Origin of the sequence: Orenia marismortui DSM 5156, from assembly GCF_000379025.1 — a bacterium.
GTDB classification, from domain to species: Bacteria; Bacillota; Halanaerobiia; order Halobacteroidales; family Halobacteroidaceae; genus Orenia; species Orenia marismortui.
Map to the genome: position 1 here is coordinate 1022005 of NZ_KB900617.1, position 57671 is coordinate 1079675.

The window sequence follows — 57671 nt, forward strand, 5'->3', positions numbered from 1 at the left end:
TGCTAAATATGTATTAGCAAATAATTTGATAGCCTCTGCTTCTGTGGAATCAGTAAATAAGATATCAATATCCTCTTTAATAGCACCTTCAGCTAATATATCTGCAAATTTTTCGGCTCGCTCAGACTTTTCTCCCATTACTATTCGCGACGGATATAAGTTATCATATAAAGCCTTTCCTTCTCTTAAAAACTCTGGTGAAAAGATGATATTATCTGCATTATATTTTTCTTTAATAGCTTTGGTATATCCTACTGGTATTGTTGATTTGATTACCATAACGGCCTGAGGATTTATCTCTAATATATCTTCTATTACAGCTTCTACTGTACTTGTATTGAAATAATTTTTCTCTGTATCATAATCTGTTGGGGTAGCAATTACTATAAATTCTGCATCTGCATATGCCTCTTCTTTATCTAAGGTAGCTGTTAAATCTAAATCTCTTGTAGCTAGATATTCCTCTATCTCTTGATCAACAATAGGTGACCTTCTATTATTAATCATATCTACCTTCTCTTCTACTACATCTAAAGCCATTACTTCATTATTTTGAGCTAATAAAACTGCATTTGATAAGCCTACATAGCCTGTTCCTGCAACTGCAATTTTCATATTTCATTTCCTCCCTATATACTTATAAAATTTAGCAATAAACCAATAGTAAGCAATTAATAAAAATTACTATCAATACATCTCAACATTATAATTTTAAAATAAAGTCTTGTTAAAAATAGTAATTTATTAGTTTGATTTGTATATAAACTTCCATTCTCCTAATTTACAGTATAAAATTAATATGCATTTCTATTAATAAACCCTTTAAATATTGTAAAAAACAATATTTTAAAATCAAATAATATACTATAGTTCTCTACATAATAAATATCATATTTTATTCTTTCAGAAATTGATGTATCTCCACGCCATCCATTAACTTGAGCCCAACCAGTAATTCCAGGAGGTACTTGATGCTTTACCATATACTTAGGTATCTCTTCTTTAAATTTCTTCACAAAAAATGGCCTTTCAGGCCTAGGTCCTACTAAACTCATATCTCCTTTCAAAACGTTAAACAACTGAGGTAACTCATCTAAACTAGTCTTTCTTATAAAATCTCCAAACTTTGTCTTTCTAGGGTCATCCTCTGTTGTCCATTTTGTTGAAGATACCTCTTCTTTCTGTACATCCATTGATCTAAACTTATACATACAAAATTCTCTACCATTCTCTCCTACTCTATTTTGTTTAAATAAAACAGGGCCTGGAGAAGTTAACTTAATTGTTATGGAGATAAATAACATTACTGGAGAGAAGATTATAAGTGATAATATAGATATAATTAGATCTATCACTCTCTTAATTGATTTGTTAATATAATTATCTAAAGGTACATGGCGCATATGTATTAAATGTAATCCATCCACTTCATCAATATAAGGATCAGAAGATATATATTGACTATAACTAGGAACCACTTTAGATCTAACTCCACATTTCTCACAAATATCAATTATATTATTCAATTCATCATATTCATCTAAAGGAAGAGCAATAATTACTTCATCTATTATATTATTATCGAGATATTTATTTAAGTTATTAATATTTCCAATTACAGGTACACCATTTATTTGATAGCCATTATCTTTATCATTATCAAATATTCCTACTACATTATAACCCAAATATTTATTACTAAAAATTTTTATTATAAATTCTTCTGCTAAATCTCCAGATCCAATTACAATAATATGCTTTAGATTAAATCCTTTTTGTCTTAATTTTCTTAATATAAGTCTAAGAATCAGCCGCTCAATAAAGGTTGTTAAAATTGAAATAATAAAAAATAGGAATAATACAAATCGCGAATAATGTATCTGTTTGCTAATAAATAATATTGTCACTAGTAATGAAAGACCTATAAAGTTTGCTTTAACTATATTTCTAAACTCTTTAAATATAGTCTTAGTTCTATAAGGGGTGTATAGACTATAAACTTTATATAAAATTAAATATATAGGTACTATAAATATTAATGACATTAGATATGCTTGAAAAGGAAGATGGTTTCCCTCAACATTAAAGAAACCACTCTTAAATCTTGTTAATATAGCCAATACTAAAGAGAAAGCAATAATTATACCATCTATTAAGACTAATATACTATTTAATATTTTTTGGTTCTCTTTAATCATAATTCAACCCCTCTCTGCCTATACTAATCAACAAATTTAATCTTGCTATTTTCTATTCCTTAATATCCTTTATATGCTTCTTCAACTAAATTAATAATTTTTTCTTTAAATTCGTCTCTACTAAATTTAAGTGCATGATTTCTTATTGTCTCACTATCATAACTATCTATATCTTTTTCAAATTCCTTAACTGCAGCAAGGAGGGATTCAACCTTTGCTTGATAAAAAAACTTTCCTGTTTCGCCATCTATAATCGTCTCTAAGACCCCACCTTTACCATAAGCAATTACAGGTTTTCCACATGCCTGTGCCTCTACAGGAGTAATGCCAAAGTCCTCTTCTCCAGGAAAGATAAATGCTTTACACTTCCTATAATAATTTCTAACTTCTTGATCAGATACTCTACCTTTGAACTCTATATTATCTCTAGCAATATTCTTTAAATTATCAAATTCACTACCATCTCCAATAATCTTAAGTGGCAACCCTAACTGATTAAAAGCTTTAATTACAATATCTATACGTTTATAAGGAACCAATCTAGAAACAACAAGATAAAAATCCTCACTTTTATCATTAGGAGTATAAAAATCTGTATTTACAGGTGGATAAATCACTTTAGATTCTCTTCTATAATGCTTTTTTATTCTTTTAGCTACATTATTAGAATTAGCTATAAAATAATCTACTCTATCAGCAGACACCCTATCCCAGATTCTAATATAATTCATAATAATAGATATTATTCCTCTAAAAATAGGATTCTTATCTTTTCGATAAAAATGATACATATCCCAAGCATAACGCATTGGAGTATTACAATAACAAATGTGCACAGTATCTGTATTAGTTATTATCCCTTTGGCAACTGAAGTCGATGAGCTTATAACAAGATCATATTCTGAAAAATCAAATTGTTCAACTGCTAAAGGCATTAAAGGCAGTAATTTCTGATAGTTAGTTTTACTAAAGGGGATTTTTTGAAGAAAGGAAGTTCTAATATCCATTTCTTTAAATTCGTCATCCATCTTATCTTCATTATATACCAAAGTATAGATAGGAGCAGTAGGGAATAAGCTATGTAAATAACTAATAACCCTTTCTGCTCCTCCCATATTAGTCAGCCAATCATGTACAATTGCTACTTTCATCTATTCCACCTCTAATTTTAGAAGAGTAGTTGTGGATCCTTTTGCTCCAAACCATGTAACTCCTCTATGAACCATATCAAATTCTAAATAATAAATTCCTGCTTTATCAGGAACTTGAACGATAGCATCTAAATTTAATACTTCTCCTGATTTTACTGTTTTGACAATAGGAGTTCTTAAACCATCATATAAAATTACCTCTTTTTTTTCATTGAGTATATGATAAGAAAGATTAATACTACTTTTTTTATTCTGAATCCAAGTCATAGCACTCTTATTCTTAACATCTAAAGCAATTTTGATCTTTTTCCCGGGCTTTGCTGTTACAGCAGTTTTATCTATCATAATGCTTGCATCATATTGCTTTAATTCTGTTTTATTATTTATATGATTAGTATTATTTTGATCTATACTATTATCTTTAGCATCTTGTAATTTCTTAGACTGCAAATTAGCATTTAGAATCATTAATCCAATAATTAAAATAGGCACTACTCCAAATACTAAAATTTTCTTAAATTTATCCATCTTTACACCCCAATTATTATAATATCTTATCATAAACTTCTAGAATATTCTTTATTGACTTCTCCCAAGTAAACTTTTTACTCCTTTTAACCCCTAATAAACTTAACTTTTCTCTTAATTTTTTTTGATCAAGCAAATCATAGATACCTTGTGCAATTGAATCCACTCTTTTAGGATCAACATAAATACCACTATCTCCAACAACCTCAGGTAAAGATGAGGAATTAGATACTACTACTGGTGTCCCACAACTCATAGCTTCTAATGGTGGTAAACCAAATCCTTCATATAAAGAAGGGTACACAAAAACCTTAGCTCCACTATATAAGGCTACTTTCTCTTTCTCGGGTAAATAACCTAAAAATAATACTTGCTTGTCCAAACCTAATTCTTCTACCTTCTTAAAAATGTCTTCATATAACCAACCCTTTTTCCCTACAATAACTAATTTTTCTTTAATACCTTGCTTTAATAAATTGTGATATGCTTCTAATAATCTTAATAAATTCTTTCTAGGTTCTATTGTACCCACATAAAGAATATAATCTTGATTAATACCATATTTTCGTTTTACTGCTTCTAGCTTTCTAATATCTTCAATTTTATTATAAGAAGGACTGCCAGGATAAATCACTTTAACCTTCGATTCATTAATATTAAACCTAGATAATATCTCTTTTTTCGTATTCTTAGAATCAGCAATAACTTTATTAGACCTTTTGATACTAATTGGAGCAAGAATTTGCTTTATCCTTCTACTCCCATAATTAAAAGTTTCCGGATACTTATAGAAAGATAAATCATGGATAGTTACTATAAAAGGAGTATTAATTGCTATAATAGGTGAACTATAATCTATAAAATGAATTAAATCATAATTTTTATAATTTCTTCTTAAAGGTATTTGTTCATATAAGATTCTATGATATCGATTACTACATTGTTTTATCTGAATATCTATATTATTAGACTCAATTTTCTTTTGTACTAATGATGAAATATCATATTTTAAATCTAACCTGTCAAGACTATTAATTAAATTGTAGCCATAATTTCCTATACCAGAGCTCTTCTCACTAACTAATAAAGCATTAATTAATATTTTATTCATATCCTCCTGCTTCCTTATATACTGTTAATAATTTTTCTGCTGATTTTTGCCATGAAAATTTTGCACTCTGCTTTAAACCCTGCTCTGTCATTCTTAACTGCAATTTTTTATCTTCTAAGATTTGTTTTATAACATTAGAAATATCATTGATATCATAGGGGTCAACTAATAAAGCAGCCTCACCTACTACTTCTGGTAAAGAAGATATATTTGAAGTAATTACAGGAGTAGCAGAAGCCATTGCCTCTAAAACTGGCATCCCAAAGCCTTCATATAAGGATGGGAAAATAAATAACTTGCTCATCTTATAAATTGCAGGTTTATCTATTTCATTAACATAACCAGTAAAAACTACCTTATCCTCTAAGGAATATTCTTTTACTTTATCAAATATTTCCTGATACATCCATCCCTTTTTACCTGCTAATACTAAAGAAATATCACCCTTTGCTTGTTGTTGATATTTTGCATAAGCATCAATTATTCTCCCTATATTTTTGCGAGGCTCTAGTGTCCCTAAATAAAGAATGAAATTTTTCGGTATATTATACTTTTCTCTAAGTTCCTTTGCTTTTCCTACTTTTAATTCGCTGGAATATAATTCATAATCAATTCCAGGATAAATTATTTCAATTTTTTCTTCATCAATAGCTAAATACTTCATTATATCTTTTTTAGCACTTTTAGAAATCGTAATAATCTTATCTGCTCTATTTATAGATCTCTGTAGTCCTTTTTCTAACCATCTGTAATTTTTTTTAGTCATAGTCTCTGGAAAAAGCTTATATACCATATCATAAATTGTAACTATAACCTTCCCCCTAATCTTAGGAGGAATGATATAATTGAAAAAATGAAAGATATCAGCTTTACTATTAACTATATAATTATATGATACAGGTAGATGGTTCCAAATTCTTCTATATAAACTATAAGGTAGTGTTTTATTGATTTTGACATCAAAATCTAAAGTTGATATCGACTTGTGAATATTATTTCTACCTAAAAAGTTAAAGGCATAGCCCTCAAATTCTAGTTCATTATCTGCTAAATTCTCTATTATATTCTGAGTGTACCAGCCAACTCCTGTTTTATTCTTTAGTGTAGACTGTATATCTAATCCTATTTTCATTTTATCACCTATAGCTTTTCTTTATTAACTGCAACTTCCTTCAAATATAATTGTTCTTCTAATTCTTTATTATTTATTTTGTCATATTCCATTCTTTTTAATCTATATAATAATTCATCATTTATTTTTCTATTAGCTGCTATAGCATCTGCTAAAAGTCCAAAAACTCCTAATTGAAAGCCAGCAGTTATTAAGATAGAGGCTAGAATTAGAGATTGAATATGTCCGTCACCTTGACCATTAAATAAAAAGTATAAATATCTAATACCAAGTAAAGATCCACTTCCAAAGGCAAGTGAACCTAAAATCAAGAAGACTTTTAATGGTCTAAACATCGAATAGGTTCTAATAATAGTAGTAGCTGATCGCTTTATGTAACCCCACATACTCTTAAAAAGACGAGATTCTCTCAATTTTTCATTGGTTCCTATCTTAACATTCTTGATTGCTGTCTTCTTTCTTCCCGCTTGGATTATTGTTTCTAGAGTATAGGTATATTTCGATAACACATTAAGATTCATAGCTGCATCTCTACTATAAGCTCTAAAACCACTAGTAGTATCTGTGACATTACTATTTGAGGCTAATCTAACAACCCAGCTACCTAACTTCTGTAGTTTCTTCTTAAGAAATGAGAAATGTTCAATACTATCTGTCTGTCTATCTCCAACAACTATTTCTGACTTGCCACTTAGAATAGGTTGTACCAACTTTTCAATATCTTGTCCTTGGTATTGGTTATCACCATCTGTATTAACAATAATATCTGCACCTAACCTAAGACAAGCATCTATCCCAGCCATAAAACCCTTAGCCAAACCTCGATTATTAGGAAAACTCACTATATGATCTATCCCTAGTTCTTTTGCTACTTCCACTGTTTTATCATGACTACCATCATTAATAATTAGATACTCTATCTCATCTATGCCATCAATTTTTTTCGGTAAATCTTGAAATGTTACTGGTAAAGTCTTTTCTTCATTATAGCATGGTATTTGAATGATTAACTTCAATATAATTCTCCCTTCTGTATTAATTGTCAAATTTCTTTTCAAACTTCAAAACAATCTTCTTCAAAAGTTTCTTTTTAGGCAACTTAAAGTAAATTTTTCTAGCAATTCTTTTTAATCTTAATTTAATATTGAATCTGCTAGGAATTTCTTCATCAAAATCAAAACTATTATAACTTACTATCTCTCTAGCTTCTTTCTTCCTCTTCATTTTTCTGGGATCCTTATCATAATGACCTAAAGAAATAAGAGCAATTGGATCATAATTGAAAGGGATATCTAGTAGTTTTCTTAGAAATGATTTAGTCGGCAGATGACATATCCAACAAGCTCCTATTCCCATTGAATATGCCTTTAATAGCATATTCTGAATTGAAGCTGATGCACTTTGAATATAATCCATATATTCTAAATTATCAATTTGATTATCATATAAGACTAAAATAGCAGTATCAATTTTTTTTAAAAAAGTTGCTGCACCTTTATCTAAGATTTTATTAAAAATTTTTTTGTTATTTATTACAATAAATTTAAAAGATTGCCTGTTACAAGCCGTTGGTGCCCAATTGGCTGCTTCAATTAACTTTAAAATTTCTTCCTTTGTTATAGGATTATCATTATATACTCTTATACTTCTTCTGTTTTTAATAGCTTCATCCAATTTCATTTATAATCCCCTCTCTTTCTTAATTATTATATTCTTTCTTAATAACAATATAATAATAGATATACTACCAAAAATTAATATTGAACTAAATGTAAATAAATTAACACCAAATCCCGTCATTATAGCAATATTTTTTGGATAGCCCATCATCATAAAACCTAAAGTCCATCCTGCCTCCATAGTACCAAAATTACCCAAGCCACTAACTGGTAAAATTGAGGTTAAATTAGAAAAAGTAGCTCCTAAAATTACTTTTGACAAATTAATATTATATCCGAAGTCTATAATTAAAAAATAGAAAATAATATAAAAACAACTCCAAACCCCTATAGAATAAGTAAACATTTTCATAATATTCTTTATACTATTTGCCTTTTTATTTAATTTATAGACATTTTCTATATTTGATAAAATTCTTTCTTTAGAGATGAATTTTTCAATAAAATTAGGTAGCCCCTTATTCTGCAACAAATTATATATTATATTTATAATTTTGGGAAATAATAATAATATTGTTAACAACAACCCTAAGATCAATAAATAAATATATACATTTATTGATGAGCTTAAAATAATTAGACTGAAAATTATAAAAATAGATACTGTTGATAAGAGATCATATAACCTAACATATAGAATTGCAAAAGTACTTTCACTAACATCTATATCATGCATATTTTTCATTAAATAAATATAAGAAAGCTCTCCTAACCTTAAAGGCATTGCTCTGTTAAAAAATCCATGGACTAATAGAATATTTATTAATCGAAAAAATCCTATTTTTTTAGAAAGCAAAACTTTGAACCTTAATGTCCTAAAAACATAGATTAATAAATAAAAAGATAAACCTAAAACTATTGTAGACAAACGTACCTTTTTTAATAATTCTATAAAATCTTTCATTTGAATTTGTCTAAGTAAAACGAATATTAATAAGCTAGATACTAATAATTGCAATAAAACCTTTATAATTTTTTTCTTATTAAAACTTATATTTGACATTCTTACACCTCGGATATTTTATCTATACTTTTGATAACTTGTTTATCCTTAATATCAAACTCTTGTTTAACAATAAGTTGTTTTAAATTATTAACTTTTACTCGTCCAGAATTATTCATTAAATCAGTTTCTTTATAAAATTTACCTGAAGCAACATGTCTTAAGGAAAAGTTGCTAGCCGATTTTAATTCTTTTATAACCCTTTCACTTTTAATTATATCTTCAATAATTATAACCTCTTCCTGTAACTCTATAGTTCTTTTAAAATTAACATCTATATTATTATCAACAAATATTAACTTATTCTTTAGCATTCCAATTATTGAATTTCCAAAAAGTAATGAAGCACATCGTAAAATAAAATGCTTTAATGGAGATGAAACCTGACCCTTTATGAGATTGAATTGTCCACTAATTTCAAGTTTGTTATTATCTACTTTAATTTTATAATTCTCATCTAACCAGTTAGTTGTCGCTATTTTATTCTCAGATTTAATAATTCTATAACCAAAATCCGAAAACACTTCTTCTTGCTTATCAAAAACCTTTATTGTGCCACCTTTATTAAGTCCTACTACAGCATAATAATTATCATTTTTTAAAGTAAAAAGTCTAGAATCCCTAAAATATTTTCTATGTTTCTCTTCACAAGGTAGAGAAATATCATTTTTTATTTGACTATTATTGTTCTTAGCTAGAGCTCTTAAGAAAGAGTGTAATACATAATGGCTAAAATATCTGTCATCTATTGAATTTTGGAAATAATTATTTTGACCTATATTCTTATAAATATGATTTCTAATAGCAATTGCACTTTTGTTATCTAGATTAGATAAGACCTCTAATCCATTAGGAAGAAAATAAACTGTATTACGTGAGCCATATTCCCCGCCAATTGTTCCATCTGGATGACAAAAATAAGAAAGAAACTCAGGTACTTTCCTTAAAGGCTCTAAAACTTTATCATCTTTACTTTGCCAATAGTATTCAGCTAACATATCTAAAGCAACACTTAAATAACCAAAATCCGCCCCACCATACTCTGGAAACCATCCTTCTTCAGATTGTAAGCTTACTATCCTATCTAGTTTTTTATTTAATCCTTCTAATACCCATTCCTCTTTAGCAATTGTATAATAAGAATATAAAGCAGCTATAGAGGCAATCTCCTGATTAAAAGCCTTCTCTTCTATAGTTTTGGATAAATATCTAGCTGTTTTCCTCATAGATGCAATTAAATTATTGTCTTCTAATTTTAAAATTTTATATGTTTCTGCTGTTGAAAACAGACTAAAAGCTGTTGGGGGAAAACCATGTTCATTAGGATAATATTCATTAAAAGATCCATCTCTAAGCTGGATTTTTTTCCAAAACTCCAAAGTACCAACTGCCCATTTGTAAAAGTTATCATTTTGATAATATTTATTTCCTTCAAAGTCTAAACTATAAATCAGAGCAAGAGTCAAACCACTTTGTTGTAATATAGCAGAAGAAAAATCTCTTATCTTTAAATGCCAATAGTTCCTATCACAGCAACCAAAAGTTGGGGAATCTTCATCGCGATCAATTTGTGTTAAAACTTTAGGTACGTTTTCAAGAATAAATTTAATATACTTTTCCTTCAATATAATCCCTCCATCAAATAAAAATTATTTCTCCTCAATCTTTATCCAATCTAGCTGTATTCCTAACTCTCTATTATCTTTTGAACCATAATTATTTGGCTTCCAAGTATTAGTTTTTATTATTAACACTTGTTGCTTATCTTTATTTAAAATACTCTTGGATACATCTACCTCTCTTTCTAAGACACCAGATTTCTTAATAAAATCATCAATTAACTTATCATTCAAATAGATTTCTACATTAGCTGGATTGTCTTTTGGCCTTTCTCCTAAAGTCCTTATAATTAGCTTTATATCTTTAGCTGTATCATAATAATCTAACTTTACTGAAGACACTTCTTTAGTCCACCTTAAACGTTTATTCTCTTGTCCATACATATGATTAATATATATTTTATCATTGTTCCCAATATCATAATAAGTCGTAGCCTTAGATTTTAATCTACTTATTTCATCAGTATTAAATTTATATATATAATAATGTTTATTTACTTGATGAGTTGATATAGGATAAATTATACTCCACGGATGACGACTTGATATATATCTTACCTTTTTATTATATTGTCTTGCATTTAATAAATTATCTGTAATTAGATATACTGTTTTTAAGTTTAGCTCTTTAGAATATAATTCTAATTTGTTTTTAATAATCTTTAAATTGTCCTTACTCTTTTTTCCTAGATAAATAACATCCAAATCATCCAAATAACGCAAAGATTGGACTAATAATCTCTTAGAAAATATATCACTCGCAAGAAAAGTTATAGATCCATCTGGAATTTCATTAGTTATCTCTTGTGCCATACCAAATCCATTTTGAAAAACAGGTTTTTTATATAGAAAATAATCATAAGTTAAATTAAAACTAAATATTATAATTAACACAAGTAAAATTATTAACTTAGATTTGATTTTAGATAAGATAATTATGGATAATATAACTATTAGCGGAACTAATATAAAGAGAAAATATCTTGAGGCATAATAATTACTAGGAGTATCTATTCTCATAAAAGTATATATTGACAATACAAATAAAAAAGAATAACTTAAATATGTCCCTTTACCTTTATCTAATATTATTTTAGGTTTAACAATAAAAAAATAAAATATCATAGGGACTAATAATAATGAAGTTGCCATCATGATACTCACAATATTTAAATGTAATAAAGAATATAAACCTTTATCAACATATAATCTTCTTAGACTCCAATTACTAAAAGCATTATTTTGCGAAGGCATCATAGAATTAGTCCAGCCCAACTGATATCCTTTATATATAGTAAACCCTACTATGGTAGCTATCCATACTCTTATAATCTTAGATGTATATTTATAATCTAATATCACACTATTGATTAAATTCTTAATCATGATTTAATTCTCCTTTATAATTATATTTTTGAAAAAATCCAATTAGTGAAAATATTAGGCCAACCCCTCCCAAAAATGTTACCGTTAAAATACCAAACTGAAGACTTTTTTCTCCATAGAATCTAGCAAAATTCATATTATAAATATCTAAAAAATATCTTTTACTAACATAATAACCATAAGGAATACTAATTAAAAACCCTGAAAAAGAAGTTATCAAAAAAATAAAATAATGATGTATTCTCTTCTGATAAATAAAAACTAATCCTAACAATAAGATAGGCAAATACATAAAAGTAGATATATGAGTTAAGGAAAAAACTGTTATAATCAATCCTGCTATAATCATATTATGATAATTGTTTTGTGTAATAGCATAAAAACAATACATTACTAAAAATAATAAGAACAATTCAGAAGTGGGATATTTAGCAAAATGTATTACTAAAGGAGATGTTCCTAATAATATAACTCCCATAAAAGAATATAACTTACTAATACCAATTTTAATCAGGCTATAATATAATAAAAATACTAAAAGCACATAAAAAACAACTAGAATATAATGCTGGTTATCCTGTCCAAATATACTACTAAAAACAGACATCATAATAGGCCATACAGGATAAAATTGATAATAATAACTCAATTCCCCTTCAGAATTAGATTCTAAATATATCCCTGGCAAATAACTACCATTCTTCGTATTTGGATTAAAATATAATAAATTATCTTTATCATATATTTTTTTTAATTCATCAGAAAGGTTTTCTCTAACTTCTAATTTAGAAATCAACTTTCCATTCTTTTCTAAATTCATCGCACTTACAGAATATACTCCTGCATCTCCAGTCAACTGGATAAACTCATATCTACCTCCAACAAATATTATCATTGTTATTACAAATCCTAAAACTAATAAGGAGCCTAGAGATAATTTGAAGAGATTAATATTTTTGACTTTATTCTTATATTCGAAAAACAAGTAATAGATTGTATAGATAATTATTAAAAAACTTGAAACAGCTAATACTATTACCGAACTATAGGATCTAAATAATAGAAAAACTACTGACACAAGACTTATGATAACAAGATATAAACTCATTGAACTAACTAGAATTTCAATAAAATCTTTATCTTCTTTTTTTATTAGTTGAATAACTACTAAACTAATAATTCCTGTTAAACACAAAATATACGCTAGTAAATTCATTAACATCCTCCTCATATTATCTTTTATACTAAACCAGAAATAACCTCAGCAATACTTAATAATGTCTCTTCATTCTTCTCATCAATCCCTATCTCATACAATTTATTACCAACTGATTGATATATATCTACATAGGCATCAACATTCCCCTTATACACTTTTCCTAACTCTATATCTTTTAATAAATCAACATATAATTGAGCAGAACTTTCTATTCTGTGATTTTCTTTTACATATTCATAAGCATTATTACTCATTTTTTTCAATTTATTTTTATCATTTATCATTTCTTTGATAGCATTATATATATCCTCTTCTTCATTAGCTCCATAACTAACTTTAAGAGTACAATTATCAGGATATTCTGAAAAAGTACCTATATCAGTTACAATTGCAGGTTTACCCATACCTAATATCCTCACTAGGCTTGCCGATGTCTCTCCTTGAGTTGGATATCTTAAATTTATACAGAAATCTGAAAGTTTAATATAATCTTTAAATTCGTCTAACTCTACAAAGCCAATTATTTTAACATATCTCTCAATGTTATTTTCCTTTATGTATTTTGAAATATTATATCCTTCAGCTTCTCTTCCTACTAATAGATAAAGAAAATCATTAAATTCCTTCTTTAAATTTTTAACTACACTTATAACTTTATCGATTCTTTTCTCTTTGCTTATAAATCCAAAAGATGAAAATATCATTTTATCCTTTGATAATTTATACTTATTCCTGAGCTTATCTTTTTCTGCTTTAGGTATAAATTCAACATCTGGAGTAGGCATAGGAATATATTTTATAGGAACTTTACTATTAGTTTGCTTGACTAAATCTCTAATATACTTTGAATGTACTATTATAGCTTTTGCATTATCCATTAATCTTTTATTAAGAGGGTATTCAAATGTATTCCCAGTTTCCCAAATAGGCCTAATCTTCCCTTGAAACATGTCATCTACTAGTTTTTTCCCTTTTTCTCCATAATTATATCTCATTTCTTCGATATATTCTTCGTTTTTATTTTTAGCTGCAGTCATTTCTACTATTAAGTGATGAATTGCATAGTCATGTAGTATCACTATCCCTGGATGTTCTAATGCTATTTTATAAATTTTTTCATGAAATTTTGCATTATTTCCTATATTATAAATAACATGATCATAATCTTCATACTTATTTTCACTCACAAAATCATTTATTTTATATATATTAAAATTATTCTTTATAAACTCATTATTAGGCTTAAAATCATCAACATACAAGTCTAAATCCATCTTATCCGATAACTTAGGAAGCAACTCCTCACTATAATCAGAGATCCCAGACTTCTGAGGAGATAACGGACTAAAATAAGCTACTTTCATATAACATCCCCCTAATATTCTTTAGTAAGTTGTTCTATTACATTATCCCAATATATTTCTTCTACCTTTTTATAAGCATTTTGACCAAATTTTCTGCATTTATTTCTATTATTGTATAAATAGTCAACTTTCTCTGCTATCTTTTTAGGATCATTTTCTACTACATATCCTGTTTTTCCATCTTCTACAAATTCAAGCACTCCACCTGAATCTACTGTAGTAATTACAGGTTTTTTGCTTTTAAAGGCTTCTATTGTAATAAAACCATAGTCCTCATCTTTGGGTGAAAAGAACACTGAAAAACAATTAGCATACAAATTCAGAAGTTCCTCATCTGATACAAACCCTTTAAAAACAACTTTATTCTTTAACCCTAATTTCTTAGCTAGTTTTTTATATTCATTTTCATGAGGACCTTTCCCAGCAATTAGTAATTTGGCATCTGTTTTTGTATATTTCATAGCTTCAATTATTAGATTAATTCTTTTTATACTATCTAATCTGCTTGCAATAAATATATAATCATCATAATCTTCAGTATAATATTCTTCCTCATGTTTAGTAGGAGGATATAACGCCGTACTTTCAATATCATTATATTTTTTCAGCCTACCAGAAACTGTCTTAGATATAGTAAAGACCTTTTTAGCTTCTGTTATAGTATTATTATCAATATTTTTCACTTGATTAATATAAGCTAAATCTTCTGGCGTGTTTTTAAATTCTGAATATTCACCACCAAGCAAATCATACATTTGTCTATGCTGATGAAATAACCATAAAACTTTATCTGGGTGATTCACAACATAATTTGGATACTTTGTACAAATTACTCTATCTATTTTCTTTCCGTTACTCTCTGTTATATCAGTCATACGCCAAACTAAAGCACTATCAATTAATTGCTGCTTAGGATACCATTTAAAAGGTATATTTATAATAACTGATTCAAAACCTCTTTTTAATAGTTGCTTATGTAGTTCATCAACTAAAATTTCCGCTCCTCCCCTAACATAAGGGACTTGTGAAGAACATATAGCTATTGTCTTTACACTCATTTTCTATTACACCACCTCTAATTTTTTTGCCACTATAGCATAATCTCTATAATTAAATAATAGATTATTCAATTTATCCCAATTACTATTTAACTTTTCAAGATTATCATTTTTCAAATATTCATCATGGATAGTTAATAATTTATTCTCTTCCGGAATTGCTGATGCTCCTTGAACTTCCATAACCTCTAAGCTATATCTTTCTATTAGATACTTCAAAGTAGCAGGATGAACTGGTTTTACATGTGTTGGATCTATATAAAAAGCATTAGCATATATATATATACTCTGTGGATTAGGAGTTTCAGCAATAAAAATTCCATTTTCTGTGAGCTTCTTATCAATCAATTCGATAACCTTAAGTAAATAATTCAAATCTAAATGTTCAACAACTTGCCCCATAAATACACCATCTAAACTACCATCCTCTACTTGCTCTAAATACTCTATAGCATCACTTCTAACTACATCTAAGCCTTTATTCTGACAGTGTTCTACCATTTGTTTATTAATATCAATTCCCTTAGAATTAACATTACCCTTTTGAAGGAGCTCTAGAAATTCTCCTCTCCCACATCCAATATCTAGAACATTACTTTTTTCTCTAAAGTAATTAAAATACTTTTTCATTCTGTTTTTTATTAACTCTTCGCTACCTCGAAATTTATTTTCAAATTCTAAATAATCAAAATCAATAGCTTCACTTTTATCTTGTGTTTCATTATTAATATTAGTAATATTTTTTTCTATTTCTTTTATTGTATTCTCTCTATCATTTGATTTTTTGGCTAAGTTCTCTATTCTTTCATATATTTCTTCTTTGGAGCTATTTACTTTTATTTCTATTTCATTTATTATCTCTTTTATTGTATTCTCTCTATCATTTGATTTTTTAGTTAGGTTCTCTATTCTTTCATATACTTCTTCTTTGGAGCTATTTACTTTCATCTCTATTTCATTTATTATTTCTTTTATTGTATTCTCTCTATCATTTGATTTTTTAGTTAAGTTCTCTATTCTTTCATATACTCTTTCTTCCATATTATTAATCTCTGCTTCTACTTCATATATTTTTTCTCTTGAATTAACTATCTCTAACTCTAAGTCATTTATTCCTTCTTTTAAATCATTTATTTCTATTTTTGTTTGGTCAATTTCAGATCTAAATTTGTTTTCTCTAGATCTTATTTCTTCGATGCTTTGAGTAAGACAATTGATTTGACCTTTTAACATATTGATTTCATTATAATTAGAATTAATATTTGGAATAATACCTTTTGTAAATTTATACAATTCATTCAAGGTTCTTGTAACAGACCCATTAAAAGATTTCTGTTGTCCAACTATAGGATTAATATACCAAGACAATAATTTTCTAATTATTTTTTTTGAAAATACTATAAATTTACCGATAATCTTCCTATGTGAAGTTATATCTTGTTGAGAATTAACATCCCAATTATTATTATTTTGATCTATATTTGATTCAAGTTGTTGGAGTTTAAAATTCAACAAATCTTTATTCTCTTTAGTATTTAAATCAGATTCCTGATCTTTAATACTAATAATTTCGTTCTCTATATAATCCTTTATCTTTAAAACCTTACTTTTATTTTGTTTCATAAATTTCTCTCCTAAGTTAATAGTATTGTCAAAAATTTGAATATAATATTCAATAACACAAAAATCATAACATAGGCAATTGCTTATAGCTATCATATCCTTTAGTTACATTAACTATAATAATTTCTTACAATATAATCTTATAATCATTTTGATACTGCTAGATACTATATTTAATCTATAATATTCCAATGATGTTTCAATCTAAAAACTCCTACATCCTTGTTTTTAGAATAAACTTCAAAACTTAAGATTTTTCTAATATAATCATAAGGTAATCCATCCTCATCATGAACTGCCAAATCTAATGTATATTTCCCCTCTAAAAGGTTTAACTCTTTTAATACACATTCAACTTCTCCACTATCACTTATAGATATATTCTGAATTTTATCTATATGGGTATTAGTGCTGTAACAATTGAGCCCATCATCTCTGAATATACCTATTCCAAATACAGGACTTTGTATTTCTTTATTATGTCTAATGTATTCAAACCTTATATTAACCTTCTCTCCAGATTTAAATATACTTGCTACTTCATTCTTTTCATTAGTTAATCTAGGATTTAGTATTTCAACAAATTTATTTCCCCAACGATCATCTTTCTCTTTGTTTTGCTGATTACTATCTTGTTTTTGATCATCTTCTTCCTGCTCATCATTATTATTGCTTGCTTTAGTTCCTTGATTCTTTCCCTCTTTTTTCTTGTTTCTCTTCTGCCCCATAAAATCTAAATATTCTGCATCTACATCATAAGGTATACCAATTGACTTTATAATTCCTTTATCTATCCACACAGATTTATCACAAAGCCTTTCTATAGAACCTAAATCATGAGATACAATTATAATTGTTGTTCCTTTATTCTTTAATTCTTGCATTTTATTAAAACATTTTGCTTGAAAACTAGCATCCCCTACAGCAAGTATCTCATCAACTAATAATATATCTGCTTCAACATTGATAGCTACTGAAAAAGCTAACCTCATATACATCCCAGAAGAATAAGTTCTCACCGGATTATCTATAGATTCTTCTAGTTCGGAGAAAGAAATTATATCGTCTATTCTATCATCAATTTCTTTTCTCGTAAGGCCAAATATAGAAGCATTAGTATATATATTCTCCCTACCTGTCATATCAGGGTGAAAGCCAGCACCTAATTCTAATAGACTTGATACCTTACCTTTCACTATGATTTCACCCTTATTAGGATAAATAATCCTAGTTAATAATTTAAGTAAAGTACTCTTGCCAGAACCATTCTCCCCTATTAAACCAACTGTCTCACCTTTTTTGATCTTTAGATTAATATCCTTTAAAACCCATTTATCTTCATATTTATTTCTATTTCTGAAAAGAATTTTTTCTTTTAAAGTACTTCCTTTATCATAATAAATTCTATATTTTTTTGATACATCTTTTACTTCTATTACATTCATATTATATTTCCTCCGCAAATCTTTTCTGTAATATTTGAAATAAACTATAACCAAAAATAACCATTAAAATACCTGTTAAGCCACTTATTCCTAACATTATAAAATCAGGAGTACGACCATAATATAGAATATCTTTAAAAGATACTATAATAGGAGCTAATGGATTCAAAAAGAAATATCCAAAATATTCTTCCGGAATCATTTCTAATGGGTATATAATCGGGGTAAAATAAAACCATCCCGCCATAATTGAATTTAAAATATGCTCTAAGTCTCTAAAATAAACATTCAATGCTGATACCATTAAAGAAAAACCTAATACAATTAAATATTCTACTATAATTAATAATGGTAAGTATATGACAACGAATTCTATTTCAATTCCCGAAATTATAATACCTATAAATACAATAATAAAACTAAGACATAAATTTATAAGTCCAGAAGTAACTACTGAAAGCGGAAGAATTGCCCTAGGGAAATATATCTTCTTAACTAAATTTTCATTACTAATTATAGTACCCGCACTTACTAGTAAAGAGTTAGAAAAGAAAATCCAAGGAATTAAACCTACAAACAAAAATATAGAAAAGTTATCTATATTAATCTTCATTACAGTTGTAAAAACTACTGAATATACAATAAGTTGAATCAAAGGATTTATAAAAGTCCATAAAAATCCTAATATCGAGCCTTTATATCTTGTTTTTAAATCTTTTTTTACTAAATTTTTTAACATTTCTCTATATCTATATATTTCCTTAATACCTTCTATCATATATATCCCTCTTCTAAATATTTTCTCTCCAATAATTGAGAACATCTTCTAATGTCTCTTCTATTGTATAATTTGCTTTCCACTCAGTTAATTTAACAAGCTTAGAATTGTCACATTCAACTATTGGTACATCTGATGGCCTCATTCTACTTGGATCAGTCTTAATTTCTATCTCCACATCTGCCAAAGATAATAAAGTATCTAGGATATATTGAATTGCATAACTATTCCCAGAACCAACATTATACAATTCTCCTTGTATTCCTTCTTTCAAAAGCAAGTAATATGCTTTAACAATATCTCTAACATCAGTAAAGTCACGTTTAGCATCTAAATTACCTACCATTAATACAGGATCAATTATACCTTGCTCAATTTCAGCAATTCTCTTAGCAAAATCAGAAGCTACAAAAGTAGGTCTCTGCTTCGGTCCAATATGATTAAAGGCCCTAACCATAATAATATCTAAATTATAAGCTCGAGCATATACTTCTCCAATTTTAGTTTGGGCTATCTTACTTACTGCATAAGGATTCCCAGGCCTTAAATCTTGAGCCTCATTTACGGGTATGTCTTCACTTTTTATAAAACCATACTCTTCACTTGATCCCACTAATAATACCCTTGGATCTAAGTCTAATTCTCTAATACCTTCTAAAAGATTAATAGTCCCATTAACATTTACACCCATAGTTAACTGCGGATTCTCCCAGGAAATGCTGGCAGAACTTTGAGCAGCTAAATGAATTATATAATCAGGATTCACCTCTTCTAAAATAGAGCCAACTCGTTCCTTATTGCTAATGTCCATTTGCAACAATTTCAGTTCATTAGCAAATTCATTCTTATCTATCCTATCTAAATAAGTACCATAAACCTCTATATTGTTAAGAAGGAGATACTTAACTAAGTATCTCCCTACAAATCCATCTATCCCAGTAATTAACGCTTTCAAAATATCACCTCAGTTATTCTTTAGTTGCAGCTGCTTCTTCCATATAAGTATTGAAAGCCACTTCTTTTTCTACTCTCTTCAAATCTGCTTTTACCATTCTTTTTACTAATTCTTCAAAAGATATTTCCCTTTCCCAGTTTAATTTTTTCTCAGCTTTTTTTGGACTTCCTAATAATACATCAACCTCTGCTGGTCTAAAGAACTTAGGATTAACTGCTACAACTACTTTACCAGTTGCTTTATCTATTCCTTCTTCCTCTACACCTTCGCCTCTCCATTCTATATCAATTCCAACATGCTTAAATGCCAACTCAACAAATTCTCTCACTTTGTGAGTTTCTCCAGTAGCAACCACATAATCATCTGCTTCATCTTGTTGTAACATTAGCCACATTGCCTTAACATAATCTTTAGCATGTCCCCAATCTCTTCTAGCATCCATATTACCCAATTCTAATCTATCCTGAACTCCTAGCTTAATTCTTGCTACTGCATCAGTAATCTTTCTAGTAACAAACTCCTTACCTCTTCTTTCAGACTCATGATTAAATAATATACCTGAACAACCAAATATCTGATAACTTTCTCTATAATTTTTTGTTATCCAATGTCCATATAATTTTGCAACTCCATATGGACTCCTTGGATAGAAAGGTGTATCTTCTGTTTGAGGCATCTCTTGCACAAGCCCATACATTTCACTAGTAGAAGCCTGATAAAATTTAGCTTCAGGCTTAACTGTCCTAATTGCTTCTAACATATTAGTAACACCTAAAGCATCTATCTCTGCTGTAGCCAATGGTTGCTCCCAAGAAGTTCCTACAAAAGATTGGGCAGCTAAATTATATACCTCATCTGCCTGTGAAATCTTCATTGCATTTATTAGTGAAATCAAATCAGTCATATCACCATAAATAAACTCTATATCATTCTTTAAATGTTCTACATTCCCATAACTCACTTTACTCTTTCTTCTCATTAAACCATACACTTCATATCCTTTTTCCAAAAGAAGTTCTGCTAAATATGAACCATCTTGTCCATTTACTCCTGTTATAAGCGCCTTTTTTTTCATAATTACCTCCTGTTTTTTTATCTATAATATTGAAATTTTATAAACACTTGTCCAAACCGTTACTAGCTAATAAATTTCTAATCTTTTTCACTTCTTGAGCCCTTTTCTTATCACAGATTAATATTGCATCCTCAGTATCAACAATTACTACATCATCCAAACCAACAGTAGTTATTATCTTACCATTACCGTGGACAATGGTATTTTTAGTATCGATTCCAATGTGATGACCAGAAATAACATTACCATGCTTATCCTGCTTTCTAACCCTTTCTAAAGAAGGCCAGCTACCAATATCATCCCAACCAAAATCACCTGGTACTACATAGATATTTTCAGACTTCTCCATTATACCATAATCTATAGAAATACTATCAAACTTTTCAAATTCTTCTTGTAATACTTCAGATTCATTCTTAGTACCTAGGGCTTGATCTATCTTTTTTAAACCATCATATAATTTAGGCATATGCTTTTTAAACTTATTCAAAATAGTAGAAACTTTCCAAATAAACATTCCACTATTCCAAAGATAAGTTCCAAGTTCTAAAAACTCACAAGCTGTTTCTTTATTAGGCTTCTCTGTAAAGGCTTTTACTTCAAAAACCTCATGATCCTCTACCGCATCATATTTATCTTTATAATTAATATATCCATATCCAGTCTCGGGATGAGTTGGTTCAATTCCTAAAGTAACTAAGTTTTCTCCCTTTTGGGCAATTTTAACAGCAACCTCTATCGTCTCAATAAACCTATCTTCATCAAGAATCAAATGATCTGCTGGCAATACTACCATTACTGCTTCTGGATCCTTTTTAGCCATATGTAAGGCTGCTAAACCAATACAAGCCGCTGTATTCTTACGCATCGGCTCTGTTGTTATATTCTCTAGAGGAACCTCTGGTAACTGCTCATTCATCTCTTTAACATACTCTTCATTAGTAGCAATAAAAATATTATCATGATCAGTCAATTTACTAATCCTATCTACAGTATGTTGAATCATACTTCTATTTTTATCTACCAAATTCAAAAACTGTTTTGGCCGATGCTTACGGCTTAATGGCCAAAATCTACTTCCTACTCCCCCAGCCATAATTAATGGTGTTATCATATAAAACTCCCCCTAAATATATATTTATTATTTAAACACTATATGAAATTTACATTTAACAAGATTAAAGTATAAATATAGATTATGTCTTAGTTATTTATATAATTATCTTCTCTTTATTTATTAATTAAAAGCTCAATCTAATTATGTTTATGCCAATTCCATGCTGTTCTTATGATATCATTTAAAGTATACTTAGGTTCCCACTTTAAAACTTGCTTAACTTTAGAACTATCAGCAATTAATATAGCAGGATCGCCATCTCTTCTTTCACCTTCTACAACCTTAAAATCAACTCCTGTTATTTCCTTAGCCTGGTTTATAATCTCCTTAACAGAATAACCTTTACCTGATCCTAAATTAAAAGTTTCTGAACCTCCTCCCCCAAATAGTCTCTCTAAACCTTTAATATGAGCATCAGCTAAGTCATTGACATGAACAAAATCTCTAATGCAAGTTCCGTCTTTAGTATTATAATCAATACCAAATATATATATATCATCTCTTTCTCCTAATGCTGTCTGTAATATTAGTGGAATTAGATGAGTCTCAGGATTATGTTTCTCGCCTATCCTTCCACTATCATCAGCACCAGAAGCATTAAAATACCTAAAACAAGTATATCTTAAACCATAAGCTTGATCATAATCTTTTAAAATTTTTTCTATCATCAATTTAGATCGACCATAAGGATTAATTGGAGCTTTAGTATGAGTTTCTTTAATTGGAATTTCTTCTGGTTCACCATAAACAGCTGCTGTTGAAGAGAAAATAAGGTTTTTAACGTCATATTCTAACATTATATCTAATAAATTAATTGCGTTAGTTACATTATTGCGATAATATTTAGCAGGATCTTTAATCGATTCTCCTACTTGAATAAAAGCGGCAAAGTGCATTACAGCATCTATCTGATATTTATTAAAGACCTCTCTTAATCTATCCTTATCAGCCAAATCACCTTCTTCAAAATTATCAACTGTAACTAAGTCTCGATAGCCTGTAGATAAATTATCATAAACAATTACATTATAGCCTCTTTGATCTAGCAATTTAACCTGATGAGAACCTATATATCCTGCACCACCAATTACTAATATAGTCTTTGGTCTCAATTAAATCAACCTTTCTCCTACCAACCTATAAGTAGTAAGTTAAAATCACCTCAAGTTCTTTATATAAATTACTGTAACCCCTCAATCATATTAATATCTTTTTCACTATATCCTTGCTCTATTAGTTCAGCTTTTAATTCTTCGGGATTCCTAATATAAGACTTTATTAATTTGCACTCACCTTTTATTTTATATTCTCCTAATTCAGCAGGTAATAATACAGTTTCTCCAGCTTTTAAGTCAAATTCACCACCATCATATAGCAACTTGGCCTCTCCTGCTAGTCCCATTATAATATAAAAACGACTTCCATCAGTTTTATCTCTATAATTGTTGATAATATCTATTGTTTCTGTAGTAAAATAAGGACAAGACACTAAAATTCTTCTAATATAACCATCTTCTCTAATTTCTAGCCCTGTAACTTTCTCTCTAGGACTTCTTCCAAAGTTAATAACATCTAGAGCAGATTCAATATGCAGATCACGAGGTTTACCATCTTTACCTAATCTATTCCAATCATAAACTCTATAGGTGGTATCAGAATTCTGCTGTATTTCAGCCAGCACTATCCCTTCCTCAATTGCATGAACAGTACCAGTAGGAATATACAATACATCTCCTGCTTTTACAGTTATTTCAATCAAGTTATCTTCTAGCCTTCCCTCTTTTATAGCGGCTGCAAACTCTTCTTTTTCTATTTCCGGTTTAACACCATAAATCAATTTAGCATCCTCTTTAGCATCAATAATATACCACATCTCTGTTTTCCCAAGCTCTCCATTTTCATACTTATTAGCATACTCATCATCTGGATGCACCTGTACAGATAATTTAGCATTAGCATCTAGAATTTTCACTAATAAGGGAAACTTATCATAGTATTCTTCCTTTGCATAGCTTCCTAGAACCCTATCTCCCTCTTCTTTTATTGCTTCCATTAATGTCTGTCCGGCAAATCTACCATTAGTAATTATACTCGTCCCATTCTGATGAGCTGCAATTTCCCAACTTTCTCCAATGGAATCAGATGGTAAATCACGCCCAAAGTTATTAGATAACGCTACCCCACCCCAGATTTTTTCTTTATAAATCGGTTTAAATTTTAAAGGATACATCTAATCTTCCTTTCTTCTATATTATATATAAATATAAGGGTTTAAATTTCTAATTATAAAAATATAACTAATTAAAATAACTCCTCACAAAACTATATTTATAATATCTTTTTTATCTATTCATATAAGCTACTTCAAACTAATATTTATCTAAAATTTGAATTCTACATTAATAGCTTTATACCTCTATGAAAAAAATGGAAAAACATTCTATGCTTTGTATTTCAAAAAATCAATAGTGAAGCTTTAAAATCAATTAACTATACCAAATAATAAAATTTAATTAGAATTCCTACTAAGATTTAGTCTAATTATAATTACATTCAAAGCTATTAAAAACCAAAAAAATCGCAAGGTCTCTGTATCCCCAAAATTAAACTCAGTTAGTCCTTGAATATTGAATGTGATTACTCCACAAAATGATGCTAAAACAAATAACTTTAAATTATTTTCCTCTAAATCGTAATATCCTTTATATAATAATTCAAGTATAAAAAACATTAAAATTATAAATGATAATAAAGCAATTATACCTGCTTGAACAAGAAATTGTAAGAAATTATTATGTACATGATCAAATTTTTTCAGATTTTCTATATGACCTTTCTCTCTAGTTTCAGTTACTTCATATTTGACAGGATACTTTTCAAAATTAGATTTATAATATCTTTTAAATCCTCCCCACCCTATCCCATTTATAGGATGATCTTTGAATATCCTCCAAGAAGTCTGCCATAGGGCAATTCTAGTCAAATTTGAAGGATTATTTTTAATATCTATAATACTTTTAGCTATATTGGTAAACTGTCCGGGTAAAAATAAAGATAACATAACTAATATAATTAAGAAAACAATAATTATTCTTTTATCCCTTAACCAAGCTAACACAGATAAGCCACCTGTGAATCCTAACCATGCCCCTCTAGTTTTGGTTAACACCAAGAATATAAACATAGTTATACCTAACAAAAGAATAATCCCCTTTTTTAATTTATTAACTTTCCCCCATAAAAGATAAACAACTAAAAAGATAATAAAAATAGCTAGTAATCCACCAAAAGCCAATGGAGACATAAAGCCTTTTAGCCTTATATACCTAACAGATAATCCCCTGGAAATAAATTCTTTATTTTTAATATAAAAACAATAAGAACCATAACCAGCAGAAATAATCATCGAAAAGAGGATTGTATAAGATAATTGCTTAACTTTATCTAAACTATCAATAGTATTAATTATGGCATAATAGAATAGAATTGCTAAGATGATCTTCTCACTACTATCCAAGATCTCCATACTCCAAGCATCTATTCCCGAAATAAAGATACTTGCTATTAGGGCTAAGATAGGTAGATCTAGCTTGGTCCGCTTAAACTGATAATTCTTAGTGATTATAATTCTAATTAGCCATAACAAGCAGGCTAGTCCAATTCCAATACTGGATATACCCTTAGATGTCAAAGAACCTAAGGCAAAGATAAAGGTCCCGACTATAATTCCCTGATCTAAGAATCTATTAACTTTAGAATCTGCTGTATTAGCAATCAACAATTTTGCTCACCTCTTCTTATTTCTTATATTATTAATATTTCTATTATAAAAAGTAACTTCCTTGTAGATTATACAGAAAATATAAAGTTTTTTCTACTGTCATTTGCAAAATTGATAACAAACTCATTATTTTTAACATAACATATGAATTAGACTAATTATTTTTACTAAAAATATAAAACTAAATAATTTTTTACCACGGATCCACACGAATTTACACTAATAAAAGACTAAGTTCTTAAACCATCAATTATTATTTTTAAAATACTTTAATCTATATAGAGTAAATTCAGTTCTAGTTTTAATAAGAATACAGAGTTTTAAATACTCCTAATTATTTTTATTTAATGATCTTATTCGTGTACATTCGTGTTCATCTGTGGTTCCAAATATCTTTTGATCTTGATTAGTAAAACTTAAATCTTATTTGTATTAATCTATGGCTAAGAATATCTTTTCTTAGTATTCCTATCTCGCTCCTTCTCCTTTAATCATAACTACTATAGTCTTGAAGACAATCCATAGATCCAAGAATAAATTCCGTTCTTTGATATATATCATATCCAACCTTAATTTCTGTCTAGCACTTAGATTGTAGCCACCTTTCACCTGTGCCAATCCAGTCAAGCCTGGCTTAACCACTAGCCTATCTTCAAAGCCAGGATATTGATCCTCAAACTTTTGAGCTAGAATAGGTCTCTCAGGTCGAGGTCCTACTAAAGTCATTTCCCCTTTTAAAATATTGAATAATTGAGGTAACTCATCTAGACGCGTCCTTCGAAGGAACTTTCCTACGTTAGTAACTCTACAATCATTCTCTTTAGCCCAAATCGCCCCAGTCTTCTCCTCTGCACCTTGAATCATAGATCGAAACTTATAGATACTGAACTTCTTAGCACCTTTACCTAAGCGAGTCTGCTTAAAGATAATCGAACCAGGAGAGTCCAGCTTAATGGCTATAGCTATGCTAATCATAATTGGGATAGTAATCATAATCCCCAGAAGCGAGAGTATAATATCAAATAACCTTTTAAAGAAAGAATAATTAATATCAGTTATATTTTTATTATGAATTATTTTCTCTTTATTAGAGTTAGGCTTAATTTTCATTAATATTTTCCTCCCTTCCTTTGATAATTCTTGACTTCTTAAAAATTAAGGCATTAACCAATTATCATATAAACTATTTATATCTTATAATAAAGAGACAATAAGCTTTATACTTATGTCTGAAATTTTTTATATTTAACTATTATTTTTGAATTTTAATATAATTTTTTATGTGCTGATTTTACTTATTACTTCTTTATCAATCCATTATGGCAAAATACATTTCCTTCTTTTTTCTTTCTATTATATACCTTCTGATTCTTATTGAAAGCTTCTTTTTGACCACCTCTACCATGGAACAAATGATATTGTATAGCTTTATTTCTTAATGATTTAAATTTAACACCTATACTCTCTAATCGCCATTGCAAATCTGCATCTTCAAAGCCATACCCTTCATAGTCCTCATCAAAACCATTAACTTTGTAAATAATATTTTTTTGAAGCCCAAAGCTTGAACCTATCATTACAGCTTTACGTTTAATTAAATTCATATCAAAGGGAATATATAATCCTTCTTCCAAATGACGACTTTTAGAAAATAATATTTTTTTTAAAGATAGCCCATTAATATTTTTTTCTTTTAATAAGCTCTCAGTTAATTTAGGACTTAACATAACTCTTCTACCAAATAAACAATCATTAGTATTTTTTCGTTTCGCATATTCATCCAAAAATCTCTTATGCAAGATACAATCACTATCAACAAATACTAAAAAATTAAATTCAGCTTCTTTTATAGCTTTATTTAGTATTTTACTTTTTCTAAATCCTTTATCTTTTTGCCATACATGTTTTATCTTAAAGTTACATACTTTTCTCTTTTGTTCTATGAATTTTTTTAATTCTTCTGAATCATTATCTTCTGCAATAATAACTTCAAAATTTTTATACCTCTGCTGTTTTAAAGAATCTAGCACTAAGTCTAGATATTCAACCTTCTTATAAATACTAATAATAACTGATAACCCTGACGAATTACTAATCACTATAGACCTACCTCCAGATGCACACTATTTATTTCCTAATAATTTATAATTCCTATGTCCACTCAAATATACCTTACCACCAAACTTTCTCTCTAACCATTGCTCTATTGCGGTAATTATTCTAGTCTTTCTCTTTTCATGCTTGTGTAACTCTCTTCTTGGATCAGGTTCTCCACTATACTGTAATTTGTCTTTCCAATCCATTTTAGCAATCCACTCTTTCATTACTTTAGGATGAGTTCCCCTGTAAACAGCTAGTCTATCTAATGGACCATAATCAAATTCATCTGCTGCTTGATTATAGTATTCTTCTGCCTTCTTTTTACCCCAGTGAACACTATCCAAAGCTTTTTTCTTATTCTGCATATAATGCGGGGGCCTTACCCAGCCATAATGAAAAATCTCAGCCTTTGCATGAGCAGCTCTAACAGGTCGTCCATCTTTTCTAAAACCTTGGGCACTATTATGAGACTTAATCCCTTTATTATTTTTAATCATACGTACTTCTCTTTTATACCAACCATGGCTCTTATGATAATGTTCATAATCCCCCCAAAAATGGCGATAGTCAAATACCAAAGCCTCTACATCATCATCATCTAACAATTCTACACACCTATCTTGAATTACTGCTAAATATTTTTCATGTACAACCTCATCAGCCTGTAAATAAAAGCACCAATCTCCACTACATTCATCTAAGGCAATATTAGTTTGGATAGCATTGACTCGTCCACCTTTAAAATCCTTTTCATCCCAAACTGTATCAATGATCTTAACCTTATCACTATCTATACTTTCTATTCTCTCTCTTGTATAGTCATCCTCATCTCCTTTACCTACTGCTACTACAAACTCATCACAAATAGGTAAAACTGATTCTATAGCCTCTTTAATTGGATAATACAGTTTTGTTGCATTCCTAACCATTGAAAATCCACTGATTTTCATTATATCCCTCCTGTTTAATTATTAAAGAAATCACTTTTGCTATTAATTGTAAACTTAGCTCTTTGATAAATATCAATATTAAACTTATCTAAAATAATAAAAGCCTTTTCTTCTTCTTCCTTCGATATTTTTTTTGTCCACTTTTTAATTATATTCTCTTTATCACTCTTATTTAAAATCTTTTCAGCTTGATCATTAGAAGTAGTTCTTGAAGGTATACCTACTTGTCTATAAAGCTTATCTAAACTTTCTAATTCTAACTCTTTGTATAATTTATCCAAAGTATTTTCTTCTTCAATTACCATCTCTTCATAACTTATAATTAACCATTCTTTATTATCTAAGAATTTAAGAGGAGGTAGATTTTCAAGGCACCACTGTAAAATCTTAATTTCAAATTTGGACCCATTAGCTAAAATAAATTTAGAAAATTCAACTAGATCATCATTCAAAAATTGGTCTATGTATTCTTTGTTATTTAAGAAATACTCAACCCTTTCTTCAAAGCCTCTCTCGGCTAAAGATAAACCAACTGCAATAGGGTGTCTTAATAAATAAACTACCTGAATTTGAAATTCATCTTCAAAGTAATTAATTAAATCTTTGGCTCTTAAAATTTTAAAAACCCTTCTGTTAGTAATAAATTTAAATTCACCGTTAAAAAGCTCCTTTAATTTTTGCTGGCCTACATATAATTCTTCATTTAGAATTCTAGAAAAATAATTCATAAACTTTTCTTTTCTATTTTTCTTAGAGTATATTTCAGACCAATCAGGGGTAATATCTGTCAATAGCCCTTTATGTCGATTAATATGTAAGGGTTCATTAACAAATTTAATATTGTCTTGAGAAGCTATTAATTCCATCAACCAAGTTGACCCACTTCGAGGACTAGTAAAGATAAATATATCTTTTTTATCCCCCTCACTATGAGAATTTAAAAACTTTGCTGGTGAATACTTTAAACGTTCCCTAATTGTTCTTAATCTATCAATCATCACTTTCCATCTCCATCCATTTACATTTTAAAATACTTTTATCTAAAGATTGTAAGTTTAATTTTTAATAAAACTCTTTAATCTTCTCTTAAACTTCAAAAATCTCTCCCGTCTATCTCTTAGCTTAGCCATCAATTCTAATAATTCATTATAGCTGTTAGGATCATAACTCTTAATAAATATTTCCTGTTCATCTCTTTTTAATTTGAATCTAGCCAAATCTTGCATTCTAGTCTTCAGTTTTAGACTTTTTTTGATTCTACCTCTATTCAAATCTATATAATAGAATTTAGGGTTATTATCAATATCCCCCACTAAGATATTACCTGCATGCAAATCATTATGAACTATACCAGCATCATGCATCTTTTTAATATCTCGAGCAATTTGAGGTAACCACTCTTGAGCCTTACTTCTTAAAGGATGATCATAATCCTTGAGAATATCTAAGAGATTATAATCATAATCAATATATTCAGTGATAAAATAGCTATAAACTATCTGATTAAATTTACCCCGCTGTTCTAACAAAGCAATTGGTTTAGGAGTTCTTAGGCCAATATTTTCTAAAGCTAAGGCTAGTTTTAATGATCTAACTGCTTTTGAATCCAAGAAGCAGAATCTTAACTTATCGTATCTTCTAGTAAGGTTAAATTTCTTTATTATAATATCTTCATTAACCCCAGGAATATCATCAGCTTCAAAATGAATTAAAGCATTACGAATATCATATACTTTCTCTCCCGCCTCTTGATTTTCAATATTCTTAATAAATTCTTCAAATTCTCTATTTTTAACATCTTCATTAATCCATAGCACCTGATTATTTTGCTTAGCTTCCTCTTTGATATAGTTAATCTTCGTACCTATCTCTAATTTCAGAGACATAATTTTTCACCTCTTAATAATAATAAAAACTTTTTAATTATTCTTTAAATAAAGTTCTTCCAATTCATCGACTTTATCTACAAAACTAAAATTATCTTCTATTACTTGCTTAGCTAATTGACCCATTTCATCTCTATCTTGATTATTAATCATCTTCAAAGTCTTTTCAGCAATATCTACAGGATCTTTACTTTTGGCTAAATATCCTGTCTTATTGGACACTATGATCTCCGATATATTACTCACATCAGTACTAACTACAGTTTTAGCAACTGCCATAGCCTCTGCAATTACAAATCCAAAACCTTCCCATAATGCTGTATGCAATAAAAAATCAATTTGAGACATAATATTATAAACATCAGTTCTAAATCCAGTAAAGATAATATAATCTTCTAAGCCTAATTCTTTGACTTGCTTCTTTAATTCTTCTTCTAACTCCCCTTTTCCTACAAGTAAAATTTTGAAGTTATCTATCTTTTTTCTTAAATGATCAATAGCTTCTATCAGACATTTGTGCCCCTTCTGCTTACTCAATCTTCCTACATTTGCTATTAAAATTTCATCATCTTTAATTCCAAACTCTTCTCTTATATCTGCCCCTTGAGCCTTGACTTCCACTTGATCTAACTTTATCCCGTTATAAATAATCTCTATCTTATCTTCCTTTAGCCAATCTGAAGTGTTAACTAGAATTGTATCTTTAGTAGCTTGAGAGTTTGCAATAATATCACTAACACAATTACCTAATAAGAATTTGGTATAAAATCTATCTTTGATAGGAATAGCACTACCTCTCCGATAGATTATCTGCTCTACTCCTGCTAGCTTTCCTGCTAATGCTCCAAATTTTAAGTCTTGGGATAAATTCAAAAAGATAGTATCTATTTCTTCTCTTTTTAGATAATTAACAAAAGAAAATAGTTTTATAGGATTAAGTACAGACAAAGTTCCTTTTACGGGAACAACTTTAGTCTTAATTCCAACTTCTTGTGATCTTTGATAAAGCTCACTTTCAGCTACACTAGCAACAATTACTTCATATCCTCTCTTATATAATTCCTCAGCAGTATCAAAGGTCCACTTCTCTCCTCCACCCCACTCTACACAACTATTTAAAAAAAGTATCTTTTTCATCATTCACCGCTCCTCCAAAGTACAGTAACTAGTTACTAGTAACGAGTAACTAGAAAAACATTTAAGTCTAAAATATTATAACTTCTTTATCAATCCTAAAATCATTCTACGAATTCCTGTTAATTGACGATCTAAAGTTTTAGATATATACTCTAATCTTTTAGCTACTATTAGTTGTGTTTCAACTTCTAATAATGATCCTAAGGCTATATATAGATATCGTTTAAATTCATTTTTAGAATTTTTAGCAGCACCTTCTGCTATATTTGATGGAACTGATATAGCAGCTCTTCTAATTTGACTAGTTAATCCATATAATTCATGCTTAGGAAAATCATTTGTTAATTTATAAGTTTCCTCAACTAAATCAATAGAATCTTTCCAAACCAACAAATCTCTATGACACTTCATCAAAAACACCTCTCAGATATAATATTTATAAACAATTATACCCAATTTTACTATTTTTGATTATCATTCCATTTTTTTGCTGTCACTTGTCACTTGTCACTTGTCACTTGTCACTTGTCACTTGTCACTTGTCACTTGTCACTTGTCACTTGTCACTTGTCACTTGTCACTTGTCACTTGTCACTACTAACATTCTTCTCCCATAACTTAATATATTTTAAAAATTGATAATAAGAGGATAGAACCGATACGATTAAGCCTGGCATTCCTAATAAAAACCCTTTCTTCAAAATAAATTTCTTTATAAACTCTACTATAGGTCTTAGAATAATATATGCTAGTCCCTTTTTCTTTCCTGCCTTATATTTTTTCTCGGCATCAAGGCTAGTATAATGATTAATCTTACTTAAATAATGATTTAAATTACGATATGTATAATGAATAAATGCATTATTTACCTTATCTACTTTTCCTTTAATCTTTACTCCTTCATGGACTAAGCCACTATACCTATTCTCCTGTGCCTTAAATAGTCTCAGAGTATAATCTGGATACCACCCACAATACTTAATCCAACTACCCAAAAAGTAATTTTTACGTGGAATTTTATAAGCATCTGCTTGGGGGGAAGTTAAAAGATTCAAAATTTCATCTTTTAGCTCTAAAGTAACTCTTTCATCAGCATCTACTACTAAAACCCATGTGGCTTCAATCTTATCCAACGCAAAATTACGTTGTGAGGCAAAATCATCAAATTTTCTTTGATAAACTCTATCAGTATAATCCTTTGCTATAGCTATTGTATTATCACTACTATAAGAATCTATAACAACTATCTCCTCAATCCAGTTAATACTCTCTAAACACTCTTTGATATTACCTTCTTCATTATAAGTCAAAACTAATGCTGCAAGATCAGCCATTATATCCCCTCCTTCTTTTAAGACTATAATCCAGTCAATTCCAAGATGAGATTAAAATATATTTTGAATTCACCATTAATTGTTTCCATCTCACTGATACTTATCATCCACAATATCATAATAAACTTTTTCAGTCTTATTTATCATAGTTTCTATTGTGTAATTATTTAAAACTCGCTTATATCCTGCTTCTCCCATCTCACTTCTTAACTTAGAATTATTAACTAATTCTTTTATTTTTTCTGCAAAGCTATCTATTTTTAAAGGAAGTAAAAATCCAGTCTTTCCATCTTGAATAACTTCTGTTAATCCTCCTACTTTGCTAGCTATTACAGGCTTTTTCATAGCCATAGCTTCAATTGCAACTATTCCAAAGGCCTCTTCTTTAGATGGAACAATTAATATATCTATCAGATTCATTAGAGCTGGGATATCTTTACGAAAACCTGTTAAATACACTTGTTTATTTAAATTAAATCCTTGAACCATCTCTTCTAACTTAGCTTTATAATACTTATTAGAACTATCATCTTCGCCTACAATTAGATACTTAATATCTTTTATCTGTGCTTTTAATTTAGAAGCTACTTCTAAGATAAACTTTTGATTTTTATTTTCTGCTAGCCTGCCTACAGTTCCCACCACAATATCTTGATCTTCAATCTCAAAATCTTCTTTTAAACTACTACTATCAAATTTACTAGCTCGAAACTCACTCAAATCTACCCCATTATAAATTAATTCAACCTTGTCTAAGGGAAGATTATTTTCATTAATCAAAATCCTTTTAACCCCATTCGAAACAACTATAATTTTACTGATTTTATTATATAGGTGGTGGTGAAGATATGTCTTCCCTAAAGGCTTCAAAATATGTCTAGTAATAACTACCTTAGCTCTATTAGCTAGACTAGCAGCCATAATAGCTAACCAATAATCTTTACCTCGATGGGCATGGATAATATCTATCTGCTTTTCTTTAATGATCCTAACTAATTTAAATAATGATACAAAATCTAAAACATTCTTTAGCGACATCGGATTAATATCAATATTCAGATCCGAGAATTTATCGACTAAATTATCTCTAATTACTAATGTAAGATTATGTCCTCTTTGAGATAACTCTCTTACTAACTGATATAGATGTACTTCTCCACCCCCAAAAGCTTTAGCTGAATGGATCTGGAGTATATTTAATCTTTTCATTTATTATATAACTTCCCCTCACTATTAATTTAGAATTAATAATAATAGTTTGAGGTTATTAATTAAAGTTTATAATTAAACTAATATCAGTTACTATACAACTGTTTTAGCTGCTGGCTATTAGCTACTAGTTGCTAGCTTAAAGCTTATAAAATAGTACTTAATAGCTAGAGAGGCTAGCCGCCAAAATGTCACACTATCCCCATTAAATTCCACTTTAGACTTGGTCATTATCTATTATCTATTATCTATTATCTATTATCTGATCCAAAATCTCATCAGCACTAATCTTCTCTAAACAATTATGGTGCTTTAATGGACAGTGATGATGGCCACAAGGACGACATTCTATTCCATTTTCAATCACTTGATGCTTCTTGCCATAAGGTCTATATTTATTCTCATCAGAAGGGCCAAATAATGCTATTGTGGGAGTTCCTACTGCTGCTGCCACATGAACAGGACCTGTATCACCACTAATAAAGAGATCACACTTCTCTGCTAGAGCAGCCAATTCTTTTAAGGTTGTCTTCCCTGTCGCAATAATTGGATTCGTATTCATTAGACTAACTATTTTATTAACCCTCTCTACATCGCCAGGACCACCAAAAAATATAACTTTAGCCTTTAGTTGATTTTGTAATTTATCTCCAAGCTCAGCAAATCCTTCTTCAGTCCATTGCTTAGTTGGCCAACTTCCTCCTGTATTAAGGCCTATTAACTTATCTTGACTATCTAAATCATGATCTTTTAAGAAAGAAATCATATTCTCATTAGCCTCTTGACTAATTGCTAACTCTATCCCTTGATCATCAAAATCTTCAAAGCCCAGATCCTCTAAAAACTTAAGATATGTCTCTACCATATGCTTATCCTCTACAAAGGATAACTCTTGATCAAGCCAAACACCTCTACCCTTAGCCCCATATCCAACACTATAATCTGGATTAACTACTTTCAGTAATAGAGCAGTACGCCAATTACCATGAAGGTTAAGACCTAATTCATATTTATTCTTTCTTAATCTTCTAGCAAATTGCCAACTCTCTTTTATACTCCATTTCTTATTATAAGCATAGATATTATCTAAATAAGGATTTTCCTCCATAATATCAAAAAAGTTAGAATTAACGATCATATCTATTTGAGCTTTAGGGTACTTCTTTCTTAAATTTCTAATAAAAGGAGTAGCAAAGATTAAATCCCCTAAATATAATAAATCTATTAAAATTATTCTTTTCGCATTCTTTATATAATCATTCATAAGTCCAACTCCTAAATACTTAATTTACAATTTATAATGCATAATTGATAATTATAAATCAATACCTTTTAACTATAATCATTATTCAAAGCTAATTATTTATCCTTTCTCTACTCGTTTTCAATATAGAGGTCAATATCTTAATAATCTCTTCTATATCTGACAATAACGACTCAACTTGCTTTCTTTTTAAAATATCTGATGCAACAAGCAACTCTAACCAATACTCTGTCTCTCCAGCTTCTTTTAATGATATAGAAAATTTAGCAATAAAATCTTTTTTACTTTGACCATCTAACCCTTCTCTGATATTAGCTCCAATACTCGTTCCACAACGCAATAATTGCTTAGCTAATATATATTCCTTCTTTTCTTTAGAGAGATACTTATAAAGATTAATTATTCTTATAGAAAAATTAAATATTTTCTTGTAAATCAAATTATTCTTTCTATTCAATATACTCACCCTTCTGGAAACTATTTCAATTTATTGTTCCAGAAAATAAAAATATTATAATTATAAATTATCAATTATCAATTCTACATTATCTATCAGATCATCTACACTAATTGATTTCATGCATTCATTATTATGCTTACAGACTCTTTTCCAACAACATCTACACTCTTCAGTTCCTTTAACTACAATGTTATTATCTCCGTAAGGACCATGGGTTAGTGGATTTGTTGGACCAAATAAAGCAATCACAGGAGTTGCCATTGCTACTGCCAAATGCATTGGACCTGTATCACAACCAATAAATAAATCTGCTCTATCATAGACTCCTGCAAGTTCTTTAAGATTAGTTCTTCCAGCTAAATTATATGGATCTTCCTCCATCAAATCTATAATCTCATCAACCCCAGCTCTATCAGCAGGACTTCCAGTAAATATAAGCTCACAATTAAAATCCTTGATTAATTTGTCAGCTACTTTTGCCCAACGTTGATTTAACCAATTCTTTGAACTCCAACTAGTGTAGGGATTAATAGTAATTAATAACTTGCTATCATTTATTGCTAAGCCTTTTAATAGCTGATCTACCTTCTTTCTTTCCTCTTCTGAAAGGGTTATATCAAAACTTACAGTCTCAGCCTTGACATCTACCCCTTTAGCTATCTGTAGATTCCTATCAATCTGATGAATCTCTTCTGTAGGCAGTTCAACCTTGTGATCATAAAAAAGAGTAGATCCCTCTCGACCCTTAGCAGGACCAATTTTCTTTTTAGCTCCACTCAAGTATGCTGTTAGGCCACTTTTGAATAAGCCATGAACATCTAAGGCTATATCAAACTCCTTCTTTTGTAACTCTTTGAAGAAGCTTCGGGCTTTTTTTAAAGTTGCCCACTTCTTAGTTTTAAATTCTTTCTTCCACTCTTCTTTAGGTAATATAATAATATTATCTATATTTGGATTACCGATTACTAAATCTTTTGCTTTATCCTCGACAATCCAAGTTATTTCTGCCTCAGGATATCTTTCTCTAGTAGCTCTAGCAACTGGTAAAGCATGGATCACATCACCAATAGCACTTAACCTAATCAATAATATCTTCATCTGCTTAATTCCCTTCCTCTACCTAATAATCTATTTGCCAACTCAACATTACGCCAAGAAGCCCCTTGATTATCTTGAATCATCTTAATAGCTTGTCTACTATCCTCTTCTAAAATCTCAGGATTACTAAGGTAATAATCCATCTGATCAATTAATTCTGATACCCCATTAACCTGAATACCTACCTTATGTTCTAATAATAGCTTAGTACTATCTTTAAAATTAAACATATGTGGTCCAAAAAAGACCAGTTTACCTTGGGCAGCAGGCTCTAATATATTATGACCTCCCCGTTCAATTAAACTACCGCCAACAAATACTAAATCTGCAATACCATATAACTTAGCCAACTCTCCAATAGTATCTACTAAAATAACCGATTCTTTTGCAGGATCTCTAGCCTCAATCTTAGTTCTTCTAACTGTATTGATCCCTGCATGATTATATATTTTCTCTAATTCTTCAACTCGATTAATATACCGAGGCACTAGCAGAAATACCAAATTATCAAATCTTCTTTTTAATTCTTGATAGAGAGGAATTAACTCTTCTTCCTCATTATCATGGGTACTACCAGCCACAATAATTGGCTGTTTGGGATCAATCTTATACTCATGATAAATTGCTTCTTTAACTTCAGTATTAACTTGTCCATATTCTTGGTCAAATTTAGTATTACCATTATTAGAAACTTTATCTTTTTCTGCTCCTAACTCCAAGATTCTATTCATATCTTTCTCAGATTGCATACTTAAGAGATCTATTTGATCAAACATATTCTTTAATAAAGGACCTAAATATTTATATTGTTTGAAACTACTATCACTAATCCTTCCACTTACAAGCATTACCTTGCTTCCTTGCTTCTTAGAATATTTAATCAGATTAGGCCATAGTTCTGTCTCCATGATTACTAATAACTTAGGCTTAATTACCTTTAATACTCTCTTTACAATCATAAAGAAATCAAAGGGAAGATAAATAAACACATCCGCTTCTTTGATAATCTTCTGTGCCATATTTCTTCCAGTATTAGTCATAGTAGAAAAAATAATTTTATATTCAGGAAATTTATTTTTCAATTCAGATACAACAGGGCTAGCAGCACCAGTCTCTCCTACAGAGGCTGCATGAACCCAGATAACTTTTTCATCTTTAACTTTTTTTATTATATCTTTTGATAGAAAGCCAAATCTTTCTAAAACTCCAGAAAAGTCTTCTTGTCTAGTCAAGATTCTATAAATTAATATCGGAGAATATAGTAATAAAATAATAAAAATTAATAAATTATAAATAAAATAGGCTAATAACATATTTAAACTCCTTCTTATTAAAATAATAACTGCTATAATCAGATATTATAGTATTATAAACTAGTAACCAGTGACCAGTGACTAGTAACTAACTTAATTTGTCACCTGTTACTCGTCACTCGTTACTGTCTCTTTATATACATATATTGAAATCAAATTAGCATAACGACTTAATATTACATCATCCTGTTTAATTATACAATAAAGTTATTAGCTCTTCAATAATAGCTAAGAAATAGAAATAAATAATTATATATAGCAGAAAAAACAAATATTTAATCAGTAATTATCCTCAATAATAGAATCGATTTTATTATTAGTTAATTTATTTTTTCTATCATATATAGTTTTAACCTTAGCCAATATCTTATTAAAATAAATTAAGTGACGAGAAGCTTCTCGTCACTTAATTTATAATCAACCCTATTATATTTTATATTAGTATTTCAATTTAAGATTAAAACGAATATCCTTTTCTAATTGATCATATTCAATTCCAGTATTAAAGCAATCAAATTCTCTAGTAAAAGAATATTTTAAAGTAGATAATTCATCATCAATAAAATCATAGCCTGTTTCTATCTTTACATCCCAATAAGGTAATTCTAATTCATCGGTTTGGAAATTATAACTTAAAGTAACTTCATTGACCAAATCGTCACTTTCAACCTCTTCATCATCAATAGGAGTTTTACCTCCAATTCCTACATAATTATATCCTAAACCAACACCATTAAACTCGTTAATTTGGTAATACGTCTTAGCATCAAATTGATAATAGTTATACTCTTGCCCATCTTCATAGTAGCTGTTTCGAGCAAGTGCATTCCAGTTGAAATCTAGATTATCACTTAACTTTAAATCACTTCCAACGCTAGCAGTAAGGTAATTTCTTTCTCCCATATTTTTATCTTCATCTGTTAATAGATCAAAGTGAAAGGGAGTCTCTCCCAGCTCATTATAATATTGATAGTCTAAGTTAAAATCAAGAAAAGCTATCTTCTGATCTAAACCTAAATTGAAATCATAGGTCTCAAAGTCATCACCAGTTCCATATTCAGATCTAGATATCTTCCCACTCCAGTAAAGATTAGTCAACTCACTTAGTTTAATTTCACTATCCTTTAATTTTAGAGCCAACTCTTTTCTAGAGGTCTCAATATCGGTCTCTCTTTCATAAACTTGAGCCACTCTAAGATCTGTAGATAGTAAAGTTCCATTTCCTAAATCTTTATTCTGAATTCCTATAGAAAATTGTGGTTTATAGTCATGCTTATTATCTTCTCCTGCTCGAAGTTGCCAATAATAATCAGACCATTTCTTATCAAAAGTAATTTCCTTTCCGGTTTCTGTATCATCTTCATCTCTTCTAAAATGCAAGCCAGATTTAATTCCAAAAATATCAGTACTTAAATCCCACTTAGCCAGCCATTCTTTATCTTTATAATCTGGATCATCTTCATCATCTTCAATATAAGCATTATAGTTAATATTACTTGTAATACCTCCAATTTTATTCTTTAAGCTAACAGTACCATCAACACCTATCCCTTGCTTATAGCTAAGATCAGGCCTGAATTGAAAGTTTTCACTTGGAGTATATTCATAGTCAAGGTCAAGTTCATTAGTATTCTTACTTGTAGCTTTAACATGAACAAGCCCATACAAGTTTTCATTGACATAATGATCATAATTAACATCAAGATACATACCATCATCTCTACTATATCCTATTTTAGGTTCTGGAATAGCATACTTCTTTCGCTCTTCAGGATCTAAACTAGTAGTATAAGTAGGTAAAGGCATAATCTTATGGTCATTTATCCATAAATGCACCCCAGTAGCTACAACTAAATCATTGGGATATACATTGATCTTTTCAGCTGTTAGTTTATAATGGGGAGTTTCATGATCACAAGCTGTTAATTCAGTATCTGTAATTATAAGTTCATCTTTGACAATATTTATTTCTTTACCTTTGAAGCTTATTTTATCTTGGCGGCTTTCTCCATTATAAATCTTACCCTCTTCTTTCTGATAATCATATTCCAAACCATCACCATATAATTTGTTATCATCTTCTATTAACACAACATTTCCTTCTGCTTCTATCGTCTTTGTTAATAGATTGGCCTTAATTTTATCAGCCTTAATCATATCACTATCTAATTGAATAATCACATTATTTTCCGCTTGAATTACTTGAGTTTCTTCATCATAAATAATAAATCCATCTGCTTCCACTGAAAATGGGGCTTCCTCTGCTGCTTGTCCAATTGCTGGATATATAAATAACATAAGTAGTAAAAATGTTACTATCTTCTTCAAGGTGTCCACCCTTCCTATCTACTGTATAAAATAATACTCTTCTTAATTAATCTTACTAGATTAATCATAAAACCGCAAGATTTTATTCATAATTATAACAAGTAATACTTGGATTTAATATAGATTGATTCATAAAAAACAAAAACCTACTTAAGCTAGATAAAATAGCTAAGTAGGTAGAATGATTTTAAAATTCATATTTATACTCACAGGCTAACTTTTTATATAATGAAGAATCTGATTCAAAATAATGGCTGAGGTATAAAGCAAGCTTTAATTTTTGGTTCTCAGAAAAATCATAATCTATACTTTGATCTAGATCAATTCTCGAATGATATTTATCTTCAAACCTTAAATTTAAGTTGTAATTGAATATATCATATGGTCTAATTTGATAATTAAATAAGAAAGTATAATCCCGCCTTAAATCATTATTTCTCCTTCTAGTAATATTATAATTAAATGTAGTTCTATAATTAGTGTTTGGATCATATTTAATGAACAAATTAGCAGATTTCTCATTCAAAACAATATCCTCTTTTATATATTCTTTATTATTTTGCCTTAAACTAATACCATAATCCCATGCTTTAGAATCATAGCTAAATCTCAGATTAACCTCATCTTCTTTACTCTTAGTAGATCTTCCTTCTGTTTCATAATTATTATCTATATTATAATCAAATTTCAGCTTATAAATACCATCAATATTACCATAGTAGTTTATCTTCCAAGTTGTACCCCATTCTTTAGTAATTGAAGAACTTTTCCTATCTAAATTATTTTCAAAATAACTAATCTCTCCATCTAATAAGTAAAAACCTAAAGGTCTATATCCCCCTATAGTAACTTCATAATCTCCATGCCCATAGTTAAATTTACTTTTTATAGCTTGAAAATCAGCCGATTCATAATTCACATCAAGATTATAATTTGTTTCATTAAAATCAGATATAAGATTTGCAGCTATGGCTTCGCCTACTAAAGCTTCATCACTATCTTGACCTAAAGTAGTCTCTACATCAATAATATTATTATTTAACAAATACTCATCACTATAGCTTAAATAATGATTATAATCTTTACCTTCCTTTAATCTCAAATAAGATACTTCCCTTTCTCCCAAGTTCCATTTTAATCCACTCTGCTCTTTACTTTTAAGCCTAAATCCAGAACTATCATTGACAGTACCATGCCAAATTTGATAGTTATTTTTCTTAAGGTAAAATCCTAATAAGTTACCACCAGATAAAAAAGTAGATGTAAAAGGAGCAGAAGTATTACCCCATTCTAATCTATCATTATTCTTGTTTAAGCTTATCAAATAGTCATCATAATCCCATTTACTTTCCTCCACCAGAATTCCCTGACTAAAATAATACTTTTTATCCAGATCAAGCTCCAAATCCAAGTCATAATCCTTAATCTTCCAATTATAATCTAAACTCATATCCTCTCTTATACTACTATTGTATTCACCAATATCTAACTTTAGCTTATAATAACTATCACTAGCTGATTTAATATTATGACTATAACTAACTATCATAACTCCTATTAAAACTAGTATTAAAATACTTTTGTCCATTGGCTATTCATTAACCCAATCTGGAAAGTTGACAAATATATCATCCAAGCCATTAAAATCAATAGGAGCATTATCTAATCCACCTATACCATCCTCATAATTAATTGCTACATGATCAATCAACCATCCATTACCTTCATTTATAAATTCAAAATATATCTCTCCCCAATCAGTCATCAAAGGGCCTATATCTTCTGCCTGTTCTAATACAAAAAAACCAACTTTAACCTTACTTTTTGACTGAGTCTCAAAAAGAACCTCAGGCTTTAAATTTCTTAATCTTTCTCGGTTAAGTTTTTCGGAATCTGTAAGTTCTCGTTCTAGTTCACTTTCATCTTTGATTAATAAAATAGACTCTAAATCTATGTTAATCTCTAACTGATCCCATATCTGTTCCTCTATTTCACTCTTACCTTCTCTATCCATCGGATAATAAACTCCTATTCGATAGGGATTTGGTTGATTACCAAAAAGATATTTTTGTTCATATAATTCAGTTTCCAATGTATCATAATCTTTTCTTTGTTTAGCACCAGTATGATCACTTATGGTTACCACTGCTTCATCATACTTTCTATCATTAAATAGCTCCATTATATCAGCTACCTCTAATCCATAATCATCCTTATCCTTTCGTTTATAGAATTCATTATAACGAAAGAAATATTCAAGGTTTATCAAGGATTCAGCTGCAATTTCTTCATTGCTTAAAGTATGATTACTTGAAGCATCACGAACCAAACACCCCGATAAACTAATAGCTAATATTAGTAATAATCCTAATATAGACAGTTTCTTCATTTATTAACTCCTCCCCTCTAATTCTCCTTCTATTTCTCAATTAATAGTCGACCAAAACCAAATCCTTTTCTTCCACCTTTAATTGTAAAGTTTAATTCTTGAGGATAAAGTTCACTATATTCATTCTCTTTTTGTGCTGAAACTATTATGTTTACTGGACCACCACTTATACCTTGAATTGGTTTCTTGGCAAAGATTACAACTCGTTCTACCTTTCCATTACCATCACTATCAAAGGTATTAACCTTATAATCAAAGCTTTGAACCTCTCCATTTTCAAATATAACTTTATAATTAATTGTGATTTTTAACAAGTTTTCAGTGATTTCCAAATCTTTATTTTTTTCATCCTTCCTAAAATCAATTTCTATCAAGGAAGCTTCATTAACATTTAATTCGGCACCTTCATCAATAGTAAAGATATCTAAATTATCATCATCTATACCACGAAATTCAAATTCAAAAGTCTGAGGTTCGCCAGCATTCTCCCATCTATCTTCAGCTATTATTGTAACAGTCTGTACTCCATCTTCTAAAGAGTTAATAGGCCTAAAAGTAATATAAGTATCAGTAATACTTACCACCTCGGCAAATCCCCCATTAATGTCTATTTCAATATCACTCTTTCTAAGACCTGAATCATCACTCATATCAATTCTAAAGAGTGGTCTAAGAATAGATATGGTCTGATTAGCAATATCTTCAAACTGATCATTTCCTGAATTATAATACTCAAGATTTTCTCCTATCTCTGGAGAAGTATTGTCAACTTTAAACCTAAAGGCCTTAATCGCCATCCGCTCACTATATTGATCTTCCCATTCAGTATCATTTAAATTAAGGTGTTCCTTTAATTTATTCTTTACATCTTCTTCAATATCAGCCTCAGAATTTGGGGCTATATTTTCTAAATAGCTTAATATATCAGGATTTAGTTCTATGTCATCAGCGACAATAATAACCTCATAATCCCCATCTGTTAACTCACTAAACAACCCTGACGCTCCTGTTAATGGTTGAGAAGAGTGTTCCATTTTTTTGTCAAGTTCCATCAGAGTTTGCTGAGTCCAATTTCCCCCTACAGGTCTGACTTGATATCTAAGCTCTTCAGAATTATAAATTGTAAATTCTAAATTTGACCCATCCTTACTATTGTTACTAATTACTTTACCAAGATCATTACCAGCATCATCTCGCAAAGCCATGTCATTAATTATTGGTTTATCTTTGTTCAGAGTTACAGAAAAAGTAAAGCCTATCTCATCTGGGTCAGCTTCTCCATTTCCAGCTCTATCTTCAGCAAGAATTCTTACCACATAGTTTCCTTCATCAAAATAGTTATTCTCTAAAAGAGCTGTTTGAGTATCCTCATTATAAATTATATTATCATTCTCAATCAATATTGCAGGCTCTTCTTCCATAGCTCTAGTTTCAAACTGCCCATTTGTATAATTAGCATAAAACTTTCTTTCTTCTTCTAAATCATTATTATCATCTACTTTTATAGCTTGAGCTTCTATGCTATCTGGATCAATACCTGATATAGCATCATAAAAAGTAACCTTTAACTGATTATTATGAATAATACCAAATTCCACATCATTTTCAAAGTCAGGATTAGTACCTGGCCCTGCATCAGGGTCTTCTCTATCTATTGCAAAGTAATAGGTTTCATCAGCATGAGTTCTTGCCCCTGTAGCATAAGCCTTCATTCTAACAGCTATAACCTCTAACTCCCCATTGTCTAGAGCATTAACAGCATCAGAAAGAGGAGTTGTATCATCTATCCTCCAATCTTGATCTGCTATATTAACATTTAATTCCTGGTTAATATTAGTGGTGCTATTGATTATCTTCCAATCAAAGCCTGATAACTCAACCTTTACATCCAAACTTTTTGGACCGATATCTGAACTGTATCCTCTAATATATCTTTGGCTCATTAGATCAGACTGTGCATCTACATCTACTTCTAAGTTAGCTTTTTCTTTTAAATAATAGACCCTTCCACTTTCTAAAGTTCCATACTGTGGATGCCCCTCAACAATAACATCTATAGTAGGTCTAGCAAAAGAGTCTTTAATAGTAAAGGTCGCCAATACTGGACCATTACTTTGGTTACCCAATCTAATCTCAAACTCAGTATCCTTCTCTAACGTAACCAAAAAAGAAGAGGTTAAGATTAGCTTCTCATTAGCACTAACATAGTTAATATTACCTCCTTGTCCAGCAATTGCATCACCTATAAGCTCTCCAGTATTCTTATTTACTACATAAAGCACTGGAGCATTTGCACTAAATTGGAAGCTAATTGTCACATCATCTGGTACTTCTTGACCTTCTCTTACTGATTCAGGTCTAAATTCAAACTCTCTAATATCAATTTCTCTAACTATATGTCTTGGCCCAATTTCAAAACTAGTAATCTTACCTTGTACAAAGTTAGCATTAATATTCTTATCACTATCCATAGTAATAGTTATTGATTTACTTTCTTCTTGCCCTGAAGCTATATCACCACTCCAACTATCAAATTCATAACCTTCAATAGGGTCAGCAGTTATAGTTACTTCTTCACCTTTTAAATACTCTGCTTTATTAGGTGATTTAATTATTGACCCATTACCATTTGAGTTTATGTTTAATGTATATAATTTCTTGAATATAGGTGTAATATTTTGATATTCTGCTACATCCACCTCTATTGTAGCAGTTGTATATTTATCTATTGTAGCACCACTATCAGTTTGCCATGAGGAAAATCCAAAACCATCTAGTGGTACAGCTGTTACTGTTATAATATCATCAGTAGAATCTGCATCATCAAATAATATCTCTGAGACAGACAAATCATCATAATTAACTGTTAAGGTTGTCCCATTCACATTCGCTGTAGCTGGTTGAATAGCTGCCATACCGGCATTAGTATAAATAAATAATATCCCGATTAATAATATCAACATTAACATCTTTTTATTATTAACTTTATTCAAAATAAATTTCACCCCTTTTTGCCTAATTATCTAATTAATTTATTCTCCATTATACTACTTATTCCTCTATATTCTCCTAAATAATTTTTCTCTGTTACTGTTAAGGTTACATATTATTACCTTTTTGAATAAACTTCTATAAGCCTAATCAGAACACTTTACAATAAAAAATCCATCTTATGTAAAAAGTGAGATAACCCTAAGGCTATCTCACTTGAATAAATCTATTTTTTTACTTTTGCTTCAGCTGATAATAAATAATAATTTTACTATCAGAGTTATATTTAAAATTCATAACATTAATATCTTCTGCTTTAATTATCTTTTCTTCTGTAGACAAAGCATTTTTGACCAATTTTTGCATGACTTCAAATAAATTATCAAATTTCTCTTGAGATGCTAATTTAACTAACTCATTCTCATAAACCTCTAAGATTTGACTATCTAATTTCACTGTCTCTGCAAAAACAGAAGGAGTATATAATGCTAAGATGACTAAAGCCAAATAGAGTATAAATAATTTTTTCATCATTATAGCCCCTTTAAATTTATTTACTTAGTTTAAGTTGAGTATCAATATCTAAAGTCAAATTCAATGGATTATTAACAATATATTTCCTGATCCTATCTAATTCTCCTTCATTTCGAATAATCCTATCATAAAAAGATCCCTGCCATTGGAAACCGCTATAACCTGTAATATGAATAAATTTAGATGATCTAGTTTTAAATGCACCAATTAAACCTGATAATGATTTGTTTTTTTGTAGGGAATGGTCGCGACCATTCCCTACATTATTAATAATCAAAATACCATGGAAATGATCAGGCATAACAATAAACTCATCTAATTCTACATAAGAATATTGTTCCTGCAACCATAACCATTGTTTCATAACGATTTCACCATATAAACTTAATATTATCCTATTATTTTTTCTTCCCCAAAATACTTCTTCTCTATTTTTTGTACAAGTTGTGATAAAATAGTAACCATCTTGTGAATAATCATAATCTTTTAATCTCGTTGACTTTCTTTGTCTTAATCTAATCATAAACTCAAGCCCCCCACAATAACTTTTGAATTGTATATTATATTACCATAAGGATCTTGAACTTATACTATTTAAAAAATCCCCTGGAAGAATCCAGGGGATTTAACTTCTAATCTAAATTAGAAGTCAATGCTTACTCCACCAGTAATACTTTGAGTATTAAAGTCTTCAGCATCATTTGTAGCATTTACATAATCAGCTTTTTCAAAGTTAATTTTAGCTGAAGCAGAATCTGTTACCTTATACTCTACTCCTGCTTTAGCTGTAGTAAATTCGCCTTCCATTCCATCATCTACTCTATCTTCTTTATCAGCCCAAGCATATCCACCACTTACAGTTACTTTATCATTTACTGCATAAGTAGCATCTACACCAGCTTCTTTATTAATTGATTGGTTATTATCAATATCATAAATTGCAGCAACTTTAGCAGTTGGAGCTAACTTAATTCCTCTTACATTAAATTCTGGGGCATAAGCTACTTCTACCACTTTATCTGCTAAGTTATCAGTATTATCATAATCATAGATACCAGTTAAAGCAACAGCACCTAAGTCCTTATTAGCTTCTACATATCTGATTTCTTCTTCAGATTCTAATGCATATTCATAGTTACCAAATACATCTACACCAACAATTGTATAAGGATTATCTTCTTTAACTTCAGCAGCTAAAGTAGTTTCTGATTCACTTTCTATAGCATAATCATAATCTTCATATAGTGCAGATAATTCTACCTTATCTAATGTTGTAGTAGCTTTTACATCATAACCCTTCTTAGTACCTTCAAAACCATCATCTTCATCTGTATCATATTTAATACCTGTGAAGTTTTCAGTTGATTCTAGATTACCTTCTAATTTCACAAATCCTAAGTCTTTACTCATTCCTAATCTAGCTAATTGACCTTCAAAGTCTGTATCATTTGCAGCAACCTCTCCAGCAAACTCAATACCAGCTAAATTAAATGCTGTATCTAATCCAGCAACAACATTTCTATCTGTTGAATCTTCAATACCTACAAAGGCATTTACAGGTAAGTTTAATAGATTATCATATTTAACAGCGATATCTCTTACTTCATCACGTTTACCTAATGCAATTTGAGCATTTTCTGAATTAAAGATTACACCATCAATATCATCATCATTGAAGTATAGATAGTCTTTCCACTCTAAACCTTGTTCATCACCAATTGTTGCAACAAAGTCTTCTGTAGTAATAGAACCAGAAATTTCATCTAATTCTAAAGCAGATTCATTCATTCCATCTTCGTCATTTCCATAATTACCAAAGTAATTTCCAACAGCTTTAATATCTAAATCAGCAATCATTCCATCTTTATCAACATTTACATTAAAATCAGCAAAATGCTTAAAGTATTCTTCAGCAGTAATCATATCATCATCATCATAATTGCTTGCATCTACATAGTCATTGTCATCATCATCAAAGTCTTTTGTAAATGGATCTTTATACACAACTGATTTTCCATCTTCACCATCTTTAACTCCATTACCTTCTAATTCTACGTCTTTATATTCTACTCCAGTTTGTCCAAAAATTGTTACCACTTTTGAATTAGCTAATTTTTGATCAATTTGAGCTAACTCTTTATTAAATTCATTGGCTAAGTTGTTAATTGCTTCTACAACTTCTTTATTTACTTCTGCATCTCCTGTTTCAACTTTTTCTAACACTCTAGCTGTTAAAGCAGCTACTTCATAACGTGTTAAGTCTTGTCCTGGTTTATAACTTCCATCACCATAACCTTCTAATAAACCTGCTTGAGCAGCTTTATTAACAGCATCATAAGCCCAATGATCAGCAGGAACATCTCCAAAAGGATTTGCCATTGCTGGAATTGTTAATGTGAACACTAGTGCTAATGCTAGAAAGCTTGTTATTAATTTCTTCATTATTATTCCCCCTAGGTTGTTTGTTAGTTTGTTTTGTAGTAGTTTTGTTGTAATATATAAGATATTTTAGTTCTACTACATAATTAGGGGTAAGTCCAAAATTGAGTGGCCGTGTTTCCTCACTTTTTCTTTACTCCCTTACTTATGTCAGTAACTTCTAAAATACCTTTGTTAAGCATATCATTTTAATTTTCATAGGGTCTACGGGGGGCACCTCCTTTCTCGACCAGTTTAAAAATAATATCTAAAATGATATAACTTAAACACTAGTTTGATCCCTTTCGACAAAATTCGACATCTGAGGGTAAAAAATATATCTTGGCTCTATGTAGCCTTAGAAACTCATTACTAAACACTAACTTATAAAAGTAATGGTTAATAATCAACCTCTGGCTATTTAATTATACACCTAGCAGACACAATTTGGATGAAAACAATTATCACTCTCTGTAACTAATTATAACAGAAATGGATTTAAAAGCAAGTGGTAGATTTAGGAAATTGATTATGCCTTTTCTAGATTCAAAAATTACTCTTTTCATATAATACTATTCTCTAGCTCCTTCCCAAAACCTTTAAGTAGATTTAACCATTATTTTAAAATTTAAGTATTTAACTACCATTTCTCTTGTAATATTTATATTCAACAAGAAGCTTAGATTCCCTTTTAGTAAGTTTAGGGGGAATAGGAAAATTTATATTAATTTAAAATTAATAATGTATAATTTATAATCAAAAGATTAAATTATTAGACTCAACGACAAAATTATGGTTCTATTTTCAAACCCAAAGAAAATGTTTTTATCGAGTGATTAAATAGTCTTAGCTAATAAGAGAATTAAAAGTAATAATTAATATTTTTAAAATTTTCCAATTCTTTTATATCTTTTATGGGTCAACAATGAACTTTGTGATTAAAGATAATAATAAGTTTAAATAATTATTTAGCTACGGGTTTAATGGTTTTACCCCCAATAAGTAGACATTTCTTTAAAAAGCTACACCTGTGGTCATATGGCTTCTGTATTCTACAGGAGCCATATTATTTAATCTTTTTTGAAACCGTTTGTAATTATAAAAATAGATATAATCTGATATAGAATCTATAACTTCCGATTCAGTTTTAAAGTCATTTATATACATTAATTCACACTTTAGATGGCTAAAGAAACTCTCCATAGCTGCATTATCTAAACAGTTTCCTTTTCTGGACATACTTAACTTTATATCACATTTACTCAGTTCACTATTATAATATTTTGATGTATATTGGTGTCCTTGGTCGCTATGCAATATAGTTTGACTTAGTTTTCTTTTATTAATAGCATTATTTACAGTATTCATAACTAATTCAATATCGTTATTTGAAGTTATTTGATAAGAAACAATTTCATTATTAAATAAATCAAGGATAGTGGATAAGTATAATGTTTTATTATTAAATTTTAAATAGGTTATATCTGTGACCCATTTTTGATTTGGTTTTTCAGCCTTAAAATTTCTATTTAAAATATTAGGACTTTCAATTATATCTTTTTTACTACCAAAATATTTTTTCTTTTTTCTAATTTTTGATTTTAAACCTAATACTTTCATTAATCTATAAACCCTTTTATGATTAATGTTTATTTTAAAATCATTTTTAAGTACAGTTGTAATTCTTCTATCTCCATATCTACCATTATAATCTTTATAAACCTTTTTAATTATTTCTTTAATTTTGTTATCTTCCAAATCCTTAGTGGTAATAGTCTTTTGTCTTTTAATCCATTTATAATACCCTGATCTAGAAACACCTGAGATATTACATAATATTTTAACGGTATATTTATGACTAAGTTCACTAATTATTTGGAACTTTAGAGCTTTGGGATATCCCTACTCTCGATATTTAATAACTTCTTTAAATAATCATTTTCTGCTTTCAGTCTTAAAATTTCTTCTTCTGATGAGTCTTTCTTAGATTTATTTTTTCTTGTTCTCATCTTATTCTCTAAACCTTTTTCACCATTTAATCTATAATTTTTAACCCAATTTCTAATAGTAGAAGTAGATCCTATATCAAACCTTCTTTTAATTGTTCTATAACCCATTTTTCCTTTTAAATATATCTTAACAACTTTTAATTTAAAGTCTTTAGTATAATTTTTAGCCATATAAATCCCCCCTATTAATTAGATTATACAGGGCGTTTTTTATTATGTCTACTTAATAGGGGGCACTTCATTTAATCCGTAACTATGCTAAATCATAGGGCAGCTCGAAAGCGCCCTGAAGAGATAATAATCCCTGTGGAAAAGCAAATTCTCGAAAAACAGTTAGTCAAATAACAAATCATCTCAACTTTAATAAGACATTCTTAGTACTTTATATTTTAATGTTCTTATTATTAATTCTAAATTATCAATTATCAATTAAAAAAACCTCCAGGTTAGCCCCAGAGGTTTTATAATTAAAATATAATTAGAATTTAACTGATAATTCAGTTCTAAATGTACTACCTTCTCCATCTTTTTCTGCTGCAGTTTCTCCAGTAATAAATCTTACTTCATTACTCCAATTTACAGTTTCAGAAAATGCATGGTCTAAACCAGCTTTTAAGTAAGTATAACTTAATTCTGCACCATTATTATCATCTGATTTGTTTACTAAATCAGCGCTTAAAGTAGTTACTCCATTCATAGCATACTCAGTTCCTAGAGTAATAAGAGTTACATCATGTCCATCAGTATAATCATCACTAGTTGTAAACTCAACAGCAGCAGTATTAGTAAATGCACCATTAACATTATCTAATGCTAATTCGATAGTGTTCTTATCTTCAGCATTAACACCAAAAGTATCTCCAGGTGTTACCATTGTATAAGTAGCTCCTAAAGTATTATTAGTGTTTAATGCATAGTCAGCTCCTACTGTATATAAACTATAATCTGCAGCTTCTTCTAAATCATGAGTACTAAGTGTTGCAAACTTTTCACCAACAGTTTCAACTCCAGCATTTAGAGTTACTGCATCAGTTAAAGCAGCATTTACATTAGCACGAACTAAAGTATCTCCTTGATCACCTTGAGATGCATCATTTGATACAATCTCACCATCAACTGTTACACTATTACTTAATGCTAAATCAGCAGCAACAGCTAAGTTAGTAAGACTTTCTCCTTCACTTCTAGCCTGATATACTTTAGCAGTTAAATTTACTTTTCCTAAATCTCTTCCTACAGTTACACCATAGAAATCTGTAGCAGCAAAATCATCATTCTCACTTACTACAAATGCTCTTACATCACTACCATTAATAGCAGTTGTTAATTCCATACCTTCTAAGTCTTCTTCATCAATGAAGTAAGTTTCTGCATGAAAATCTGCCATATCTCCAAACTTAAGTGTAGAAACTTCATCACTAAGAGTTAATAAAGCACTATCAAGTACTAAATCATCTGATTCACCTTGATCACCTAAAACAGCACCATTAACTACTGGACCTTCTACTGTAGTAAAGTTATTAACTAAAGTATCTACAGCTAAATCAAAAGTAATATTCTCATTTACCATACCTGCTATAGCAAAATCAATCTCTTGATAGAATGCCTTTTCTGCAGGAAACTCATCTGGATCTGTAGTAGAATCTTCATCAATTGCATCTCCATCTTCCCATAGTTCAATAGTTGCAGCTGAATCATCACCATAACCAGCAGCTTCAAAAATAGTCTTAACTTCACCAGTAATTTTAACATTATCTTCAACAGCAAAAGCTGGTATAGCTAAAGCTAATACTAAAGCAAACGTAAGTAATAACGAAAACTTTTTCATATTAAATCCCCCTTATGTCTCTTGTAAAATTATTTTTATTTTTATATTCTTTAATAATTTTCAACATATTTTTTTGGCTTTTGGGGACTCACCTCCTTTTTCGCCATAATCTTATATAAAAACTAATTCTATATCAAATCTGAAAACCCTTTATAAATAACCATATTTTTTTATGAATTTTATGTTTTTTATAAATCATGTCCAAATATATAGTTTAATTGTTAAATGTTATTTATTTTGTTATTTATTTTGCAAAGTAAGACTAAATTAAACTTATAGAATATGAGACTAAATTTCAAAACCTTTTTCTTCAAGAAAGTAATCCCAAGCTAAATATATATAGCTATAAGTAACTAATTCAAATTACAATTAATAGGATTTAGAACTATATAAGTTGAACTAATAATTTTCATAAAAAATATAAATAAAAAACTTGTTTTGTTACAAATTCAACTAATCTACACGAATAATTTAAAAAATTCAATTATATATAGAGCATAAAAAAGAATTTAAATTTACTTAGAAACAAATTGAGACCCAAACCTTTTTTGACACTGATTAAATTCCGATTAAGTTCTGACCTTATTTATTAGCTAATAGCCAATAGCCGCTAGCTAATTAATATTCGTGTTAATTGGTGGCTAAAAATTATTTTAGTATATACTTATGTTTTAATGAAATTCTTTAATTTAATCTATATATACCATTAAAGATTTTCTATTTGCTTTATTATAATATTAAGCCACAGCTTTAAAGCTGTGGCTTGTCAAAAATACTTGGATTATTAAACTTCTTCTTTCTGTTATATATATTTTTAATCTTTTATTAATGCCCCTTAGTGTTGATTTATGGCAAAAAATTTTAAAATAAAAAAACTCACAATATTAAAATACTAAATATAAAAATCATACTCAAAAAACAAAAATAACCCTTTAGGGAAAATCCCTAAAGGGTTATTAAGCATTTTAATTAACTTAATTAAAATTTAACATTTAATTGAGTCTTTAAGCTTGAACCTTCTCCATCAACATCTGCTGTATCTTCACCAGTAATGAATCTAGCCTCAGTATCCCAAGAGATAGTTTCACTAATTTGGTGGTCAAGACCAGCTACTAAATAAGTATAGTTAACATCATAACCATCATCAGAAGACTTATTAACTAATTTTCCTGTTACAGTAGTAAGATCACTCATAGCATACTCAGTTCCTAAAGTAATAACAGTTGTATCATCATCTTCTTGTGCCCTATCATAATCATCATTAGCTGTAAATTCAATAGCAGCAGTGTTAGTAAATGCACCTGTAACATTGTCTAAAGATAATTCGATTGTATTCTTATCTTCAGTATCAGTACCAAAAGTATCTCCAACACTTACCATTGTATAAGTAACTCCTACAGTATTTGCATCATTTAATGCATAATCAGCACCTACTGTAAATAAATCATAATCTTTAACTTCTTCAAGATCATCAACGTTATCTCCATCAGTATTATAAAGCACAGCAAAATCTTCGCCAACTGTTTCAAATCCACCTTTAACAGTTAATGCATCAGTTAATGCAGCCTCTACATTAGCACGAGCTAAAATATCTCCTTGATCACCTTGAGATTCATCATTAGATACAACCTCACCATCAATTGTTACAGCATCATTTACTGCAAGATCAGCAGCAACAGCTAAATTTGTAAGGCTTTCTCCACCTCTTCTAGCTTGATATAGCTTTCCAGTAAGTCCAACTTTGTTAAATTGTTGGCTAACAGTTGCACCATATAAATCAATTCCATCAAAATCATCATTTTCACTTGCTACAAAAGCTCTAATATCTCTATCTCCAATAGCAGTAGTAAATTCCATACCTTCTACATCTTCTTCATCGATAAAGTAGTTATCTGCATGGAAATCTCCCATATCTCCAAACTTAAGTGTAGAAACACCATCACTAATAGTTAATAATGCACTATCAAGTACTAGATCACTAGAGTCTCCACCTTTTCCATCACCTTGATCACCTAAAATATCACCAGCAGCATTATTTGGACCTTCTACTGTAGTGAAATTATTCACCAAAGTATCAATAGCTAAGTCAAAAGTAATATTCTCATTTATCATACCTGCAACAGCAAAATCAATTTCTTGATAGAATGCTTTCTCTGCAGGAAATTCATCTGGATCTGTCTCAGAATCTTCATCAATAACATCTCCATCTTCCCATAAACTGATAGTAGCATCTTCATTATCACCATAACCAGCAGTTTCGAAAATAGTCTTAACTTCACCAGTAATCTTCACATTATCTTCAGCAGCAAAAGCTGGTACAGCTAAAGCAAGAACTAAAACAAACATAAGTAATACAGAAATCTTCTTCATAATTAAATCCCCCTTATTTTCTTATAAAATATTATTTTTAAGTTTAAAAATTTTTTAACTCTCAAATTTACAAAATTAGGCTTCTGGGGTTCACCTCCTTTATCGCCATTATTTGAATTATACATAGACATTATAACTTTTTTTTTAATCCTATGCAAATTAGTAATCATTTTAATATTTAGTTATGTTTTTTCTTCTTTTTTTAAAATACACCAATATTAATTGTTTTCCACAAAATATTTTTTGGCTGATACTATTTTTTTGCATAGAAATCTTAATATTAATTCTACATATATTATATTAATATGCTAATGTTAATATAATATGAAATTAATGTTAAAAGAACATTAATTAATAAAAAAAGAACAAGATTTAGCTAATATTAGCTAAATCTTGTTCTCTAAATACCTAAAAATTAATATAACAGCAACATAATCATCAACTGGCTCTAAAGGGGTTTGCATAGAAGTAGGAATTAACCGCCTCCAGCCTTTGGGGGGATTATCTTTCCAATAATATTTACGAGCTTCTAAAGTAGAATATGCTTCATTTACTACATTAACTTCTTTGAATAATTGATGTAGATCAGATTCTACCTCTTGACTTTTAGTACCATCACCTAAGACTACTTCTTTAGCTTGATATTTATCTTTGAGTACCTTTAGTTTAGATAGTAACTGATTAGTTGCTATTACCTCTTTAAAAATTATATTTAAATCACTATCTACTACTGCTATTCCACATTTATCTTTACCAGGATCAATTCCAATTAACATCTCAATCACCTATTAATCTGATATCAATTTTATCATTTAGGTTATCACTACGCCAAATATCATCTATCGCAATAATCCTAAAATTTCTTATTTCCTCTGTTGCTGATACTTGAGTTAATATAGAAGAAACTACACTTAAACTAAATCCTCTGGTTTTTCTCTTGTTATCAGTCAACATGCCATCCTCAATAGATTTCTGATGAAGAGTATCTAATACTTCACTTAACTCTTCTTCTAGCTTAGATAATTTGTTAGATAAACTTAAATTACCTTCTAAAATAACTTCTCCTTTTTGATAGACTCTATAATCTTGGTATAAATCAAAATTAATAGCTACACTTTCATTTTTTAATGTATTCTTAGCTACTATTAATCTAAGAACAGCTTTATCATCCTTATTATTTAAAATTTCTAGAACCTTATCAAGTTCTTGTTGATTATAATCAAGGACAAAGTTATTTGCTTCTTCTTTAATTCCATTATTTATAGCTAAAGTATTTGCAGTTTCTAAAAGTTGATCAACTTCATTTTTAATTTTAGATTTAGATTGTTGTAGATTAACAGATTTAGTAGCTAGGATATCACCTTTATTATAAATTATATCTTCTGTTAAGGATGATAAGTATCTTTTCCCAAAAAGACTAATATTATAAGCCAAATTATCTACTTGTTTGGTCAAAGCTTCTTTCTGTAGATTTAATTTCTCCACCTTTGATTCTAACTTTAACTTCTTATCTTCAACAACTTGATATTCAGACTTTAAATTAGATAGATTCTTTTCTAAACTTTGCTTATCTTCTCTTAATAAGACTAAACTACTAACTTTATCATCAATATCAGTACGCAAATCAGCTAGTTCTTTATTTTTAGTTGATAAGCTTTGATTTAAATAAGATAATCTTTCCAGCATGGCCTCCATATCAAATAAGGCCATTCTAACATCTTCAGATGCAGCCATTAATAAGATTAATGAGGTTAAGGCAATTAATATTCCCGTAGTTACAGTAATAATAATTGAGGTATATTTAGGTCTTAATCCAAAAAGAGATAATCTC

48 protein-coding genes and 1 pseudogene (1 of these 49 running past the window's edge) are annotated in these 57671 nt (G+C 29.3%); all 49 read right to left on the reverse strand.

Annotation, left to right across the window (positions count from 1 at the left end):
* Positions 1–615: pseudogene (locus OREMA_RS19175) on the reverse strand (UDP-glucose 6-dehydrogenase); the annotation flags it as partial.
* Positions 616–794: 179 nt separating this feature from the next.
* Positions 795–2198, reverse strand: coding sequence for an undecaprenyl-phosphate glucose phosphotransferase (locus tag OREMA_RS0104555; RefSeq protein WP_018248097.1), 1404 nt, complete (start codon positions 2196–2198; stop codon positions 795–797).
* Positions 2199–2257: 59 nt separating this feature from the next.
* A complete protein-coding gene (locus tag OREMA_RS0104560) occupies positions 2258–3349 on the reverse strand; it encodes a glycosyltransferase family 4 protein (protein WP_018248098.1) in 1092 nt (363 codons plus the stop codon).
* The gene (locus tag OREMA_RS0104565) at positions 3350–3877 is read right to left on the reverse strand and encodes a hypothetical protein (RefSeq protein WP_157279997.1); all 528 of its coding nucleotides are present in this window, start codon (positions 3875–3877) and stop codon (positions 3350–3352) included.
* Between the two features lie 16 nt (positions 3878–3893).
* Entirely contained in the window at positions 3894–4988 is a 1095-nt protein-coding gene (locus OREMA_RS0104570; protein WP_018248100.1) for a glycosyltransferase family 4 protein, read from the reverse strand.
* The gene (locus OREMA_RS0104575; protein WP_018248101.1) at positions 4981–6120 is read right to left on the reverse strand and encodes a glycosyltransferase family 4 protein; all 1140 of its coding nucleotides are present in this window, start codon (positions 6118–6120) and stop codon (positions 4981–4983) included. The genes OREMA_RS0104570 and OREMA_RS0104575 overlap by 8 nt, the downstream gene beginning before the upstream one ends.
* A gap of 8 nt (positions 6121–6128) precedes the next feature.
* The gene (locus OREMA_RS0104580) at positions 6129–7136 is read right to left on the reverse strand and encodes a glycosyltransferase family 2 protein (protein WP_040657302.1); all 1008 of its coding nucleotides are present in this window, start codon (positions 7134–7136) and stop codon (positions 6129–6131) included.
* Positions 7137–7155: 19 nt separating this feature from the next.
* A complete protein-coding gene (locus tag OREMA_RS0104585; RefSeq protein ID WP_018248103.1) occupies positions 7156–7800 on the reverse strand; it encodes a nitroreductase family protein in 645 nt (214 codons plus the stop codon).
* The gene (locus OREMA_RS0104590; RefSeq protein ID WP_018248104.1) at positions 7801–8802 is read right to left on the reverse strand and encodes a lysylphosphatidylglycerol synthase transmembrane domain-containing protein; all 1002 of its coding nucleotides are present in this window, start codon (positions 8800–8802) and stop codon (positions 7801–7803) included. It abuts the gene before it with no gap.
* A 2-nt stretch (positions 8803–8804) separates the two neighbouring features.
* Positions 8805–10427 (reverse strand): hypothetical protein, encoded by a 1623-nt coding sequence (locus tag OREMA_RS0104595; protein WP_018248105.1) that lies wholly within the window; start codon positions 10425–10427, stop codon positions 8805–8807.
* Positions 10428–10451: 24 nt separating this feature from the next.
* Positions 10452–11807 carry a hypothetical protein gene (locus tag OREMA_RS0104600; RefSeq protein WP_018248106.1) on the reverse strand — a complete coding sequence of 452 codons (1356 nt, stop codon included), beginning with the start codon at positions 11805–11807 and terminating at the stop codon, positions 10452–10454.
* The gene (locus tag OREMA_RS0104605; RefSeq protein ID WP_018248107.1) at positions 11800–13023 is read right to left on the reverse strand and encodes a hypothetical protein; all 1224 of its coding nucleotides are present in this window, start codon (positions 13021–13023) and stop codon (positions 11800–11802) included. Before OREMA_RS0104605 ends, OREMA_RS0104600 begins: the two co-directional genes overlap by 8 nt.
* A gap of 23 nt (positions 13024–13046) precedes the next feature.
* Entirely contained in the window at positions 13047–14390 is a 1344-nt protein-coding gene (locus tag OREMA_RS0104610; RefSeq protein ID WP_018248108.1) for a glycosyltransferase family 4 protein, read from the reverse strand.
* A gap of 11 nt (positions 14391–14401) precedes the next feature.
* The gene (locus tag OREMA_RS0104615) at positions 14402–15448 is read right to left on the reverse strand and encodes a glycosyltransferase family 4 protein (RefSeq protein ID WP_018248109.1); all 1047 of its coding nucleotides are present in this window, start codon (positions 15446–15448) and stop codon (positions 14402–14404) included.
* A 6-nt stretch (positions 15449–15454) separates the two neighbouring features.
* Complete coding sequence (locus tag OREMA_RS17155; RefSeq protein ID WP_018248110.1) at positions 15455–17071, reverse strand: class I SAM-dependent methyltransferase; 1617 nt, start codon at positions 17069–17071, stop codon at positions 15455–15457.
* Positions 17072–17244: 173 nt separating this feature from the next.
* A complete protein-coding gene (locus OREMA_RS0104625; protein ID WP_018248111.1) occupies positions 17245–18516 on the reverse strand; it encodes an ABC transporter ATP-binding protein in 1272 nt (423 codons plus the stop codon).
* A gap of 1 nt (position 18517) precedes the next feature.
* Complete coding sequence (locus tag OREMA_RS0104630; RefSeq protein WP_040657303.1) at positions 18518–19294, reverse strand: ABC transporter permease; 777 nt, start codon at positions 19292–19294, stop codon at positions 18518–18520.
* A 13-nt stretch (positions 19295–19307) separates the two neighbouring features.
* Positions 19308–20249 (reverse strand): GDP-mannose 4,6-dehydratase, encoded by a 942-nt coding sequence (locus OREMA_RS0104635; protein WP_018248113.1) that lies wholly within the window; start codon positions 20247–20249, stop codon positions 19308–19310.
* 13 nt (positions 20250–20262) lie between these two features.
* Positions 20263–21324 (reverse strand): GDP-mannose 4,6-dehydratase, encoded by a 1062-nt coding sequence (gene gmd / locus OREMA_RS0104640; RefSeq protein WP_018248114.1) that lies wholly within the window; start codon positions 21322–21324, stop codon positions 20263–20265.
* A gap of 37 nt (positions 21325–21361) precedes the next feature.
* Positions 21362–22438 carry a mannose-1-phosphate guanylyltransferase gene (locus OREMA_RS0104645; protein WP_018248115.1) on the reverse strand — a complete coding sequence of 359 codons (1077 nt, stop codon included), beginning with the start codon at positions 22436–22438 and terminating at the stop codon, positions 21362–21364.
* Positions 22439–22578: 140 nt separating this feature from the next.
* Positions 22579–23553 (reverse strand): UDP-glucose 4-epimerase GalE, encoded by a 975-nt coding sequence (galE, locus tag OREMA_RS0104650; RefSeq protein WP_018248116.1) that lies wholly within the window; start codon positions 23551–23553, stop codon positions 22579–22581.
* 68 nt (positions 23554–23621) lie between these two features.
* A complete protein-coding gene (locus OREMA_RS0104655; protein WP_018248117.1) occupies positions 23622–24671 on the reverse strand; it encodes a type I phosphomannose isomerase catalytic subunit in 1050 nt (349 codons plus the stop codon).
* A 279-nt stretch (positions 24672–24950) separates the two neighbouring features.
* Positions 24951–26222 carry an O-antigen ligase family protein gene (locus OREMA_RS0104660; protein ID WP_018248118.1) on the reverse strand — a complete coding sequence of 424 codons (1272 nt, stop codon included), beginning with the start codon at positions 26220–26222 and terminating at the stop codon, positions 24951–24953.
* Between the two features lie 468 nt (positions 26223–26690).
* Complete coding sequence (locus tag OREMA_RS0104665) at positions 26691–27332, reverse strand: sugar transferase (RefSeq protein WP_018248119.1); 642 nt, start codon at positions 27330–27332, stop codon at positions 26691–26693.
* A gap of 188 nt (positions 27333–27520) precedes the next feature.
* Positions 27521–28321, reverse strand: a complete 801-nt coding sequence (locus OREMA_RS17160; RefSeq protein WP_018248120.1) for a glycosyltransferase — start codon at positions 28319–28321, stop codon at positions 27521–27523.
* Positions 28322–28345: 24 nt separating this feature from the next.
* Positions 28346–29272, reverse strand: a complete 927-nt coding sequence (locus tag OREMA_RS0104675; protein WP_018248121.1) for a glycosyltransferase family protein — start codon at positions 29270–29272, stop codon at positions 28346–28348.
* 14 nt (positions 29273–29286) lie between these two features.
* Positions 29287–30270, reverse strand: a complete 984-nt coding sequence (locus tag OREMA_RS0104680) for a sulfotransferase (protein ID WP_018248122.1) — start codon at positions 30268–30270, stop codon at positions 29287–29289.
* Between the two features lie 57 nt (positions 30271–30327).
* Positions 30328–31158 (reverse strand): lipopolysaccharide kinase InaA family protein, encoded by an 831-nt coding sequence (locus tag OREMA_RS0104685; protein WP_018248123.1) that lies wholly within the window; start codon positions 31156–31158, stop codon positions 30328–30330.
* A 33-nt stretch (positions 31159–31191) separates the two neighbouring features.
* Positions 31192–32298 carry a glycosyltransferase gene (locus OREMA_RS0104690; RefSeq protein WP_018248124.1) on the reverse strand — a complete coding sequence of 369 codons (1107 nt, stop codon included), beginning with the start codon at positions 32296–32298 and terminating at the stop codon, positions 31192–31194.
* Positions 32299–32370: 72 nt separating this feature from the next.
* Complete coding sequence (locus tag OREMA_RS0104695; RefSeq protein WP_018248125.1) at positions 32371–32706, reverse strand: four helix bundle protein; 336 nt, start codon at positions 32704–32706, stop codon at positions 32371–32373.
* Between the two features lie 173 nt (positions 32707–32879).
* Positions 32880–33629, reverse strand: coding sequence for a glycosyltransferase family 2 protein (locus OREMA_RS0104700; RefSeq protein ID WP_018248126.1), 750 nt, complete (start codon positions 33627–33629; stop codon positions 32880–32882).
* Positions 33630–33719: 90 nt separating this feature from the next.
* Positions 33720–34838, reverse strand: coding sequence for a glycosyltransferase family 4 protein (locus OREMA_RS0104705; RefSeq protein ID WP_018248127.1), 1119 nt, complete (start codon positions 34836–34838; stop codon positions 33720–33722).
* 244 nt (positions 34839–35082) lie between these two features.
* Positions 35083–36102 carry a lipopolysaccharide heptosyltransferase II gene (gene waaF, locus OREMA_RS0104710; RefSeq protein WP_018248128.1) on the reverse strand — a complete coding sequence of 340 codons (1020 nt, stop codon included), beginning with the start codon at positions 36100–36102 and terminating at the stop codon, positions 35083–35085.
* 91 nt (positions 36103–36193) lie between these two features.
* A complete protein-coding gene (locus OREMA_RS0104715; RefSeq protein ID WP_018248129.1) occupies positions 36194–36559 on the reverse strand; it encodes a four helix bundle protein in 366 nt (121 codons plus the stop codon).
* Between the two features lie 60 nt (positions 36560–36619).
* A complete protein-coding gene (locus OREMA_RS0104720; RefSeq protein WP_018248130.1) occupies positions 36620–37660 on the reverse strand; it encodes a glycosyltransferase family 9 protein in 1041 nt (346 codons plus the stop codon).
* The gene (locus OREMA_RS0104725; RefSeq protein WP_018248131.1) at positions 37657–38973 is read right to left on the reverse strand and encodes a 3-deoxy-D-manno-octulosonic acid transferase; all 1317 of its coding nucleotides are present in this window, start codon (positions 38971–38973) and stop codon (positions 37657–37659) included. The genes OREMA_RS0104720 and OREMA_RS0104725 overlap by 4 nt, the downstream gene beginning before the upstream one ends.
* 438 nt (positions 38974–39411) lie before the next feature.
* Positions 39412–41301 (reverse strand): LPS-assembly protein LptD, encoded by a 1890-nt coding sequence (locus OREMA_RS0104730; protein ID WP_018248132.1) that lies wholly within the window; start codon positions 41299–41301, stop codon positions 39412–39414.
* Positions 41302–41488: 187 nt separating this feature from the next.
* The gene (locus OREMA_RS0104735) at positions 41489–42850 is read right to left on the reverse strand and encodes a hypothetical protein (RefSeq protein ID WP_018248133.1); all 1362 of its coding nucleotides are present in this window, start codon (positions 42848–42850) and stop codon (positions 41489–41491) included.
* Between the two features lie 42 nt (positions 42851–42892).
* The gene (locus tag OREMA_RS0104740) at positions 42893–43690 is read right to left on the reverse strand and encodes a hypothetical protein (RefSeq protein ID WP_018248134.1); all 798 of its coding nucleotides are present in this window, start codon (positions 43688–43690) and stop codon (positions 42893–42895) included.
* A 29-nt stretch (positions 43691–43719) separates the two neighbouring features.
* The gene (locus OREMA_RS0104745; protein ID WP_018248135.1) at positions 43720–46683 is read right to left on the reverse strand and encodes an InlB B-repeat-containing protein; all 2964 of its coding nucleotides are present in this window, start codon (positions 46681–46683) and stop codon (positions 43720–43722) included.
* A gap of 232 nt (positions 46684–46915) precedes the next feature.
* The gene (locus tag OREMA_RS0104750; RefSeq protein ID WP_018248136.1) at positions 46916–47212 is read right to left on the reverse strand and encodes a hypothetical protein; all 297 of its coding nucleotides are present in this window, start codon (positions 47210–47212) and stop codon (positions 46916–46918) included.
* A gap of 19 nt (positions 47213–47231) precedes the next feature.
* The gene (locus tag OREMA_RS17165; RefSeq protein WP_018248137.1) at positions 47232–47738 is read right to left on the reverse strand and encodes a transposase; all 507 of its coding nucleotides are present in this window, start codon (positions 47736–47738) and stop codon (positions 47232–47234) included.
* A gap of 119 nt (positions 47739–47857) precedes the next feature.
* Positions 47858–49657: an S-layer homology domain-containing protein gene (locus OREMA_RS0104760; protein ID WP_018248138.1), complete on the reverse strand. Its 1800-nt coding sequence runs from the start codon at positions 49655–49657 to the stop codon at positions 47858–47860.
* Positions 49658–50647: 990 nt separating this feature from the next.
* The gene (locus OREMA_RS0104765; protein ID WP_157279998.1) at positions 50648–51508 is read right to left on the reverse strand and encodes an IS3 family transposase; all 861 of its coding nucleotides are present in this window, start codon (positions 51506–51508) and stop codon (positions 50648–50650) included.
* Between the two features lie 8 nt (positions 51509–51516).
* Positions 51517–51813, reverse strand: a complete 297-nt coding sequence (locus OREMA_RS0104770) for a helix-turn-helix domain-containing protein (RefSeq protein WP_018248140.1) — start codon at positions 51811–51813, stop codon at positions 51517–51519.
* Positions 51814–52120: 307 nt separating this feature from the next.
* Positions 52121–53470 (reverse strand): hypothetical protein, encoded by a 1350-nt coding sequence (locus OREMA_RS0104780; RefSeq protein WP_018248142.1) that lies wholly within the window; start codon positions 53468–53470, stop codon positions 52121–52123.
* Positions 53471–54448: 978 nt separating this feature from the next.
* The gene (locus OREMA_RS0104785) at positions 54449–55840 is read right to left on the reverse strand and encodes a hypothetical protein (RefSeq protein ID WP_018248143.1); all 1392 of its coding nucleotides are present in this window, start codon (positions 55838–55840) and stop codon (positions 54449–54451) included.
* Positions 55841–56226: 386 nt separating this feature from the next.
* Positions 56227–56616, reverse strand: a complete 390-nt coding sequence (locus OREMA_RS0104790; protein ID WP_018248144.1) for a RuvC family protein — start codon at positions 56614–56616, stop codon at positions 56227–56229.
* Position 56617: 1 nt separating this feature from the next.
* On the reverse strand, positions 56618–57671 hold the 3' portion of the coding sequence (locus OREMA_RS17170) for a DUF3084 domain-containing protein (protein WP_018248145.1). Its footprint extends 92 nt past the window's final position; only the last 1054 of its 1146 coding nucleotides appear in the window; its start codon lies beyond the right edge, outside the window; its stop codon occupies positions 56618–56620.

Bases quoted from the DNA above. Each gene is read 5' to 3' on its own strand.
- OREMA_RS0104555 (WP_018248097.1), bottom strand. From the start codon at position 2,198: ATGATTAAAGAGAACCAAAAAATATTAAATAGTATATTAGTCTTAATA.
- OREMA_RS0104560 (WP_018248098.1), bottom strand. From the start codon at position 3,349: ATGAAAGTAGCAATTGTACATGATTGGCTGACTAATATGGGAGGAGCA.
- OREMA_RS0104565 (WP_157279997.1), bottom strand. From the start codon at position 3,877: ATGGATAAATTTAAGAAAATTTTAGTATTTGGAGTAGTGCCTATTTTA.
- OREMA_RS0104570 (WP_018248100.1), bottom strand. From the start codon at position 4,988: ATGAATAAAATATTAATTAATGCTTTATTAGTTAGTGAGAAGAGCTCT.
- OREMA_RS0104575 (WP_018248101.1), bottom strand. From the start codon at position 6,120: ATGAAAATAGGATTAGATATACAGTCTACACTAAAGAATAAAACAGGA.
- OREMA_RS0104585 (WP_018248103.1), bottom strand. From the start codon at position 7,800: ATGAAATTGGATGAAGCTATTAAAAACAGAAGAAGTATAAGAGTATAT.
- OREMA_RS0104590 (WP_018248104.1), bottom strand. From the start codon at position 8,802: ATGTCAAATATAAGTTTTAATAAGAAAAAAATTATAAAGGTTTTATTG.
- OREMA_RS0104600 (WP_018248106.1), bottom strand. From the start codon at position 11,807: ATGATTAAGAATTTAATCAATAGTGTGATATTAGATTATAAATATACA.
- OREMA_RS0104605 (WP_018248107.1), bottom strand. From the start codon at position 13,023: ATGAATTTACTAGCGTATATTTTGTGTTTAACAGGAATTATTAGTTTA.
- OREMA_RS0104610 (WP_018248108.1), bottom strand. From the start codon at position 14,390: ATGAAAGTAGCTTATTTTAGTCCGTTATCTCCTCAGAAGTCTGGGATC.
- OREMA_RS0104615 (WP_018248109.1), bottom strand. From the start codon at position 15,448: ATGAGTGTAAAGACAATAGCTATATGTTCTTCACAAGTCCCTTATGTT.
- OREMA_RS17155 (WP_018248110.1), bottom strand. From the start codon at position 17,071: ATGAAACAAAATAAAAGTAAGGTTTTAAAGATAAAGGATTATATAGAG.
- OREMA_RS0104625 (WP_018248111.1), bottom strand. From the start codon at position 18,516: ATGAATGTAATAGAAGTAAAAGATGTATCAAAAAAATATAGAATTTAT.
- OREMA_RS0104630 (WP_040657303.1), bottom strand. From the start codon at position 19,294: ATGATAGAAGGTATTAAGGAAATATATAGATATAGAGAAATGTTAAAA.
- gmd (WP_018248114.1), bottom strand. From the start codon at position 21,324: ATGAAAAAAAAGGCGCTTATAACAGGAGTAAATGGACAAGATGGTTCA.
- OREMA_RS0104645 (WP_018248115.1), bottom strand. From the start codon at position 22,438: ATGATAACACCATTAATTATGGCTGGGGGAGTAGGAAGTAGATTTTGG.
- OREMA_RS0104655 (WP_018248117.1), bottom strand. From the start codon at position 24,671: ATGTATCCTTTAAAATTTAAACCGATTTATAAAGAAAAAATCTGGGGT.
- OREMA_RS0104665 (WP_018248119.1), bottom strand. From the start codon at position 27,332: ATGAAAATTAAGCCTAACTCTAATAAAGAGAAAATAATTCATAATAAA.
- OREMA_RS0104675 (WP_018248121.1), bottom strand. From the start codon at position 29,272: ATGAAAATCAGTGGATTTTCAATGGTTAGGAATGCAACAAAACTGTAT.
- OREMA_RS0104680 (WP_018248122.1), bottom strand. From the start codon at position 30,270: ATGATTGATAGATTAAGAACAATTAGGGAACGTTTAAAGTATTCACCA.
- OREMA_RS0104685 (WP_018248123.1), bottom strand. From the start codon at position 31,158: ATGTCTCTGAAATTAGAGATAGGTACGAAGATTAACTATATCAAAGAG.
- OREMA_RS0104690 (WP_018248124.1), bottom strand. From the start codon at position 32,298: ATGATGAAAAAGATACTTTTTTTAAATAGTTGTGTAGAGTGGGGTGGA.
- OREMA_RS0104695 (WP_018248125.1), bottom strand. From the start codon at position 32,706: ATGAAGTGTCATAGAGATTTGTTGGTTTGGAAAGATTCTATTGATTTA.
- OREMA_RS0104700 (WP_018248126.1), bottom strand. From the start codon at position 33,629: ATGGCTGATCTTGCAGCATTAGTTTTGACTTATAATGAAGAAGGTAAT.
- OREMA_RS0104705 (WP_018248127.1), bottom strand. From the start codon at position 34,838: ATGAAAAGATTAAATATACTCCAGATCCATTCAGCTAAAGCTTTTGGG.
- waaF (WP_018248128.1), bottom strand. From the start codon at position 36,102: ATGAATGATTATATAAAGAATGCGAAAAGAATAATTTTAATAGATTTA.
- OREMA_RS0104720 (WP_018248130.1), bottom strand. From the start codon at position 37,660: ATGAAGATATTATTGATTAGGTTAAGTGCTATTGGTGATGTGATCCAT.
- OREMA_RS0104725 (WP_018248131.1), bottom strand. From the start codon at position 38,973: ATGTTATTAGCCTATTTTATTTATAATTTATTAATTTTTATTATTTTA.
- OREMA_RS0104735 (WP_018248133.1), bottom strand. From the start codon at position 42,850: ATGATAGTTAGTTATAGTCATAATATTAAATCAGCTAGTGATAGTTAT.
- OREMA_RS0104740 (WP_018248134.1), bottom strand. From the start codon at position 43,690: ATGAAGAAACTGTCTATATTAGGATTATTACTAATATTAGCTATTAGT.
- OREMA_RS0104750 (WP_018248136.1), bottom strand. From the start codon at position 47,212: ATGAAAAAATTATTTATACTCTATTTGGCTTTAGTCATCTTAGCATTA.
- OREMA_RS17165 (WP_018248137.1), bottom strand. From the start codon at position 47,738: ATGATTAGATTAAGACAAAGAAAGTCAACGAGATTAAAAGATTATGAT.
- OREMA_RS0104760 (WP_018248138.1), bottom strand. From the start codon at position 49,657: ATGAAGAAATTAATAACAAGCTTTCTAGCATTAGCACTAGTGTTCACA.
- OREMA_RS0104770 (WP_018248140.1), bottom strand. From the start codon at position 51,813: ATGGCTAAAAATTATACTAAAGACTTTAAATTAAAAGTTGTTAAGATA.
- OREMA_RS0104780 (WP_018248142.1), bottom strand. From the start codon at position 53,470: ATGAAAAAGTTTTCGTTATTACTTACGTTTGCTTTAGTATTAGCTTTA.
- OREMA_RS0104785 (WP_018248143.1), bottom strand. From the start codon at position 55,840: ATGAAGAAGATTTCTGTATTACTTATGTTTGTTTTAGTTCTTGCTTTA.
- OREMA_RS0104790 (WP_018248144.1), bottom strand. From the start codon at position 56,616: ATGTTAATTGGAATTGATCCTGGTAAAGATAAATGTGGAATAGCAGTA.